This is a genomic window from Acidithiobacillus ferrooxidans ATCC 23270 (genome assembly GCF_000021485.1).
Classification (GTDB): Bacteria; Pseudomonadota; Gammaproteobacteria; order Acidithiobacillales; family Acidithiobacillaceae; genus Acidithiobacillus; species Acidithiobacillus ferrooxidans.
Window position 1 is genome coordinate 2,453,628 of record NC_011761.1, and the last position, 56,020, is coordinate 2,509,647.

Sequence of the window (56,020 nt, forward strand, 5' to 3'; positions counted from 1 at the left end):
ACAATGTGTACAAGGCTCCCCCTCTCGTCCATACACCGCCAGAGATAGTCGAAAATATCCATTCCCGCCATCCGGTCGGGTAAAATCACGCAAGGTCGTTCCACCCTGGGCAATGGCGGCCTCCAGGACGGTGCGCACCGCCTGCACCAGTTTCATGTAACGCGGCAGGGCGATCCGTCCCGCAGGACGGCGTGGATCGATACCCGCCGCAAACAGCGATTCATTGGCGTAAATATTACCGACGCCCACAACGATATGGGCATCCATGAGGAAGGATTTGACCGGTATCTGCCGATTTCGGCCCCGCTGGTAAAGGTACTCCGCGCCGAAGACATCGCCCAGGGGTTCCGGCCCGAGATGCTGCAGAAGGGGATGGTGGTCGGCATCGTCAAGCCAGAGTACGGCTCCAAACCGGCGCGGGTCATGAAAGCGCAGACAGAGATCGTCCGCAAACAGCAGATCGACATGATCGTGCTTCTGCACGGGGGCGCTTTGGGGGAGGACGCGCAGGTGCCCGCTCATTCCCAGATGGATCAGGATCGTTCCCCGTTCCAGATCGAGCAGCAAGTACTTGCCCCGCCGCCGCAGGTTCAGCAGACGCTGCCCGCTCACCCGCGCCGCAAGGTCGTCATTCACGGGCAGTCGCAGGCGGCTGTCCCGCACCACGGCCCCCTCCAGGCGCCGTCCCCGCAGATGGGGAGCGATACCCAGACGGGTGACTTCGACCTCGGGCAACTCGGGCATGGCTAGATCCTCGTTCCGCTGCTCACACGTTCGCGCCCCGCCAGATCACAGCGGGTCCGCACGGCGCAGAGACCGGCGTTGCCGAGCAGGCGGCGCACCGCGGCTCCCTGATCCGGACCATGCTCCAGCAGGAGCATGCCGCTGGTCGAGAGACGTTCATATGCGCCGGCAATGATGCGTTCCAGGCACTCCAGGCCACGGGGGCCTGCCACCAGGGCATCCCGGGGTTCATGATGCAAATCGGGAAGATGAGGGTCGTCATCAGCCAGATAAGGGGGATTGGCTACTATCCGGTCAAAACGCAGGGCGCCATCCAGTGGCGCATACCAGTCGCCTTCCAGCCAATGTACCCGCGACGCCAGAAGCGCACCGTTGGCGCGCGCCACCCGCAACGCCGCCGGGCTGTGCTCCACGCCCCAGACTTCCGCCTGCGGCCGCGCCAGGGCGATGGCCAGGGCAATGGCCCCGGAACCGGCGCCGAGATCGAGCACGCGCACCGCGCCCTCCTCCGCCAGTCCCTCCAGAGCCAGGGTCACCAACGTCTCGGTATCCGGACGGGGGATCAGCACCTCCGGGCTTACGCGCAGGTCCAGCCCGTAAAAAGACCACTCGCCCAGACAATAGGCCAGAGGGACTCCTGCGAGGCGCTGGTCGAGCAGTGCGACAATCTGTTCTCCCTGGTCCCCAGGAATGGGCAGCAAGGCATTGCGGAGCAGGGCTGTCGCATCCAGCCCCAGGGCAGCGGCCAGCAACCAGCGCGCTTCCTGCTCCGGCTGATCGCTGACTACCCGCAGTCGTTCGCGCAGATGATGCTGCCAGTCGCGCAGGCTGCGTGACAGAGGGTGTGCTACGCCTGAATCAGAGGTCATCACCCATATGCTGCAGGAGATCGGCTTGATATTCCTTGATCAGCGGTTCGATAACGGCATCGAGATCACCCTCCAGCACCGCTTCCAGCCGGTACAGCGTGAGATTGATGCGATGATCGGTGATCCGCCCCTGGGGGAAATTGTAGGTGCGGATGCGTTCGGAGCGATCTCCGGAACCCACCAGCAGACGTCGGGTCTGCGCCGCCGCACTCTGCTGCTTCTCCTGCTCCTGTTCCAGCAGACGGGCCTGCAGCAGCGCCATGGCCCGCGCCCGGTTCTTGTGCTGGGAGCGGTCTTCCTGGCAGGTCACCACCATGCCGGAGGGGACATGGGTGATACGGATGGCGGAGTCGGTTTTATTGATGTGCTGCCCCCCCGCGCCACTGGCACGATAGGTATCGATGCGCAGGTCGGCGGGGTTGATGGTGATCTCGCTCACCGTATCCACCTCGGGCAGCACCGCCACCGTACAGGCGGAAGTATGGATACGGCCCTGCGTCTCGGTCTCGGGCACCCGCTGCACCCGATGTCCACCCGATTCGAATTTCAGGCAGGAGTAAGCGCCACGTCCACTGATTTCCAGCACGACCTCCTTGTAGCCGCCCCGTTCCGAATCGGAGGCGGAAAGAATGACTACCCCAAAGCCCTTACTCTCGGCATAACGGGTATACATCCGGGCCAACACTCCCGCGAAGAGCGCGGCCTCCTCACCACCGGTCCCTGCCCGAATTTCCAAAAAGACACTACGATCATCATTGGGATCCTTGGGCAATAGGCGTATCCGCAGGGCTGCTTCGATCTGGTCGAGTTCTGCCTCGGCCGCCGCAACCTCTTCGCTGGCCAGCGCACGCAGTTCCGCATCCTGTTCTTCCAGCAGCATACGCCCGCCCTCGTCCCGATCCCGCTGCCGCTGCTGATGACGGCGGAGCAGTTCCAGGACCGGACCAATCTCGCCCAACTCTTTGGAGAGGCTCTGAAAACGCTGGGTATCGCCGGCCGCACCAGGACTCGCCAGCAACTGACTCAATTCGTCAAAACGAAAGGCCAACTGCTCGAGTTGGCTCTGCAACCGCGGACTGAGGCTCATCCTTCGGCGTCACTGAGACGAAAGAGAATATCCAGTGCCGCGACCAGACTTTCGTTGGTCGCGTCCTGACAAGGCTGGCGAAGGGTCGCGATGGGGTCGTGAAGAACTTTATTCATCAAGGCCTTGGAGAAGGCTTCCAGAACCGCACGAGGGTCCTGCCCCTGATCCAGATAATGGCTAAAACGCCGTAGCTCCTCCTGGCGTCGTCCCTCCACATGATCACGCAGGCGACGGATGGCGGGCACCACGTCCAGACTCTCCCGCCATTGCTGGAACTCGCCGACCTCCTCGGCAATGATCAGCTCCGCCGCCGACGCCGCCTCGCGGCGGGCGCGCATGCCCGCCTGGGCGATATCGTTCAGATCGTCCAGCGTATAGAGAAAACACTGCGCAACACCTTCCACCTCCGGGGCGATATCCCGGGGTACGGCAAGATCCACCAGCATCAGGTCACCCCGCGCCCGCCGTGCCATGACTGCGGAGATCGTTTCCCGCGTCACTATGGGCAGCAGGCTCGCGGTGCAACTGACCACCACATCGGCATCCTGCAACAGATGGGGGATGGCCTCCAGCGCATGGGCGTCGCCCGTAAATTTTTCGGCGAGTTGCTGACCGCGTTCCGCACTGCGGTTGGCTACGGCGAATCTCTCCACCCCATGCTCCCGCAGATGGGTCGCCACCAGCTCGATGGTATCCCCGGCACCGATCAACAGCACCGATTTGCCTTCGAGACTGCCCAGCAACTGCTTGGCCAAACATACGGCAGCATAGGCGACACTGACCGGGGCCGAACCAATGGCGGTCTCCGAGCGCACCCGCTTTGCCACGCGGAAGGCCCAGTGCAGCAGGCGATTCAATACCGGCCCGGCGGCACCGTTATCCGCCGCCGCCTGGTAGGCATCCTTGACCTGACCGAGAATCTGCGGCTCTCCGATGATCATGGAATCCAGCCCGCAGGCCACGCGAAACAGGTGGCGTACGGCTTCCGCATCGCTCGAATGGTAAATATGCCCATCCAGCAATCGCGGGTCCACGCCGTGAAAATGGCAGAGCCAGTCCTGCAAGGCCTGACGATGGTAGCCAGCGCCGCCGTGAACATAGATTTCCGTGCGGTTGCAGGTGGATATGATCAGCGACTCGGCAGCCAAGCCCTGCTCCGCCAGGTCATGATAGGCTGCAGCAAGCCTCTCCGGAGAAAAAGCGACTTTTTCCCGGACCGCGATGGGGGCAGTATGGTGACTCAGTCCGAAGCAGAAAATGGTGGTGACCGTCCCTGCGGAGCGACGATTAGGGGGCTGGATTGTCGCCGATGCCGGACAGGATTGCAAGCCGGAGCCCCAACGGGTATTGTGCCCGCTGGCAAAAACGTGGAGAACGAGCGGATGAGGAGCAGGCTTGGGGGCATCGTGGCGGGTATTGCACTGTGCCTTACCGCCGGAGGTGCGGCCGCCGATTCCCCATCAGACGGCATGACCGGGGAGCAGCTCTACTATCTGCTGGTGGCTGAGTTCGCCACTGTACAGCGGCAACCGCAACTGGCCATTCCCGCTTGGCAGAAAGCCGCCAAACTGGCACCAGAACCCAATGTTCTCAGGCGGGCAACGCAGGCTATCGCCCGGTTTGGCGATTTTCAGGATGCGCTGCAACTCGCCAGACGCTGGCGGCAGGCCGCCCCGGGAAGCGCCGAAGCGGATCAGTTCGAAGCCGCGTTGCTTCTGACCACAGGCCAGGACGAGCAGGCCTTGCAATTGCTGCAGGCCACACTGGCCCGCTTCCCGGACGACCCGAAGGTCACCCTGCAGTTCGCCGAGTTATTGGTGACCCACGGGCGCAGCGGTGAGGCGCGGCGATTACTAAGCGCATTGGCCGACAAGGACCCGAAATCCGCAGCCGCCTATTATGCGCTCGGGCGCATCGATCTTCTTGAAAAACGACCGGAACACGCTATCTCCTGGCTGGAGAAGGCGCTCGGCATCCGTCCTGACTGGCAGGAAGCCGCCATCAGCCTCGCCGAAGCCCTGCAGGCCGTTCAAGGCCCGGCAGCCGCCTTGCGCAGCATTCAAAGCTTCACCGCCAGCCATCCCGAGGCTACTCTCGCTCGCCAATATCTGGCAGCGCTCTATCTTCAGATGGGCGGCCTGACCCAGGCCTATCGCCTCTATCAGGACATGGCGCGGCAGAACCCCGATGACCCCGACATCCTCCTTTCTCTCGGACTCATGGACATCGACCGGAAGGACTGGAAGAGAGCGGAAAGCGTTTTGCTGCGTGCCCGGAATCTGGCGCCCCAGTCCCCCGTCCCGGTCTACTATCTGGGCCGCCTCTACGAGGCACAGGACCGATGGGCAGAGGCGCTGCAGTGGTACCAACGCATCCATTCGGGCCCCCTCTACCCTGCAGTCGAACTACGCAGCGCCCGGGTGGAATACCTGCTGGGTCATCACGACAAGGCTATCGACAAACTGCGGGCACTGGCGGCCGCGCATCCGCAGGATGCGCAGATTCCGCTGCTGGAAGCGGGCCTGCTGCAGGACAGCGGTCACCTTCCACAGGCCCTGCAGGTAATCAACGACGCCTTGCAACGCATGCCGGAGCAGCCCAGCCTCTGGTACGCCCAGGGCGCCATCTATGAGCAACTGAAAGATTATCCGGCCATGGAAAAGGCCATGCGTACGGTTATCCACCTCGCGCCGAACCATGCACAAGCCTACAATTTCATTGGCTACAGCCTGGTGGAGCGGCACAGCGATCTGGCCGAAGCACAAAAATTGCTCACCAAGGCCCTGAGTCTGAGCCCTGACAATCCCGAGATCCTCGACAGCGTCGGCTGGCTTTATCATGCGCGGGGTGACAATGACCGAGCCCTGGGATATCTGCAGAGGGCCCATGCGGCATTGCCGGATGAGGCCGATATCAGCGCACACCTCGGAGAAGTCCTCTGGTCGCTGGGACGCCATGCGGAGGCACGGCAGGTCTGGCAGCACGCGCTGCAAAAACACCCAGATGATGCCGCCCTCCAAAGGGCTCTCAACCGCCAGCCATGAGGATTCTCCACGCCATGCCACCCACCCGGCTTCGGTCCCGGAGCACCGCTCGCACACTGGCCGCACTCCTGCTTACCGGTGTGCTGTCCGCCTGTGCGACCACCCCTCCCGTTTCACCATCCCCCAGGGTCATCCTGCCGACCGCCGAGAGAAACCAGGTCGTCGCCAGCCTGAAACAGTGGCAGGCCAGCGGCCAGGCAGCACTCAGCACCCCCAAAAGCAGTGAAGACTTCGGATTCGACTGGAAGCAGTCTCCCGGGCGCCAGGAGTTCTCCGTTTACGACCCCCTCGGCCGCACGGTCGCCCGCATTACCGTTGATCCCCGAGGCGCGCACCTGCAACTGGCCAATGGAGATATCCGGCAGGCGGATACTCTGGAGGCGCTCCTTGCGCTGGTCCTCCATGTTGATCTGCCGGCGAATGAGTTGCCGGACTGGATGCTTGGCCTGCGCCGCGGTACGGCGACTGAGCAGCAGAATGCCGCAGGCCTGCCCGAAGTCCTGCGCAGCGGCCCCTGGCGGATCCAATATCTCCAATATGCGCCGGTAGGCGGCCTCACCATGCCCAAGCTGCTCCAGGCCACGGGGCCGGAGGGCATCACCCTACGCCTGGCCATCACCCAATGGCGTATGGGGGAACCTGGCACTCCATGAGCGAAAGTTATCCCGCCCCCGCCAAACTGAACCTGATGCTGCGCGTTATCGACCAGCGCAGCGACGGCTATCACGAACTGCAAACGGTGTTTCAGTTTATCGACCTGGCCGACCGGCTATGGTTCAGCTCGCGCCCTGCCGGACAATTTTCCCGCAGCGGTGGACCAAAAGGCGTGGCAGAAGCCGATGACCTCAGCATCCGCGCCGCGCAATGCTTGGCCGAGGTCGGTGCCGTCCGCGAGGGGGTCCACATTCGTATGGAAAAAATCCTGCCCATGGGGGGCGGCATTGGGGGTGGTTCCTCGGATGCCGCCACCACCCTCATCGTGCTCAACCGGCTGTGGCGCACCGGTCTGAGTCGCGCGGAACTCATGGAGATCGGCACCAGCCTTGGCGCCGACGTTCCGGTGTTCCTATTCGGGCGCAGCGCCTGGGCGGAGGGAGTGGGCGAGCGCCTGCAGGCGCTCGACGCCCTCCAGGAAAGCCACTATGTGCTGCTGCATCCGCAGATATCGGTAAGTACCCGGGAGATATTCACCGCCCCTGAATTGACACGGCACCATGCGCCCATCACAATAAGCGCGTTTCTCGGCGGGGCGACGGAAAACACTCTGGAATCCGTGGTGTGTGCCCGCTATCCCGAAGTCCATCGCAGCATACTCTGGTTAAGAGACCATGGCGTGCGCGATGTTCGGCTGACGGGTAGCGGGGCCTGCGTTTTCGGAGTGGTGGCAGATGCCGTTGCCGCACAGCAGGTGGCCGCGCTGGCGCCCCCGCCCTGGCGGGCATGGGCGGTACGCGGACGTAACCAGCACCCACTTTACGATCCCGCCGAGCAATGATTATTGGGGCGTAGCCAAGCGGTAAGGCACCGGATTTTGATTCCGGCATTCCCAGGTTCGATCCCTGGCGCCCCAGCCAAATTGTCCTCGGACTGTTTTGCCACCTGCGAAGAGAGAACGACATCACATGGCCCACGGCAATCTCATGGTCTTCAGCGGGAACGCCAATCCCGTACTGGCCGCCCAGGTAGCGCGCTTCCTGCAAATTCCTATCGGCCGTGCCGAAGTCAGCGCCTTCAGCGACGGCGAAGTCTTTGTTGAGATACTGGAAAACGTGCGCGGACGGGATGTTTTCGTGCTCCAGCCTACCTGCACGCCGACCAATGATCACCTCATGGAACTGCTGACCATGATCGACGCACTGAAACGCGCTTCGGCCAATCGCATCACCGCCGCCATGCCGTATTTCGGCTATGCGCGTCAGGATCGCAAGTCACGCTCACGTACAGCCATCACCGCCAAACTGGTCGCCGATCTCATTACCAGTGCGGGTGCCAACCGGGTCCTCACCATGGATCTACATGCTGACCAGATTCAGGGCTTCTTCGATGTGCCGGTTGACAACATTTACGCCTCACCCATTCTCCTCGGCGACATCTGGCGCCAGAGCTATCCGGAGCTGATTGTGGTTTCCCCGGATGTAGGCGGTGTCGTCCGCGCCCGCGCCATTGCCAAGCGCCTCGAAGTGGATCTCGCCATTATCGACAAACGCCGACCGCGTCCCAACGAATCGGTCGTCATGAATATCATCGGAGATGTGGACGGCCGCACCTGTGTTCTCGTGGACGACATGGTCGATACCGCCAACACCCTCTGCGAAGCGGCCCATGCCCTCAAGGCGCGGGGCGCCGTCAAGGTCTGCGCTTACTGTACTCACCCGGTACTGTCCGGCCCCGCCATGGAGCGCATCGAGCGATCCGATCTGGACGAACTGGTCGTCACCGATACCATACCGCTCAGGCCGGATGCGCGGGCCAGCAGCAAGATCCGCGTACTGTCCGTTGCCGAGTTGCTGGCCGAAACCATCCGCCGGATTGCGGAAGAGGACTCGGTCAGTTCGCTGTTCATGGATTGATAACCGTTTTACCGACCTTGCAGCGGGGCGTCGGCCATTGTATGATCTGCGCTCTGTCAATGGTGGCTGTAGCTCAGTCGGTAGAGTCCCGGATTGTGATTCCGGTTGTCGCGGGTTCGAGCCCCGTCAGCCACCCCAATAAAACAAGGAGTTAGGCGATTATAGCCTAACTCTTTTTCGTTATATTGATTTTTAGGGACAATTGCGGGACAGTGAACCTCTGTGCGGGACACTTTAAATGGCAACGCTCACACCTCGCCACGACCGCGAAGACCTCCTCGTCGGCTGGCAAGCCAAAATTCGGAAGAAGGGATACGGCGTCTGTCAAGGTAGTTGTCGCGTCACCCATTTTTTAAGCCGCCTTTTTATCCTGCCGCTGCGAGTTCAGATCTACCGCACCGACGGATGTCCAATTGCGTGTGCCGCCTGACCAGCGGGCAGGATTTCTCGCCTTGGCCGCCTCATAAAGTCCGTGACGTTTCGCCAGCAGCGCGTGATCGTCGCCCCGGTGACGCTGGGCCGGGGTGACGAAGCAAATGCGGCTGTGACGATGCTCATGGTTGTACCAGGCGATAAAGTCACGCACCCAGAACGGTGCAGCGTCGATGTCAGCAAAGCCGCTCTCCGGCCACTGTGGACAGTATTTCAGCGTTCTGCCCCGGGACGGGGTGATCCCCAGATCATAGAGCTTGGCCAGTAGCGTGTCTGCTACCAATTTCAGACCCTTGGGCATCCACAAGGTAGTGGAGTTTGTGGGTAAGGCGATCTAGCGGATAATTTCCTCTCTGATGGCCTGATACGCACATTTTGCGTACCATATTGGTGTGTATCGTCTACTTCCTCCCTCCGCCCCTAATCCTGATGGTTTCACGGCACCGTGGATAGTTCGGACAACCCCAAAACTCGCTATACCCATTTTTCAGCACCATCTTCACGCCACATTTAGCGCAGGTCGGGGTGGTATAGTCACCGGAGGTGGCAAAGGTCAGTAAATGTTCCTGATCACTCACGGGCAGCGTTTTTATCGCATTTAGGAACTCTTTGCCATCTAGCAGGATAATCCCGTTTGCAGCAGCAAAAACCGTGGCATCGGGCGTGAAACTACTTGTCGTGATGAAAACCCCGTTTTTCACCTTCTCATGAGCCATCACTCCGGCAAGCTCGCGGATCAGCTTCACGCCAATATCTTTTTTCCATGCCTTGCACTGGATCACGCCCATCGGATCCCCAGTTTCACGGTAAATCCGGATATCTATTCCGCCATCAGCGCCAAGCCTGGTGGTCTGGGTGCGCATACCTTTTGTCTTGGAATATTCGTCGCACAAATCCTCGAATCGCTTCCACTCAAGTGATCGCAGCAGCTCAAGACTCCATTCCGCTCTGCTTGAATTGGGCTGGGGCACTGTATGACCTTTCTGCTGGGAGTAGGTTGTATCTGGCTTGACGCGGCTTGCGTAGGGCGCGCGCTGTGGCTGGTAGCTGCGATTTTTCAAAGGGACAGGATCATTCTGACGCTCTCGCCATCGCTTTTTCTCCAGATATAGCTTCAGTGCACCGATGCCTGCAAAAGCTGCAAGAACGCTCCCTGCCATCTTCAATAAGGGTAATAAGGCGTTAGAGAACGGGTTTCCGGCAAAGATTGCCGGGATCATTATCCACGCAAAGACTAAAGCAATAACGGCGAGAGCGGCTGCAAGTACCCATGCATGCTCTCCACCTGGCCTCTCGGCTCTTCGATTTGTCACTGGTGGCTTCCTCGCCTTTTCATTGGTGTTTGAGATGGTACATATAGAGCATATAGGGCGAACGTCAAGCATCGGGCACGGCGATACCCTTACCCACAAAATCCACGGCTCTAGCCCAGACAACGGAGCGGGTCCAAACCGGGCCACAGCCCGGCTGGTTTCCCCATTTCTGGACGAAAGCCGTCCATAGGGCGGTAGCATTTGTGGGTAAGGTGAGGAGATGATGACTCTCTCCTGCTTCTGCTCCGGTACCCATAATCTTTCCATGGATGCCAAGGAAGGCACAGGATGGCGGAAGACAATCTGATTTGGAAAACTCAGCATGAGTGCAATTACGCGATCATGGCGCAGCTCAGCAGCATAGAGATCGGGATTACTCGCATGGTCACCTTTGAGCCTAGCAGAGTTCATGAGGCGCATTTACCACAAATTTCTGGATGACCGGTTACGCTGCTAATCGCCCATTAGAACTACCTACCATAAGGTTGCCAGGTTATATATGAATTGCCAGCCCGACGAACAGTAGGTTTTCAAGATGAAGGCCTTGTTGTAGAGGCTTTTTGATCACTGCAGCCAATTGTGCACTATGAGCCCGGGCACTCGGGAAAACTCGCCCACATTGGCGCTCACCAATATGGCCTTGACTGCCAGTGCATGGGAGGCAATAAGCAAGTCATTCGGACCAATGGGCTGGCCGTAGGCGGCAAGGTGTTGACGGATTTCCGCATAAGCCTGATCGACCGGCGTGTCATAGGGGAGCACATCCATGGCCGCGATAACGGCGTTCACCTGTTCTGTGAGTCGGGGAGAATTTTTCTTTGCTGCGCCATACCGTAATTCACAAACCACCACAATGGAGGTGCATACGGCCGCCTCGCCGACAACGGTAATCTTTTGCCACTATACCCTGTGGATGCCTGATCAAATCCGACAGAATGTTGGTGTCCAGCAGGTAGCGACGGCTCCCACTCACCATTCGATGTCATCCAGCGGGAGAAGATCGCGATCCGTATCCGGGAACTCCTCATCCAAGGCAGAAAGACTCGCCAGAGTGGCCAGAAGCCCTTTGCGTTTTACGGGCTCGATAATCAAGCGATCATCCTCACGCCGCATGATGGCCTCTTGCGCGTCCATCTCGAACTCACGGGGAATGCGAACCGCTTGATTGCGGCCATTCCGAAAAAAACGTACATGGCGTTCCGTATGCATGGTAACACCTCCCTTTCGACATAGGTTTCAGCATAGGCCGCACGCCATCGACCCGGCAATGGATGCATTCAAGTATCGATTGGCTGACCTTCCGGGCGCAAAGGGACAAAATGCTGTTGCCATCACCTGTTGCCACTGCTTTTCCCCGTACCCCTCAGTCTCCCGGAGAATGGGGCCAACCTAAAAAGCCGGTTGGCCGGACTGATGCCATGGCGCAGCGGCCTTAGCCTTTTGAGCGGTTCGCTTTTTTGCGCAAGACTGTATCTCTTGCACGCGATGGTGATGAAGGATTTTCTGATCGCCCTCGATTTCCCGCAGAACCCCATACTCTTCCTGACCCAACAAGCCGTATTGGTCGATTTCTTTTGGTTTTCTGCGTGGTGATGTTTTTCCTTTCGGCGGCGGTGGGGCCTTGGAAAAGACAATGGCTGATAGGTTCTCTACTGGCATGGCGCTGCTCCATATTATCGCGGAGGTATGAAGCAGATTTGGCGTGGCCTCTAACGTATGGCAGATGACGGGCGGGATTGGTGGTGATAAAAGGTTGGACGCACACTCACAAACGGCACCATCAATAAGCCTGGCTGCCCACCAGTTTGCGGGACAGTGGAGGCAGGAAACGCTGGGAACATTAGGGAATAATGGTTAATGTATGTCGTTATTTTCGATTACGGGTTGGCATTTACGAGCTTGTTTTGCGTGCGCAGATGAAAGTCACTCGCATCATGCCGTTCATGCAACTGACTGGAAAGTTCACCAACGATACGGTTGACTTTGATCCCGCGCTGCACCTCAGGGCGGGCGTAAATGTTTTCTGCCCAGCGCTGAACGTTCGGGTAATCCTCTACCGAAAGAAACTCCGCAGCATCGTAAAGCCAGCCTTTGACCAAACCACCATACCAGGGCCAGATAGCCATGTCAGCAATTGTATATTCTCTGCCTACTATGTATTCATTTTCTGAGAGCCGCTTATCGAGCACGTCAAGCTGCCGCTTTGCTTCCATAGCAAAGCGATTGATTGCATATTCAATCTTCGTGGGAGCATAGGCGTAGAAATGACCAAACCCGCCGCCCAGGTAGGGTGCGCTCCCCATCTGCCAGAATAGCCATGATAGGCATTCGGCGCGCGTACCTGGATCGGTAGGCAGGAACGCCGCAAATTTCTGGGCCAGGTACAGCAAGATCGCACCAGACTCAAAAACCCGAATAGGCTGTGAACCGCTGTGGTCCATCAGAGCTGGTATCTTGGAATTCGGGTTCACCGCTACAAAGCCACTTCCAAATTGGTCCCCGTCACGGATATTGATGAGCCACGCATCGTATTCTGCACCGACATGGCCCTGCGCCAACAATTCTTCCAGAAGAATAGTCACTTTTTGGCCATTTGGCGTCGCGAGAGAGTAAAGTTGGAGTGGGTGACGCCCGACGGGGAGTTCTTTATCGTGGGTTGGTCCTGAAACAGGACGATTGAGAAGAGTGACTGCATTCCCTGTTTCGGCCTTGTTCCAGGCCCAAACCTTTGGGGGCACGTAATCCGTTGAATGGGTCATGAATGATACTCCTTGGATTGGCCCAGATTACAATCCGGGCACTTCGAGTAATAAACTTTTTCGTCGTTTGCGGTGGATAGATTCTCCCCCGTCACTCTTTCAGTTTAGCAAATTTTTAATGTGATTCCTGTAACCGAAATGGCTCTGGCCGTTCTTTTTGACCCAGCGTGCGCTCATGTCTTTCCGGCGACGCTGAGCCGGCTGGTCCTGCCACGCGGTAGGCACTTCACCCTGATTGACGCACTCCCGCTCCTTTCGACGCATGGGTTGCCGGGAAACCGTCACAAAACTCGCGTCGATGATTTGCCCAGCCCGGGCGGCGTAGCCGGCTTCCCGCAGCAAAGCATGGACGTCCGTGAACAGTCGCTCCGTCAGTTTGGCCTGGGTTTGAAAGGCACATCAGCAACGGCATCTTCGAAGGTTTCACAGTCTCCTGCAGTCCGCCAAATCCAAGGCACGGGGATACCGGACCCGAAAAAACTTCATCAACATGGCCTATCTCATCCTGGGCAAGCTGGACTTCCAGTTACCCACTTGAAATACCGAGGAGCCTGATTGATTTTCATGATGCCAATGCAAAACATAACTTGCTGCCTATCCAACCAGTGTGCACGATCCAGATCGTACGGCCCTGTAAGGCATATAAGTTTATATGAAATAGCCCATTTCTCTGTATAACATATAAATGGCGACCAAAACTATGGCACCGATAAAGATATCATTCAACGCCGCTTTGCGCTGTCCCAGTTTATCGGCACTAAGTGCCCCCAACCATCCCCCCAGGATTCCACCAGCTATGTATTCCGCAGCAATACGCCAGTCTACAAGGCCCTCCAGGGAATAGCTGATGGCAGTGGCTGTGCCTAGGGCTCCCACGGCTAATAATGAGGAAGCGACGGCATTCAAAATAGGCAACCGCGCAGAACGCATCAGTGCAGGAACAATGAGGAAACCACCACCAATGCCAAAAAAACCTGATAAAACACCGGTGCCACCGCCATAAAAATATACCCAAGCATGGTGTTTGGGTATATTTTTATGAACCACTGGCTGTTTTTCTCGTGTCCGGTACATACTTACAGCAATCCAAAGCATGAGCAGTGCAAAGAGGATGAGTAGATATTTTCCATTGATCGCTTTCCCCAACTCAGCACCGGCAAAAGCTCCAATAATACCAGCAATAGTAAAACGTATGGCGACTGCCCAGCGTACATTACCGGCACGCGCATGCGGAATCAGATTTATGAAAGCATTGATACCCACAGCTAGCGCCGTCGTGCCGATAACTAGATGAGGATCGTGTACACCGACCCAGTAGAGCAACAATGGAACAGCAAGAATGGAGCCACCGCCGCCAATCAATCCCAAGGAAAATCCCACGATTACACCAGCCAGAATGCAATCGATATCCTGACTAAAAGTCAATGCAATCATAAAGAGTTATCCAAGCTAACATTAATCCCCCTCTATGCCCAACCATTCCATTCATTTACCTGACTCTAATCAATCAGCGGATGCAAATCAGAACTGATCGGTACCTGCAGCACACTGACACCCTGGTAGCCCATCGCCTCCCTGAAGGCAGCCTCTAATTGTATCGCAGTGATAGCGACAGTGGCGTGCGCGCCATAGGCCGATCCAATATCCGCAATGGCGATTCCCGGCAGTTCCAGGCCCGGGATGTTTTTCAACTTCTCTTCAATAGCAAACTCTTTAAGAATGGCATATTCGTGATTTTGCAATACCACGAATATAACATGTGTATGGTGACGTACCCCGGTGTAAATGCACTGCGGCGCATAGTTAAAAGCCCCATCACCGACAAAAACAATCACTGGTCGATGCCGTCCACTGATCTGTTCGTGCAGTGCTAGACCTATAGCTGCGGGCATGTTCCAGCCCAATTGCCCAGAAGCAAAGGTATAAAAGCTATCCGGTTGATCAATGGCGAAAATCTGCCGAAGCGCTGGCGCGTTGGAAGGAGACTCTTCAAGCAGGATAAATTCATCAGGACAGAGCGGTTTCAGGATATCAAAGACCGCTTCAGAAGAAAGAAATGCTGTAGATGCAGACCATTTTACCCGCGGATCATGGTGAGGAGGCCTCGCGTGGTGACTGCGAGGAGCAATCATAGGCACTATTTGTTCTAAAAATAGCAAGCTATCGCTTATCAGGCTATCCCCGACAGGTGCTTTGGCAGCCGCGTCAGAATCATCCGTTATCTGCAGGAGCGATGTGCCTTCTGGCAGATAGTGGCCTGCGACATAAGGGTAATAACGGAATACCGGTGCACCAACCACAATGGCCAGGTCATGGCCCCGCAGGCAGTCCGCCAAAGGTGCAATGGCTGCGGGCAAAATCCCCGCATACAAGCTATTACTGCAAGGGAATATCGCTCTTTCGTTAAAAGGCGTGGACCAGACCGGAGCCTGCAACTGTTCCGCCAAGTGCACACCCGCATCCCAGGCATCAGAGCGAGCAATATCGGCACCATATATCAGTACGGGATTTGTACTCTGGTCAATGCGTCGGGCAAAGTCGGCCAGACGCACTGGATCTGGTGCCACCCGATGCGATACCGTCCTCAAGTAATTACGGTCAGTAATCATTTTATCCCAGTCATCCATGGGCAAAGACAAATGGACAGGGCCCGCTGGAGGCTGAACGGCCATGGCGTAGGCACGCATGAATGCGCCCGGCACATCCTCAGGACGGACGGGCTCGTAACTCCATTTTACCCAGGGAAGGGGCATGGTTACCGCATTCACATTAGTCAGAAGAGGTTCAAACAACAACATATCCCGCGTTTGCTGACCGCTGGTAATAATCAACGGCGTTTTATTCTGATATGCCGTGAGGATTGCGCCCATGGCGTTGCCCAGGCCAACGCCCGTATGCACATTGACTAATACCGCTTGACGCAAGCCTTGGGCAAGCCCGTCGGCGATGGCGACGACGCTGCCCTCGTGCAAGGCTTGTATATAAGTAAAATCTTCTGGTAGATCTTGCAGAAAGGTTTCTTCGGTGGAACCAGGATTACCCACAATCCAGGTCATCCCAAGCTGACGTAACAGTTTGAAAGTTGCCGTTTTAACGCTTACATGCATTGTCAACCCCCCAAAGCAACTAATACGTAGTGTTAAACTAAAATATTCATAATACTTGGCAGTTTTATGTATGGAAGGCAAATCCTCTGTTTAACCTTATGATTTGTCGTCAATGACGATATACCCGTTACGTCAGAAGGTCCTGGCAGTAGAAATCAGCCAATCCACAAACACCTGAACCTGATACCACCAATTTTAACCGTTTCTCCCGACTTGCTGGATTGTCGCTATAAGTGATGCGCCAGAAAATCCCGGATAACAGCTCGCACCTCTGATCCTGACTGTGGGCTATCCAAGAGTTTGTGCGCATGCAAATCGCCAGACCACATCCTGACGTAGATTGGGAAAGGTGGATGCGCCGCAATTTCTCGCGCCGGGGCAACATAGGCTTCGTTTTCGCTAAACAACAACAGCCCGCGCGATGCTTTACCGGACAGGTGCGGTAGGTATTCGATTCCTCCAGCAGGGGATAGTAATACGACCCCATCCACGATGACATCATTCCCAGCGAGTGCCGCAAGGATGGCTATTCCCCCCATAGAAGCGCCTAAAAGAACCAACGGCTCGGCATGCTTCGATCGCGCAAAAGCAATACTCGCCAGGATATCTTGGTCATAGCGCGAGCCGTTTCCCTGTTCAGAGTGCCCATAACCTCTAAAATTCGGGGTCAACACAGTCCATCCCCATTGTTGCATGTCTGCTGCCAGATGGTTCCAAGCACTTTTATCATAGGCCTTACCATGAGCCAGTATGCACCAAGGGCGGTGTGTGGGATAAACATCTGCCTCAAGTTTTAGGCCATCGGAAGTGGTGAGCGTCATCACTTGGGAAGGAAGATGTGCTGACATGGAACATGCCTCCTGATAGAAAATTGAGGATTCATCTGGTGGTCACGCATTCAGATTTGCCTGTGGGGTAGCCTGACAATAGTGGACAGTCCCGTTTCAAGCGGCCAGCCGTGTGAAAGACTGCAGGTACATTGGTCGTTGACGCCCGCGAGATGAGCCAACCTTCCGCCGTGGCTATGTAGGTGATGTCCACATGCCAGACCACATCAGGTCTTTGGGCGATAAATTGCTGGTCCAGCAGATTGGGCGCCACAGGGGAATCATGACCATGCTCAAATGGTACTTTCACTACGCACACCTCATCGCTCATTGGTCGGCAAATCCTTTGTAGCAACAGTGCGCCACCTTGCCCAAGTCAGCCGTAATCCGCCCTTACATTAGATTCGGTCATAGCTCATGACCATTAGCTAGTAAGCACATCGGCTACTCCAGTGGCCAGCGGCCTCGGCCTGTGATGGATGACAGCGATCCTGCGTTCGTGGAAGTTCTGAACAGCGATATCTTGCCGCTTGCCGATCCATGCGCTAGGCGGTGAGCCGAACCCTCTGGAGGAGCTTGGCGTTGATGGCGACGATCACCGTGGAAACGGACATCAGGGCCGCCCCCACCGCCGGGGAAAGCACCAGGCCAATACTGTAAGCCACTCCGGCAGCAAGGGGGATCGCCACGATATTGTAGCCGGCACCCCACCACAGGTTCTGGATCATCTTGCGATAGGTCGCCCGGGAAAGTTCCAGGATAGCCGCCACATCCCGGGGATCGGAGCGAACCAGCACGATGTCCGCCGACTCGATGGCGACATCCGTGCCCGCCCCGATAGCGATCCCGACATCCGCCTCCACCAGAGCAGGCGCATCGTTGACACCGTCGCCAACCATGGCCACGCGCAATCCCCGCGCCTGCACCGCCTTGATCTTCTCCGCCTTTTGTCCAGGGAGCACTTCGGCGAAATAGTCGTCCAGCCCCATTTCCTGGGCCACCCAACGGGCCACCGCTGCGGAGTCGCCGGTCAACATCATCACCTGCACGCCCATCCCCTTCAGCCGCGCGAGCGCTTCCCGCGACTCCGCTCGAATGATGTCGGCCAGCGCGACCGCCCCCGCCGGTTTCTCATCGATGAGCAGGTATACGACGGTTTTGCCCTGGGATGCCAAGGCCGCGATCCGCTCATCGCTGACATCAAGGCCATGCTCCTCGAGATAGCCGGGGCTTACGACCTTCACATTGCGCCCATTTACAAGGGCTTGTGCGCCCTTGCCGGGGATGGCCTTGAATTCCTTGGGAGGCTCGAAGCCGATGTCCTTCGCTTTGGCATATGCCACGATGCCGGCGGCGATGGGGTGTTCCGACTGGCTTTCAAGGGCAGCGGCAAGCCGTACGACCTCATCTTCGGCGTATCCGCCCAGCACAACCACATCCGTGACGCCAAACCGTCCCTCCGTCAAGGTCCCGGTCTTGTCGAACACCACCGCCTGCAGTTGGCGCGCCCGCTCAAAAGCAGATCGGTCCCGGATAAGCAGACCATGCTGCGCCGCCAGGGCGGTGGACACGGCGACGACCAGCGGAATCGCCAGGCCCAGGGCATGGGGACAGGCAATCACCATCACCGTCACCATGCGGGCCAGGGCAAACTCGAAGTGCTGGCCAAGGACCAGCCAAATGGCAAGGGTAAGCCCCCCGACGCTCAACGCGGTAAGGGTCAGCACCAGGGCCGCGCGGTCGGCCAGGTCCTGGGTCCGGGAGCGGGACTCCTGCGCCCGGCGCACCATCTCGATGACCTGTGAAAGATAGGTTTCGCTGCCGGTCTTATGGACCTCGACGGTGATACTCGACTCCCCGTTGACCGAACCGCCGATCACTTCGTCGCCGCCGCCCTTCTCCACGGGCTGGCTTTCGCCGGTGAGCATGGCCTGGTTGACGGTGGTCCGTCCCTCGATGACACGCCCGTCCGTAGGGATTTTTTCGCCGGGCTTCACCAGCACCCGGTCACCGCGCTGCAGGTTGGCGACCGGCACGTCTTTCATACCCTCCGGGGCCACGAGATGAGCCTCGGAAGGCATCATTTGCACCAATTTTTCCAGCGCGCCGGAAGCCCCCATGACCGATTTCATCTCGATCCAGTGGCCGAGCAGCATCACATCGATCAGCGTAGCGAGTTCCCAGAAGAACACTTCACCCTGTACCCCGAACACGACGGCACTCGAGTAAAAATAGGCCACACTGATGGCCAGGGCGATCAGCGTCATCATGGCGGGCTTGCGGGTTTTGAGCTCGGCAAACAACCCCTTCAGGAAGGGCCAACCGCCGTAGAAATACACCGCGCTCGATAGCGCGAAAAGCACATAGGACGACCCAGTAAAGGCAAGTGCAGCCTCCAGCCTCAGCAGATGCTGGATAAGCGGCGACAAAAGAAGAATAGGGATCGTCAGGGCCAGCGATACCCAAAACCGTCGCCGAAAATCGGCGATCATGGCGGCATGGTTGTGACCGCCGTGCGCACCGGGATGAGCGGTACCCATCCCATGTTCCTGATGTCGCGCGTGGTCCATGGAGTCCTCTCTATTTTACCGCCGCAAGAGACTACAACGCCGGTTGCCGATTCACGACCTTAGTGCGCGTTGAGCACGAATCCATTCAATACCACTTCAGTGTAGTAGGCGGTGTCCACTTATTCCATTTTCTTTCAGGCTACCCAATGGGTAGAAAAAGCCGTGAATAAGGGGCGCGCCAGAAAGGGCGGGATGCGCGGCGATCAGTCGCAGCAGGATTGACATTGGACGATCGTTGCGTTATGACAATAAAATTATCGTTTCGAAATTGAGGTATTGTGCGCAATTTTCGCCTGTTCGTTCGCCGGATAGCCTTTATGGTCTTGCTTCTACTGCTGCCTTGGATATTGGCACCTGTAGACGCGGCTCCGGCACCGTGCGCCCTGTCGATGACTGGGGTAACCGCACACGGCAAACAAATGCCGCGCTGCGAGCAGACTCTTGGCGCTCCGGCCCAGCAGCAAGGCACCTGCCTGACTGCTTGCTGCCACCACGATATGATGACGCTGGTGGCGGAGAGTGCCGACAACATCACCCCCGCCATGTCGGCCTTCGCCGTTTCCGTCGCGTCCAGGCGTACCCTCCCTTCTCCTAAGCCCGCTCCCCACTTTCTCCACGTTGCGGTCCACGCGGGTATTCCCCCACTCTCCGCAGTTCGTTTTCTCATTTAGCCTCCCGCCTGAATCCGTAGTCCCGCGCACATAGTCGCGCCGGACAGGAAATTCGCGTCTTCGGCCCTAACTCGGGCCGCATGTGGAGACTATATGAGCGATGTGCAAAGAAGTTCTGGGAAAACGATCCACCGCACGAAACGCCTTTTCCGCAACACTCGCGGCCTACGCAGTAGGACGTGCCGAACTGAGCGCGGTATCGCCATAGGCGTGATGATGGATGCCCCCGTGGTCATGATCGAAAACATGCATAAGCACCTGGAACAAACCCCTGGCGTCGATCCCTGGGCGGCGGCAGAGGTTGGTCCGGCGCTGTTTTTCTCGCTGATCATCATCGCCGTTTCCTTTCTGCCGGTCTTCGCCCTGGGTGGCGAGGAGGGCAAGCCCTTCGCGCCGATTGGGACAGTGATGGATAGGCGAGCAGAACGGACGCGCAATTTCGCCGTTGATGGGAAAAAGGCCAACTGTAAATTGTGGCCATAAGCAAGTGTTTAAACTTTGATAAACGAACAGTTCAACAACAGCGAGGAGACGAACATGAAACGTTTTTATCTCACCCTCATCCTGGCGTGTTTGGCGGCGGCCACGCTTCCGGTACATGCGGCCACGGGCGATATGCCGGGCTTGGACAACATGCGCACCGTGTCGGGCCAAATAATCCAGGCCCAGACCTTCATGGGGCAGGGCAAAATCAACGGCATGAATCCCGATGCGAACACGGTCATCGTCGCCATGGGTCCCGTCAAGGCCCTTGGCTGGCCCAGCATGCCAATGAATTTCCTGCTCCAGAACGCGGTTATGCTCAACAGCTACAAGGCCGGAGAAATGGTGAATTTCAATTTCGCAAAAGAGACCGCTGGGGGTTACGTCATCACCAGGGTCACGCCGGTCAGACAATGAAAACACGGCGTGACTCTGTAATCCGGCCAACTTCCCCTCCGAGAACACCACGGGGATATTATCGAGTTATACCATCCACTGAATCGCTACTAGATTCATCCAAATCAATGCAGGAGGATTCACCATGACACTGGAAGTATCCCACCAGGAGATAGGCAAAGAAATACGGACCATGGCGAGCAGACTTCGCCGTGCTGCCTTGCGGGGTTTTATGATGACGATCCTTATGAGCGCGCCGTTATCTGCCTATGCACGCGAAGATCATGCGCCGACTAATCCAAGGTATGAGACAAAGATACTGAAAGATAAAGCAGAATATTTAACGTACACCATGATTGTACAGATCAAGGATGGTCACTGGGAGGAAGTCGTCAAGGATGCCCAGGAGGTTGCCGAGATCGGTAAACGAATACAGGCAATAAACACTTATTAATCCGGCCGCGGGTGCTATCAGACCTTCATGGCGGGCAGGAATGCGGCATCTGCCGGCTGGATGGCCTGGTGTAACGGACCCCGCTTTCGTGGGGAAGGGACGGTCGGGTGGAAACACACTGGATGGGCACGGACTGCCTGCGAACTACTACAGAACGGCAAGTTCGCCGTAGTCAGGCAAAAGCTGCTGGGGATCCAGTCAACTCCACACCAGGATTTGGTAAATTGTAAACATCTCAAATGGTGAGATGTTACCGCACGCCCCAACTGCTCCCGGGATCTCCCAAAATCACCGTTGCGAAAGGAGCCAAAAACACTCATTCTTGACACCATTAGAGACCGTCATTTCAAACACTTTGAAACGGCGCCATCCATCAATTGGTGACAGGTGGTAATTACAGCATAACCAGTATGTTGAAAGTACTTCTTGAGGAATATGTCAGCAACATGAATGAACTAAAAATTTTTCCTGTTACCGCCTTGCTGGCAACGCTGATCATGAGCATTCAAGCCGTACGTGCAGCTGATACCATCCAAAATCCCTGCACCGGGCCGTCCGCATTGTTCGCCCTGCTAGATCGGCCCACGGTGTCTGACAGTGCCTGCGTGGTGCAATATGGCCAAGCCGTACTGGAGGCGGGTTACCAACATGCCAACCTTGCGGGAACCGGAGGCGGCACTGCCGATAATTTTCCCGAGGCGGAATTGCGCTTTGGCCTGCCGGGCCATAACGAACTCGTCCTGCTGCCGCCCAACGACAATCTCCAGCAGGTTCCAGGCAGCCCACATCTCCAGGGGTTCTCGGCCACTACGATCGGTATCAAGCACGAATTGGGCTATACCAAACACTGGCTCGGGGCCGTGGAAAGCTTGTTTACCCTGCCCTCCGGAAGCCCGACGTTTGGCAGCCGAGGGACAGGGGTAGCTTTTAACGGTATCGTTGACTATGCCCCAAGTAACGACACCGGGATATCCTTGCAATTGGGCATCACATCTCAGACCAATCCCGCACTCGCAGGAGGTGGTCGCTTCACCAGCGTTAATCCGGATATCACCTTCACCTGGTTGCCTTTGTGGAATCTGCAGTTCTACGGCGAGGTCTATGGACAAAGCCGCACCGGACCGGGCCTGGGGTCCGGTTTTGATGCGGACGGCGGTGTGCAGTATCTGCTGACCCCCTACTGTGAGGTGGACCTCGAAGAAGGTGTGCGCCTGAGCGGAAACCTGGGTGGGTTTACCCATTACTTCGGGGCAGGGATGGGTTTCCTGTTCTGATCCGTTAGGATCCTTAGACAAAATGGTACAGATGTCCTGACAATGCAGCGGCCCCTCGCCGTAACGAGGCATTGCAAAGCGATGAGGGTGCGACAATTTGCCGCATGTAACCGTATCCGTATCAGCTGTAAGATAACTTACCCGAGGTAGTTAAACTATCCATCACTGCACATGATAGCGCTTGAGCCAAGAGGGGGAGCGACTGATCGCATGATCATTGAAAAGGACGCCGTTTGGTTTTTTGGGGTCGGCGAATTCAAATAGCGCGCTTGGTCTTCGATCAGAACCAAATCCCGGTTTCTAGAATATCTCTGAACTGATCAGGCCTATTACCAGCGCCGAAACCAGAGGAATAGTTGGTGAGGTGAACATAAGAGAGTTCATCCCGTATAAAATACTCGTTATCTACATAAGTTGGTGTGATCATCACTCCGAAAGCGCTGGATCCTGCACCGTAACCAAAATAGCCGCCCGTCGCCGCCGTAGCCTCACCGGTTGAATTTGCGTGTTCATAGTCGACACCGGCTGCGATAGACCAGTTCTTGGTGAGATAGTAGTCTGCGTGGATCATCGCGCTGATATCGTTGGAACTTTGAGTCGTACCAAAAGCCCGATTGATCGGAGTGTACATGTACTGTAATTCCGGAGTTATGGTAAAATGCGAACCACTGTAGGTGTAGTAAAGACCATAAATATTACTATTGTCATATACCAGTGAGCTATCTACATAACCATTTTTGGAGAAGCGTAACGTGCTCAGATCATTGATCGTGCCGGTATGCCCTGTATTTCCATCTGCGTAGAGGGAAACTGAGTTCTCCGGGTTGATCGTATAGGTCAGCAAGCCTGATATTACGTTATAACGATTGGAAAAATATCCGTCATTCCAAGAAACCGATGCAGATACCGGCCCATAGGAATAGTTGATCTGGATGCCGCGACTAAACGACGGTTGAATAGTCCACGGAAATCCTCCCTCTATATTCATGCGGTTATAATCAAGTACTCCAGTATAGCCAATCAGTGTGGGAAGCTGTCCGATGCTAACAGAAAAATTACTCAATGGCGCAATAGTCAGATAGGCAGACGGGAGTGCAGTAAAGTCTTGCAAGGCAGTGCTTGCGGAATGGAAGGGTTGCCCAAGGTTCGGAAAATTGTAGGCACCGGCAGTCAGATAAAACTGTATAAGGCCGGTAGGCTTACTGATGGATATCAAACCGTTGGTTATCCCGGCACCAAAGTTTTTACCGTTGAGGCCTGTGCCAGCAGGGTTGGTCTGTGCAAAGCCCATAGCAGAGGCAACACCCTGGACGTCAAGTTCTCCTAGGGGGCCGGCATTAAATTTGAGTGGTGGTGGAATGGAGAAACCATCTGCGTATGCTAACCCGGAAAGTCCGGATAGCAAGCCAAATGCGAACGCGATAGATTTTGACATGTTAATGCTCCTATATTTAATTTTAGAAAAGATGCAATTTTTTGACTCAATCTAAAAATCACCGACAGGAAGGCCGGACATTACCTCATCAGTAAGCATTCATGGTGTGCCGATGGCCGGTATTTATTCGGATGGACGGATTGATCCCTACCTGGCCACCGATTGCTGCATCAAGCAGGTAAATCGCCGCATGTTATAGACCAGATTCATCATGCCGACTTTGCGTGTTGGCCAACTCCGGGGCCTTGGTCAAGGGGCGGTTGCGCTGCGCCTTCTCGTGGATTCGGCTGCGGTAACCTTTTTGACATAGCATTTGCTCCGCTTCCGTTGAACGATAGGCGCTGTCCGCAAAAACCCGTACACCCTGATTCTCCAGTCCCCTGGATTTTACTGCATATGGGGAGTTCTTCGAACCGCCCGTACCTGGGGCTGCCCACCAGTTTGCGGGACAGTGGAGGCAGGAAACACCGGCAGCATTAGGGAACAATTATTTATCTATGCCCTTATTATTTAATTATATCTCACTTTTGTGACCGCTCAAAGGAGACATGATTCGGATTGTGATTCCGGTTGTCGCTGGTTCGAGCCCCATCAGCCACCCCATATTTTCAATCAGTTAGGCATGTTGTGGCATAGTTCGTAGTAGGGGCTGAGACATTTTTGTGCCGCACTCCCACATTCGCGGGGTACTGAGCAGTGTGGTCTGGGGACAGATGACAGAAAAGCGGTGCTCAGATCTCTGGAGCGCCTTTTTTCTTTGGAGCGGTATCCGGGGCCGGTCCGGTTGGCGTAGAGGGGCGGCCTTGTGCGCGGTCATTCTGCCCGGACGGCATATACTAATACACCCGGCGAGAGGCGCAGGTTGATGCTGCTTGCTGAGAGATGACCCGTCTATCATACTGAGCCTATGTCAGCAGAACAAAAACCTGTCCTCATCCTCACCATCAACGACTGCCCCGGCATGCGTGTGGTCCGGGTCATTGGGCCGGTCTACGGCACGGGTGTCCGATCCCGCAACATCATCGGCAATCTTCTCGGTGGTGTCCGCGCCCTCTTTGGCGGCAAGCAGGCGGGCTATCTCAACATGATTGCTCAGACCCGGGATGATGCCCTGGAACAACTGGCCGAGCATGCCCGATCTCTTGGTGCCAATGCCGTTTTGGGAATGCGCTTTGATTCCGGCGAATTTGATGCCGGACAGGGGCAGGCCATGAATGAGGTCACGGCTTATGGGACGGCGGTGGTGGTGGAAGTGCAATAATTGGCTTTTTTATGCTCTTCTAGATTCTTTAACAACTATTCCACTGATGCCGAATTTAGGTATCCGATGGTTTTTTACTATTGGTTAAAAAAGCTCTAGCAATTCATCCTATATTATTTTTATTGCCCATCGGCAAGTTTTTCCGCCAATTCAGAAAGTGTAATAAAGACAACCCCATACGTTTCTGAAAGCCATCCGCGATTATCAGGATTCATCACTGAGGGGCCACTGGTATTTTTTCCGAAGTCTTCAGAGCAGAATAGGTCGATTCCATAACCAATATGGGAAGCGATACTGTCGCCATCTGACCATTCGGCAATTGCTTTTGCAACTTTTTTCTTCTGTGCATCGGTGTTGGCCTGTGCAAGGCCCTGTAGCCAGAGCTTAGGTTTGTCAATGGTCACACCGGATAATTCATTGTATTTATTGCCAATATTAAGGGAGATAGCGCGTCCAACACCCCGTTTTTCGATGGCGGCAGCGACCTCACCTGCCTTTTCACGGTGGGCGATCATATGTTCAATCGGCTCAATAACATAAAAGGACTGATTAGTATCCCGCACCGTTAATCCGTCGACCATGCGAGCAGGCCCGCGAAGAGCCCGTAGACCCATGTCTAAAGCGGTCTTTACTGCCCCTTGGTACTTGTCGTCCAAAGGTGGGCGATAGTGACGGATTTCGATTGAAAGATCGACGGTATCTTTGGTGCGGGACTTTGAGTGGACCGCAACAGCCGTCCTTGCCAATACTTCTGCCCGTTCATTTCTTTGGATTCCTTCTAAACTATGATAAGTTTGAGAAAAATAGCCTTTGATACGCCCTTCTTTCAACGCTGAAAAAATCTCGGGATATGAACTAATTTTAGCCAGCGCATTAGCATCGAACGTGACAGTGATAACCATAGTTGCCCACCATATTCCCTCTATTGGACTGTCAATTTTAGACAGCGTTTATAGTTAGGCAAACCTAAGGCTCCAGAAATCAGAGCACGAGATCGCCAGCAGATTGACGACCGTCTAACCACTAGGGCCTAACACTGAGTATTTTTGTGAAGATGCCCCAGAGTGAAGTTGCGCAACGAGCGCGATATTGGGTCGGTTTGTCTGCTAACAGTCACCCCACCAACCCCTCAGCCTGTTCAATGACCAGATTCACCGCCCCTTCCTGCATGTCGGGTGGATAGCCGTGTTTGCGTAGCACCCGCTTCACCATGCGCCGCAGATGCGCCCTTGCCTGTTCCCGGATGGACCAGTCGATGCGGGTGTTTTGGCGCACAGTATCGGCCACTTCCTTGGCGATCATTTTCAGGGCCTCGTCCCCCATGGCCTGCACGGCGGAATCGTTGGTCGCCAGGGCATCATAAAAGGCGGCCTCGTCCTTGCTGAGGCCCAGTTCCGCATGGCGTTGATCCAGCGCCTGTAATGCTTTGGCCAGTTCGATGAGTTCCTGCATCACCTCGACGGTATCCACCGAACGGTTGTGGTATTTGCGCAGGGCTTCTTCCAGCTTTTCCGAGAAGGCTTTGCTCTGGATCAGGTTGCCCTTGCCTTCCTTGCGGACCTTGTCCTGCAGTAATCGACGCAGCATTTCCAGCGCCAGATTCTTTTCGGGCATAGCCTCGATCTGGTGGATGAATTCATCGGACAGCAGGGATATTTCGCTTTTGGGTAGCCCCGCCACCGCATACAGGTCCACCACGCCTTCCGGGGCGATGGATTGGTCGATAAGTTGGCGGATGGCGTATTCCTGTTCTTCCACCAGAGACTCGGCCTCGCTGGACTTGTCCAGAGTGGCACGGACGCTCAGGAAGAAAATGATCTCAGTCCGGCAGCGTTCCACAATGTCGTCGCCGGCGGCTAAAGTCGCCGCTTTTTTGAGGCCGGACGTGGCGTTGCGGAAACGGCGCTTGACGCCTTCTTCGGTGAGTTCCTGAGACAGAATGAATTCGGTGGCCTTGCGCAGGGTGGCCACCTTTTCTGATCCGTCGTCAGTCAGATAATCCTGATAGTCACAGCCATGGAAAATACCGCGGCAGATGTCGAGTTTTTCCAGCAGCACCTTGATGGCGGTCTGCACGGTTTCCGCCGGATTGCCCTTGCCACCGGAACGGGTGTAGGTGGCAATGGCGTTTTTCAGGTCCTGGGCAATGCCGATGTAATCCACCACCAGTCCACCGGACTTGTTGGTGAAGACCCGGTTGACGCGGGCGATGGCCTGCATGAGGGTGTGCCCGCGCATGGGTTTGTCCACATAGAGCGTATTCAGGGCCGGGGCGTCGAAGCCCGTCAGCCACATATCCCGCACGATGACGATTTCTAACGGATCATCCGGGTCTTTCAGGCGGTCGGCAATGGCTTCATTGCCCGCCTTGCTGCGGATATGCGGCTTCCATTCGATGGGGTCGCTGGCGGAACCGGTCATGACCACCTTGATCCGGCCTTGCGTGTCGTCGTCACCGCGCCAGTCGGGATGGATACGGACGATGGCATCATAAAGTTCCACGGCAATGCGACGGCTCATGGCGACGATCATGGCCTTGCCGGACAGGATGCTCTTGCGCTTTTCCCAATGGTCCAGCAGGTCAGCGGCAATCTGTTCCACTCGCTTGGGGGCGCCGACCAGGGCTTCCAGTTGCGCCCAGCGGGTTTTCAGGCGTTCCTTGTTTTCCTGCTCGTCGTCTTCGGTGATTTCCTCAAAGGTGCTGTCGATGAGGGGGCGCTGGTCTTCCGGCAGGTTGAGGCGCACCAGGCGGCTTTCGTAATAAATCGGGACGGTGGCCCCATCCTCGACGGCCCGCTGAATATCGTAGATGTCGATGTAATCGCCGAACACCACCCGCGTGTCCCGGTCATCCAGTTCCAGCGGTGTGCCGGTGAAGGCCACGAAGGTCGCGTTGGGCAAGGCCGCCCGCAGATTGGCGGCATATCCCTTCAGAATCTCATACTGGCTACGCTGGGCTTCATCCACCATGACGATGATGTTCTTCCGCTCGGACAATACCGGGTGCTTGCCCAAAGGTTCGTCGCGGTCTTTCTGGAATTTCTGGATGGTGCTGAACAGTACACCGCCGGAAGCCCGTTGCAGCAGTTCCCGAAGATCACTGACGCTGTCGGCCTGCTGCGGGTCTTGCCGTAAAAGCTGCTTGCCTGCGGCAAAGGTATCGAACAACTGGGTGTCCAGGTTCGTGCGGTCGGTGAGCATGAGGATGGTGGGGTTTTCCAGCGCCGGGTGCTGGATGAGCATGCCCGCGAAAAAGAGCATGGTGAGGCTCTTGCCGGACCCCTGGGTATGCCAGACCACACCACCCCGGCGATCACCACCGATGCCTGCCGATGCCAGGGTGGTCAGCAGGGCCTTCTGGGCGGCGTGGAACTGATGATAGGCGGCGATCTTCTTGCTGAGTTTGCGGCCATCGTCACTAATGGCGATGAAATAGCGGATCAAGTCCAGAAAACGGACGGGTTCAAAAACCCCGTGAATCAGGAAACGTAAAGGGTCATCCCCCCGGTCCATGAGTTCCTGACCGTCGATGGTTTTCCAGGGCAGAAAGCGTTCATAAGGGGCACCCAGACAGCCTACGGCGGCCTTCAGCCCATCGCTGATGACCAGTATGGCGTTGTAGGCCATGAGGTTGGGAATGTCGGCCTGATAGGTCTGTAGTTGATTCCATGCCCGGCGGGTGGTGGCGTTGGCGTCCGCCATGTTTTTCAGTTCAAAGAGGCCCAAGGGCAGGCCATTCACGAAAACCACTAGATCGGCGCGGCGGTTGATGCGGTTGTGGATGACGGTGTACTGGTTGACCACCAGCAAATCATTCTTTTCAGGATGGTCGTAGTCGATCAGGCGGACGATGCTGCCGCGTTCTTCGCCGTCCACCATGTGCGCCACCCGTACCCCTTCCACGAGCATCTGCTGAAATAGGCTGTTCTCGGTCATCAGTCCACCCACGGCAATAGCCTGCACATGGCGTAGGGCTTCGTCGCGGATTTCCTTGGGGGCTTCTGGATTCAGGCGATGGATGGCTGTACGCAGGCGTTCCAGTAACAGGGGGTTTTCGTAGTCAGCGCGTTCTTTTTGGTTGCTATCCGGGCCGATGTCGGGGCCGAATGCGTAGGCGTAGCCCAGTTCTTTGAATAGGGCAATGGCGTGGTGTTCGATGGTGGATTCGTTGAGGGGGGTCATAATATAGAATCCCTGTATTGTAACAATACGGAAACCAGTTGAAATGGGGTCATATTTAATGGGGACCGATTAACGCTGGGGTCATCACGGTGCACAAAATTGTCCCTAAATTTCACAAGTTCATCTAATTTTCCGGCAAGGTCTATGTGACCGCCAAGATGCTTGAGAGCAAACTCAGAAGCAGCCCTGTCATTGGTAAACTGTGATTTGGTTCTAGAGATGCTTTCCACCCTTTCACTATTTTCAGTCGATCGGGCAAATAGATCATGGAAAAGCTGTTCCAGTGCTCTAATACAAAGAAACATTGATACATCTGCAAGATAGGGATCGACCCACGCTTGAATCAATACGCGCCTTGCTGCACTGAACGATGTTTGCACCCGATCACTTCTCAGACCACTTGGTAACTTGCTAACGAAACTTACAAGATCATCAAGCTGTGTGAATGAAACATTACTGTCGTCGATAAGCTGTATCTTAAAAGAATTATTTTCCGGTTTGGATTTATCTATGAAACTAAATTTCTTAGCTTCTTCCTTTACGTCATCGATTGTTGAATCTCTCATCCAAACTAAAAATAAGCCAGAAATAAAAACTACTGTCAAAAGAGAATATTTTTTGTCTAAAAGAAAATTTATCAAATTATGTGTGGGGTCTTCTTCGTGTTTTTGAGTGGTTTTAGACGGCAGCACTTGACTGATGACCAGTGCGGGAATATATGGACTAATTTTCCTAACTATTGAAAATATATCATTTTTCATATTGTTTTTTATTTTATCCATGGATAAGCCCTATCGTTTTCGATGGTGCGTTCGTCTAAAACGCGGATTTCGCCGGATATGAGTTTGGGTAGAAGTGTGTCACGTAAAAAAACCAGCTTTTGTTCCTCAACAGTTTTCATCCACATAACTTCAAACATGGACGATAATGGTTTATTCATGACATCGAGAGTGCCTGAGCATGGGAAAGGCAATTTTGAATCGGATAAATGGTGTCGCTGAATATGACCCATTGTTGTGGCCTTACCAGCAGCTATTTCCCGAAAGAAATCTAAAAAGTGATGGACGCCGAAGTAACACAACCAACGCGGATAATCTGATTTGGGTGTGACTTTAAAAAGGTGCTGGTTGAGAGCCCCTGTGCCCCCCGACCAGATAGCGCATTCAAGAGAGCCAGACCAAGAAAATAAGATGTCGCCATCATGCACTATATACTGTGGTTCTATTTCACAACTTGCCTGATCAGCACCGCCGAGATTACCTGACCTAAGTTGTGCAATTTTTATGACAGGCAGGGCGTCATCTTGACCTTTTGATGGGAATTTCTGCAGCGCCAAGCCATTCAGGAAGTTCCCTATGTTATCTAATGACCTAACCACCCACCCCTCAGGAATTTCCCCCAATTCCGAGTCCACCAGCTTATCCGGGAACAGGTCCAGAATCTCGGGCGTGAGCTTCAGCCGCTTGCAGATACTTTCCGGGGATTCCCCGGCCATCTTGGCGCGTACCGGGTCGAAGTCCACGAACCACGACTGGAAGATGGCCTGTGCCATGGCTTCCAGGGTTTTCGCCGTCTTGCGGTTGTTCTCGATTTTGTCGTCCAGGGTGCCGAGAATGTGGGCGATGCGGCGTTGTTCGGTGGGATCGGTTGGAATCCGAACCCTCGCCTGATGTAGGTGGTTGCGATTCAAGCCGGGAACAGCCGCCTTGTCTGAATAGACGAGAAAGTCAACCTCGCGTAGAAAATAACTTATGAAACGTGGGTCGTTGCCTTTGAAGTCGTACACGTAAAGCGTGGTGTTGAGCGGCCAAAAATTCTGCCTAACGTAAAATACTTGTCCTAATGTTCCGTATCGTCCAGTCACAACCCCCGGTCCCTTGACCATTGCTTTTGCGTGGGTGTCCGTGACACCGGAAGATGAGACCAGCGGAACATCACCAGATAAACGTTCTTTTTGCGGTAGGTCGTAGCCACGCTTCAGTTCGATAACATCACCAAGCGAGCATTCTTTCCACTCGTTCGCCATACCCTGGCCCTTCAGGTTGGTTTTTGCCGGGTTGTTGTTACAGTTATCCATCGCACGCCGTCTTATGATAAGACGGTAAGGTTGAGTTTGCCGGCTGCAACTTGACCCATGCCGTATTTTTTAAGTCTATTGTTTGGGATCACGCCACCCTCACATGCAACACATCCCGCGCCGAGATGGGGCGCACTTCATCTGCCGTCAGGGTCAGCACCCGCAAAGTATCCCCGGTCAGGGTGACAAATTCGACCTCATATGCTTTACCACCCTCATACAACAAAACCACGGCACCCATGTCACTTTTCACCAACCCCTGATCGGGGTAGTCTTGCACTAGAATGACAGTATCCAGTTCCTGAATCATGACATTGATTGACGAGATATTGTGTGATTGGCTTTCATTCAGGCGTCTGCGATTTACTCATGGCATCAATAGCGGTCTCTAAAGTAATTATTGCACGAGTGTAAATGTCTAATAGCCCCTCATCTTCCCCGAACATCCCCAAATGATCCGTATTACGCATAATGATCAAATGATTTAGTCGTTCTTCAAGAGCCTCTATTGTCAAATTACTTGTATCTTCTAGGGCCTCAAGGCAATCAATCAACTCTGCCCTGTTGGTGATTTTGTTTTCTGCACAACAGTCCGGTAGTGATCCAGTCATGGCAATATCCCCTATAATTAACCGTTACAGTTCATACCCCAACACCCGAAAATTCTTCAGCATCTCGTCTTCCAACCGCCGTCCTTCCGCCAACTGCGCGGACAGTTCCTTGGTCAGTCGGTCCATCTTTTCCTCGAAAGGCTCGCCGTCATCATCCTTGGCGGCAGCCCCAACATAACGCCCTGGTGTCAGCACATGGCCGTTCTTGCGGATGTCATCCAGACTGGCCGCCTTACAGAAACCGGGAATATCCGCATATTCCCCGTCCCCATCGCCGCGCCAGTTGTGGTAGGTGTCGGCGATCTTTTGGATGTCTTCATCGGTCAGTTCCCGGTGGGTGCGGTCGGCCATGAAGCCCATGTTGCGGGCATCGATGAACAGCACTTCGCCGGTGCGCTCAAACAGTTCCTTGCCGGTCATGCCGCGTCCGTCATCGCGGTTCTTCGCCAGGAACCACAGGCACACGGGAATCTGGGTGCTATAGAATAGCTGGCCCGGCATGGCCACCATGCAGTCCACCAGATCCGCTTCAATGAGGTTCTTGCGGATTTCGCCTTCACCGCTGGTATTGGATGACATGGAACCATTCGCCAGCACGAAGCCCGCGATGCCGTAGGGTGCCAGGTGATGGACCATGTGCTGCACCCAGGCGAAGTTGGCGTTGCCGGTGGGCGGTATCCCATACTGCCAGCGTTTGTCATCCCGCAACAGGTCACCGCCCCAATCGGAAATGTTGAAGGGCGGGTTGGCAAGGATGTAATCGGCACGCAGGTCGGGATGCAGGTCTTTGTGAAAGGTGTCCGCCGCTTCCGGTCCCAGGTCGGCCTCGATGCCGCGAATGGCGAGATTCATGAGGGCCAGCTTCCAGGTGTTGGGGTTGGATTCTTCCCCATAGACGCTGATGTCGCCGACTTTGCCACCGTGGGCCTCGATGAACTTTTCCGACTGAACGAACATGCCGCCGGACCCGCAACAGGGGTCATAGATGCGCCCTTTGTAGGGGGCCAGCATGGTGACCAGGGTTCTGACCACCGATGCCGGGGTGTAGAACTCGCCACCCCGTTTCCCTTCCGCGCTGGCAAATCGACCCAGAAAATACTCGTAGACCCGGCCCAGGGTGTCGCGGGCCTGATGTTCGGCGGTGCCAAGGCCAATGGTACCGATGAGGTCCACCAGTTCGCCCAGGCGGCGCTGATCCAGGGTGGGGCGGGCATAGCCTTTGGGCAGGATGTTTTTCAGATGCGGGTTTTCCCGCTCGATATCGGTCATGGCACCGTCGATGCGCTTGCCGATGTCCGGCTGTTTGGCGGCAGTTTGCACCACTGCCCATCTGGACGATGCCGGTACCCAGAACACGCCTTCCGCCGTGTATTCATCTCGGTCTTCGGCTGCGTAAGTCCCTGCTTCTTCCCGAATGATTTCTTCATGGCGTTGGGCAAAGCGGTCCGAGATGTATTTCAGGAAGATGAGGCCCAGCACCACATGCTTGTAGTCGGCGGCGTCCAGATGCCCACGCAGCTTGTCGGCGGTGGCCCAGAGCTTCGATTCCAGGCTCTGGCTGGTGGTGTCTTCGGTCTTCTTTTTGGTTGGTCCGCGCGGCATGGTATCCCTTTTGATTCTTTGGGATGTTATATCATGAAAAGGCGGGATGGGGTGAGGGCAAGGACATGGCTAGTGTGATTTATCTGATGACCAACGTCGCCATGCCGGGTTTGGTCAAGATCGGCAAAACCGATAGCGCCGATACACTCAACGCGAGGCTGAGAGACCTCTACAATACCAGCGTTCCCCTGCCGTTCGAGTGGTACTTTGCGGCGCAGGTAGACGACGCGGATACCCTTGAAAGAAAGCTGCATAGTCTGTTCGGCGAGTTTCGTGTTAACACTAAGCGCGCGTTTTTTCGTGTTGATCCAGAAAAGGTAGTCATTGCCGTCACCATTGGTTCCTATCAGGAAATTAACGTGTTCAGTCAGGCAGGCGATGCCGATGAGCAGAGGGTTACCTGCCACTTAGAGGAAAGCTACTGGGTTCGTAGTTGCCTACTGATGCTCACCAACAGCCAGCAAGCGTTTTTGCACATAGTCGGATCACTGAATTCTGATGATCCGTAGTTGCGATTCGACCTCTGCAAGCTTGTCAAAGTCTTTGTCACATGTCACCAATGTTAGGTCATGCGTGAGTGCCGTCGCCGCGATCCAGATATCGTTCTCTGTGATCTGTAGCGCAGTCGCTGGCCAGTCGTTGCTCCACCGCTCGGGAGGGGAGCCCTTTAGTTTGCCTTGCGCAGCTTTGTTCGGAGCGAGTTTTCGGGCCCACTTGGCGCGCAGTTGGCCCTGCTCCAGGGCGACCAGGAAAAGTCCTAAAGGCAGGTTCGTGATCAGTTAGCTGTCGTTCATCACACTCGATTTTCTGTGGACGCTATGCCCGCTTCTGGCCGATATTACCCGTTCCCAATCTGGATGTGAACGACCAATCCCGCTGCGTACCTGCCATTGAAGGCGAAGAGCACACAGAGAACCCGCGAGACGCCAGGGTGATACTTTTTACACGCAACGCCAGTCACTGAGCCCTCCGGCGGTGAGGGGCCTCCGCGATATGGTCACGAGGGATGTTCATCCCTGGTTCATTCCGGATTCGACACGACCCTTCAGCACCCGAGGCGCCGAGGTAGGATGTGATCATCGTCAGCACCGAGAACTGCGGCCAAGTCACCCCCAATCCGGCGAGCGTCTTTGCAGGAAGGGCATGAAGCGATCAGCTTGACGGGGTTTCGGGTGCAAGAGAATCTGGTGCATCGCCATATCGCGACTACTTATGGTGTCGCATCAATACCAAAGGTCTTCCACAGCCCTTGCTGGCCGGCGCTCGAAACCCAGATTTTTCGATCTCCGGGGTTTCTCCGTATCCATCCCGACTCTTGGAACTGCGTCATCAACGCGGCTCCCAGCGCTCCGCCGATATGGGGGCGACGCTCGCTCCAATCGATGCAGCGCCGCGCGAAAAGCCGCTGCTGATGACGTAGGGCGGGCAGATCCAACCCGAAGGCCGCGAATCCGTGTTCGCCAACCTCTGTAACCTGATAATCGCGCTCCTGTAGGTTGATCCACCCGTTGCGCTGTAGGGTATCCGCCAAGACAACCGCGAGACTCCCCGCCAGATGATCGTAACAACTCCTTGCTTGGCGCAATGGATCCACCGCGGCGCGGTCTGGGCGGTTCTTGAGGATCGGCGGGCCGGACAACGCCATCAGACTCTCCAGGATTTCGGCTACCGCCGGACTGGCCAAACGATAGTAGCGGTAGCGTAGACAGCGTTCCACCGCAAGCAGTCCACCATCCACCATCCGGGCCAAATGATGGCTGGCGGTTTGGGGGGTCACCCCTGCCCGGTAGGCCAGTTCACTGGCGGGCAATGCGTCGCCTCCGACCAGGGCCCAGGCCATGGCGGCACGGGCCGGAACCCCCAGCAACGCGACCACTTTGGGCAGTTCCATGTGCGCACTTCCTCCCTATTCCATATTTCGATCGTCATCGAAACCAGCGGCTCCTTCCTGGGAGTATAGTGGCTGCTCTTTCGTGAAGCCGCAAAAAAAGGAGAATGCCATGTCCTTGCACCCCATCACCGCCACGCCAGAGCGGATGCCGTGGATTCCCGGCAGCCAGGCACTGGGGGAGCTGTCCCTCTTCCAAGGCAAGGAAACGGTTCATTTCAAGGTCTTGAGCGACCGCCGGTCCGAAGGCGGCGGCATGGCGCAGATCGTCCGCTTCTCCCCACCGCCAGGAATGCTCATCAAGATCGTGGCGAATGCCCGCTCCGAGGAGCATATCTACATTCTCTCCGGCGGCCACTGTGACAAGTCGGGCCGGCAGCGTCTCTTCCCGGGGGATTACCTCCTGCATCCCAAAGGGTTGGCTCATGGCGCTTTTCTCGCCATCGAGACCACCGTGTTTCAGGTCTATAGCGGAGAACCGGATGAACTTCTTGATTTCCAAATGATCGCCGCCAACGGTTAGGCGGACTAGTGCATTCGGCGAACAGAAGTTTGGAGGTCCGAAACCGGCGAGAATCTCTCGGCAGCATGGGATAGCATGATTCCGAAATCCGTTATGTATGGGGTATCCGATGCCGAATGAGCCGCTTCGTCTTCAAATGGAGCATGTAGCAACCCCGTTGGGGACCATGTTGCTCGTCACCGATACGCAAGGTCGGCTCCGCGCGCTGGATTGGGCGGACAGCGAGGGCCGGATGCGGAGGTTGTTGCAACTGCACTATGGTCGACAGGGCTTTGATCTGAGAATGGGTGCTGTTCAAAAACATATTCATGGCTGCCTTGATGCCTACTGGAGTGGTGACCTGGGTGCGCTCAATGCGGTTCCGGTGAAAACGGGCGGCACAGCATTTCAGCAATCCGTTTGGACCTTTTTGCGCACGATTTCTGCAGGGCATACGCGCAGCTATCAAGAACAGGCCAGGGCCATAGGGCGAGGCTCCGCTGTTCGGGCCGTTGCCGGTGCAAATGGGGCGAATCCCGTGGGTATCGTCGTTCCCTGCCATAGGGTCATAGGTTCAGACGGTTCGCTGACGGGATATGCCGGGGGTATAGAGCGTAAACGCTGGCTATTGAGGCACGAGGGCGGCAACTTTTAGGCGCTGGATCTTTCTGGGTCGTCGCGCGCACCTTCCATCAGCGTGCGGCCGGCAATATCTTCGGTTGAACCCACAATCGCATAGCCCCATAGGCGCGCCAGGGCCTCCATGCCTCGGCGAGGGCCAGCAGTTCAGCGGGGGTAGGGCGGCCGTTCTTTGTTTCCAGGGCACGCAGCAACCCCAAGTCCGAATGCGGGAATGCGTCCGGGTCGCGGTATCCGCGCATGGCGATATAGTGAGCCGTCCATGGGCCGATACCGGGCAGCTCACAGAGTTTTTCTATGGTTTTATTGGGTGATGGTTGAGGCTGAAAGAAAAGCCGATCCTCATGCACGGCTGTAGCGAGGGACTGCAAAGCCTTTTCCCGCGCGCGAGTTAATCCAATAGGGGTCAGGTTGGCAGTCATGACAGCGGCGGGTAACGGGAAAATCATGGAGATGCCGGTTTTTTCCAAAGCCGCTCCGAAATCTCCCTTGATGGGTTCTCCAAGGGTCGCAACGAGGCGACCGGACAGCGTGGTGGCCGCAGCGACGCTGATTTGTTGGCCCAATACTGCCCGGACCGTTAGTTCAAAGAGATCCCAACTGCCAGGTACCCTGAGCCCGGGTCTTTCCCTCACCCGCGCTGCCAGGCGTGGGTCTGCGGAAAGATGCGCATCAATCATCCCGATATTGGCATCCAGATCAAACAAGCGGCGGAGTCTTGCGACAATCATACCTATGGGGGGAACTTCAGTGGCATAAATAGTGGCTAAAAGATGATTGGTTTCCGACTCCTGCTGGACTTCGACAACGCCGTGCATGCCATCCCATTGAAATGAGCGGGCATATTTCCCGGCGTCCACGGCTTCTACCCCGGGGATGGCCCTTCCGGCGAGAAAATCGATCATGGCCTCCCAGTCATAGGGAGGGGTGAACGGAAGCTTCAGCGTGATGCCCGCAGTCATGTTGCCGTTTGATGTCGAGGTGTGCCGCATTGTTTTCGGAGCCCTTCCATAGTTTCGTTGTATGGCATCGTTGAATCGGCGGACACTACCGAAGCCAGCGGCGATGGCAACATCCGTCATCGACAGCGTTGTTTCCACAATCATTTTTTTCGCCAGAAGGACACGCTGGGCCTGTGCTACGGCTATCGGCGTGGTGCCGAGCTCGCGGGCGAATAGCCGTCGGAGATGTCGTCCGCTGACTCCCAATCGCTCAGCCAAATGTTCCACGCAGTCATCGTCGAAGGCGCCCTCAGTGATCCACCGCAAGGCATGGTCAACCAGGTTGGAACCAGCCCAGGTGCGTTGCTTGGCCGGATTTACCTCGGGGCGGCACCGCAAACATGGCCTGAATCCCATCTGATGGGCTGCCGCCGCGCTGGGAAGAAAGAGGCAATTTTCGATCTTCGGCGGTCGCGCAGGGCAAATCGGACGGCAATAGATCCCCGTGGAGAGAACCGCCGTGTAGAACTGGCCGTCAAACCGTGCATCGCGGGTAAGAAGGGCGCGATAGCAAGCTTCACGGTCGAGTACCTGTTGATTCATGCGTCATTTATAGGACAAGTCCTTTTGAATGTCTCGCCATTTTCGGACCACAAAGGTTGCATTTGCATACCATAATATGATCTTTGCTGGCGCCTGGATCGCAATCCTGGCAAAATCGGCAGACGGGCGATGCAGTGTAAAGGAATAGTGCTATGCAGACCTGCATGCGTGTCATCAAGCGGCGAGTGAAGTCGCCGTTGGCCTGTAAGACCATCTTCTGAAGAATGAACCATGCGCATTGACCATCTGGATCACCTCGTCCTGACCGTGGCGGATATATCCGTTACGATCGCCTTCTACTCACGGGTATTGGGCATGCAGGAAATGACCTTTGGTGACCAGCGCAAGGCGCTGATCTTTGGACAGCAAAAAATCAACCTGCATCCGGCAGGGCATCCCATAGCGCCCCATGCGACCAGCCCCACTCCCGGGTCGGCGGATTTGTGCTTCATTGTCACCGGTGGTATCCAGGGGGTGCTCACCCATCTGCAGACCTGCGGAGTCACTCTGGAAGCCGGTCCGGTGCCCCGCACTGGAGCCACGGGGCCGATCACCTCTGTCTACTTCCGGGATCCCGATGGCAATTTGCTGGAGGTGGCCACGTATGATCAGTCGATACAACTGTCATGACCGGTAATTCGCGCGTCGCACTGGTTACCGGCGCCACCTCCGGCATTGGTCTGGCTATCGCGCAGCGTTTAACGCAGGCGGGATATTGGGTGGCCCTGCATTCCCGCGCTTCCTCCGCTGCGGGTCTACAAGCGGCGGCAACGCTGGCGGGTGCCCACTATTTTCAGGCAGACTTGCTGGAGGATGGTGAGCGCAGGGATCTGATCAATCAGGTGTATACGCACTATGGTCGGCTCGACGTGCTGGTCAATAACGCGGGTGAGTCCAGCATGATTCCGCATGATGATTTACAGGCCGCGACACCGGACCTCTGGCACCGCCTCTACGAACTCCATGTGGTGGCGCCCTGGCAACTCGTCGCGCTGAGCGAACCCTATCTGCGCGCGGCATCGACGGCCGAACACCCGGCGGCGGTATTAAATATCAGCTCTCATGCCGGTGTGCGACCCAAGGGTGCTTCCATACCTTACGCCGCCAGCAAGGCCGCATTGATTCATGTCACCCGCTTACTCGCCAAAACCCTGGGACCCGATATCCGGGTGAACGCTATCGCCCCGGGGCTGGTGGATACGCCGCTGACCGAAGATTGGGCGACCATTCGCGAACAATGGATTCGCGATGCCCCCATGGGTCGGAGTGCGCGCCCTGGCGACGTCGCGGATGTTGCCATGATGCTGACCGAATCGAGCTATCTGACGGGAGAGGTGATTGTGGTGGACGGCGGGATGAACCTGCTTTAACGCGCCGAGGAGAATGGCGCGGATTTTGTTTATAATATGCAGTAACGCCTGTATGAAGAGGTTCATGGTTAATATGCAATGGTTATATTTGGCAATAGCGATCGTTTCCGAAGTCATTGCAACTTCGGCGCTCAAGGCAACAGATGGCTTTACGCGTTGGAGCCCGATTCTTCTTGTTATTGTGGGGTATATGCTGGCATTCTATTTGCTTTCTCTTTCACTTCGTTCTATTGACCTTGGTGTTGCCTATGCTATCTGGTCTGGAGTAGGAGTAGCCTTAATCGTACTTGTTGGTTGGGTCATTTATCGTCAGCCGCTAAATATGGCTTCTTTCATTGGTATAGCGCTCATCGTTTCTGGCGTAATAGTGCTCCATCTTTTTTCAAAATCGACAGCGCATTGAACGCTACGATTAACAAAACATGCGATGGACGCACAAAAGGTGATTCTGTGACATGAAAATCCTTGCTCTATCTGGTAGCCTGCGCGCCAATTCAATCAATTCTGCACTGCTGCGAGCGGCAGCCAGACTTGCTCCTGTGGAATTAATGGTGACCGTGTACCATGGACTGGGTGATCTTCCATTATTCAATCCAGATATAGAGGGCCGGTCTATTGAATCTGTCACGAACTTCCACGCGCAAGTGGCCAACGCCGATGCCCTACTTATCGCCAGCCCGGAGTATGCGCACGGTGTCACAGGAACCATCAAAAACGCGCTGGACTGGCTCGTCAGTTTCGAGCCGTTTACCTATAAACCGGTGGGCATATTCAATGCGTCGCCACGCGCACAACATGCGGATGCGGCGTTGCGCGAGATTTTGAAAACGATGTCTGCCATGGTCGTGGAGGAAGCCTCAATGACCATTCCACTTCTCGGCGCCAACCTCGATGAAGACGGTATGGTTTCCACGCCATCTGTCGCGGCACCCATCCGGGGAGCGCTGCTCGCATTGTCCGAAGCAGTCGTTCGGGCAACGGAACAGCAACAGGAATGATGAATGTACCAGATCGAAACCGGCATAGAAATCACAGCATCACCGGAGCACGTGTGGTCCATCCTCATGGATTTCCCCGCCTATCCGCAATGGAATCCCTTCATTCGCTCGCTTTCGGGAGTGGCGAAGCCGGGAGAGAAGCTGCGTGCGACCATTCAACCCGAGAAACGCCGGGCCATGACCTTCCGCCCGAGGGTGCTGACGGCAACAGATCAACAAGAATTACGCTGGCTGGGCCGCTTGGGATTTCCGGGCTTATTCGATGGACAGCACTACTTTCAGCTCGCCGCGCTCAGCAATGGGTACACGCGGTTCACCCAGGGAGAGCAATTTTCAGGCATTCTGGTGGGCATGTTCATATCCAGCATGGCAGCGGCGACAAAAGCGGGTTTTCATGCAATGAATCAGGCATTGAAGAATCGCGCGGAGGCGAATGACCATATTGGCCACGCACATGATGACATTTCCAAGGAGTGGTACTGACATGGATACCCGAAAGCTGCTGCTCACCGCGCAGGAAATCAGTCGGATGAAGGGCGAACATAAGGTCCATTTCCTCAATCCCGGTGCTGTTCGTGTCAATAAGTCTTTAGGCGATGCGGTAGGCCTCCGGCACATGGGTATACATCTCATCCAGATAGAGCCGGGTAAAGAGAGTACCGAATACCACCTGCATCATTATGAAGAAGAAGCCGTGTACGTGCTGTCTGGTAAGGGCACGCTCACCATGGAGAATGATCAGTATCCCATCGCCCCAGGTGACTTCGTCGGTTTTCCTTGCCATGCAGCCGCGCACAGCATCAGCAACGATGGAACGGAAACACTCGTGTGCCTGGTCATCGGTCAGCGACTGGATCAGGATGTCGTGGATTACCCGAATCAGCATAAACGCCTGTACCGTAATAATGGGGAATGGAATCTGGTGGATATGGCAGATATCCGTGTGTTGCGCGAACCCACGCAGAAATAATAGGAAATTTATGAAGCTCGCAAAATTCGATACCCAGCCGTTACCGCACTTCCTGATGGAAAGTGCCACCGTAGATTATGCGCATGCCGATATCCGTAAGTTGGCGGCCGCCTTATCCTCTGACGATTCAACGGCAACCGCCAGGCATTGCTTCGAATGGGTACGCGATCACATCGAACACAGCATGGATTTTCACCGGGAAGAAGTGACCTGCGCAGCGTCGGATGTGTTGCAGCAAGGCACTGGCCTATGCACCGCGAAAAGTCATCTGCTCGTGGCCTTATGGCGCGCCAACCAAATCCCTGCGGGATTCTGTTATCAACGACTGACGCTGGATGGCCCCAATCCGCCCTACTGTACACACGGCTTCACTGCGGTCTGGCTGAATGGCCGGGGCTGGTATCGTTGTGATGCGCGCGGCAACAGCAAACCCGGGATCCACTGCGAATTCACGCCCGGCCAAGAAAATCTTGCTTTCTCGTCGAGGTATGACGGCGAGCGGACCTATCCGGAGGTTTGGGCAGAGCCCTGGCCAGACTTGCTCACCGCCATGGAAAAACTGCAAAACATATCGCAGTATCGGAGCCATCCCATTGATGCCCGCCCACCCGCCGCAGATTTGTGCGTAAGTGAGTCTGCAGCGCCGAACATGGAATGACAGGAGGCCGAACTTGTATTGTCCTGAGTCATTTGCAGAAAACCGCCCGGAAATCCTGCGGGCACTGATTCAGTGTTATCCCCTCGCGACACTGGTCAGCATGGGCGGTAATAGTCTGGAGGCGAATCATATTCCCTTGTACCTCGTACCTGGTGAAGGACCGCAACCGGTGCTGCAGGGACACGTGGCACGCGCCAATCCCCTGTGGCGAGAGACGCTCCCGGACGATGAGGTGCTGGTCATCTTTCAGGGGCCGCAACACTACATCAGCCCCTCGTGGTACGCGACCAAGGCGGAAACCGGCAAGGTGGTGCCTACTTGGAACTATGCCGTCGTCCATGCCCACGGGCCGCTGCAGGTCAGGGACGATCCCTATTGGGTACGGCAACAGATGGTCGCCCTGACCGCGCAGCAGGAGAACAGTTTCACCCCGCCCTGGGAGGTGGGTGATGCGCATCGGGATTTTACGGATCGTCTCATCCAGCAGGTAGTGGGCATAGAAATCCCCATCTCCCGCTGGGTGGGCAAGTGGAAAATCAGTCAGAACCAGCCGGTTGGCAACCGTGACAGTGTCGTCGCGCACCTGGAGCAGCAAAACCAAGCTGGCTCTGAGGCCATGGCTGAATATATTCTGGCCGGCGTGAAAGGCGGCAAAAGGGACCATCCTTGATGACGATTACCGTGGGTTTTCTGGTGTTTCCGGGTATCCAACTAGTAGGCCCATGCCGCATCCTCTTCCGGTTTTAGCCAGTCTTCAGCCAGTGAGGCTTCCGAAAGCAGTGCTTCTTCGTTGGCAGGCGGCGTCAGCAGGGTCAGCAAGGCACGACCTACAGGCAATGCCTTGTTCATCCCTACTGGATGTATCCTTCCTTGCGCATCAATTTCCACTTCAATGGGTTGCAGCATAGCTCAACCCTCGAACATAATTCAGTTGAACAACGACTCAACCCCATCATAGATCATACCCCAACACCCGAAAGTTCTTCCGCATTTCCTCTTCCAGCCGCCGCCCTTCGGCCAACTGTTCCGACAGTTCCTTGGTCAGCCGATCCATCCGCGCGGCATGGTATCCCTTTTGATTCTTTGGGATGTTATATCATGAAAAGGCGGAGTGGTGAGAGCGGCGTTGGAACGCTCCCGGTCGAATGTAAATGGGCAGATGCCCGCAACCGTCAAATACCAAAAGACCCCGCCGATTCTTCGGCGGGGTCCCATCACAAACAACAGGCGTGATGAATTACTTCATCATCGACTTTTTGAACATCCGCTCCACCTTCGTGTTGGCTTCATCAGCCTTCTGATTGGCAGCGTTGGCGGTGCTCATCGCCTGATCAGCGGTGCTCTGCGCGGCGTTGGCTTTGCTCAGGGCATCGGTAGCGGTGCTCTGCGCAGCGTTGGCCTTGGCCAGTGCTTCGTTGGCGGTGGACTGCGCGGCATCAGCCTTCGCAGAAACCTTGGCAAGGTCAGAACTGGTCGCACAACCGGCCAGGCCCAAGGGCAAAATCAGCGCAGTTACCTTCAAAGCGGTGGTGAACTTGCTCATAGCAGTCTCCTTTGTTGGGTTGGAAAACGAGCAAACAAAGCATAGCTAAAAAAACAACAACGCGCCAGTCCTTACACACAGTCTTTACACACGTTTCTCCGGTGGTGCCGCAATCCGGTGCATCAGTCGCACGAGCGACCACCCGGCCCACCTTCACCGGCACGCCACAAAAAATGGATCACCTCTTTTAACCTGATCCAACATCATCCAGCCGACATGATGACAGAGCATAGACTGCGGGTGGGGCGGCCCCATCTCATTGTTTACAAATAAATAAAATTATCTTCTTGACTTTTATCATATTTTTTGTAAAATGCTGTTTCATTTCGTCTTTTGAGAAAACTGCCAGTATCATTGCGGCCGGGAGGGGTCGCCACAGACCAGCTTAGATAAGGAGATAGACTTGATACGACGATTATCTGCCGGGATGAGTCTTGCCCTGTCGACGTTTTTTCTGCCCAACGCCCTGGCGCCGAATCTGCCGGACTCGCCCGCACCATTCCTCGGCACTCCCATCAGCAGTATCGGCGACCCCCTGAAGCCGGGCGTCAGCCTGGGTGATACCACCGATGCCCAACCTGTTACGGACTCCACTCAGGCACAGGGGGCCAGTGATGGCGCGCTGCTCATGCACCACGGATTTTTTTATTTGCGGCGCGTAACCGCCTATAACGCACTTGCTGATCAGACAAACAGCGACCCGGATATTTCGGCCTGCGGTCCCAACCGGCCGGATCAGGTGGCGCTGTCACAGGACCTGTTCTTCCGCAAAAACGGGGGCAACCGCTGTGGCGAACGCATCAACATCATCCTACGTTCCGGGCGCGTCATTCATGGCGTAGTCTGGGATACCATGAATCCCCGCTACCACATGGCAGCCGATATACTTATGGGCAGCGTTCAGCACGCCGTGGATTTTGGCGTCAAGCAGGCCAAACTGCGTTTCGTCCATTCCATGGCACCCGTCACCAACGGCATCTAAGCGGGCACCGCACGCGGTTCGGGCGGTTTGGTCAGCCTTCCGCCCATCCTGCTGCCATCATGGCTTCGACCTCGGCAACCTCCTTGGGTACTTCGCTCGACAAAACATCCGGACCGCCGGTGGTCACCAGCACGTCGTCTTCGATGCGAACCCCGATACCGCGCCAACGCTCCGGTACCGATGGATTATCCGGCGAGAAGTACAGGCCCGGCTCCACCGTCAGCACCATCCCCGCCTCCAGTTTCCGCCAGGACTGATCCGCGCTGCGATAGTGGCCGACGTCATGAACGTCCATGCCCAGCCAGTGCCCCGTCCGGTGCATATAGAAGGCCTTGTAGCTGCCCTGCTCGATGACTGCGTCGCGACTGCCGGAAAGTATCTTCAGCTCCAACAAGCCGTCCACCAGCACCTTGACGGCCTCGTCATGATAATCGGTAACGGAGCGCCCTACCTGTACGGCGGCGATTGCCACTTTCTGACTGGCCAGAACGACTTCGTAAACTTCCCGTTGTGCGGGGCTGAAAACCCCGTTCACCGGCAAGGTCCTGGTGATGTCTCCGGCGTAGGCGCCGACCTCTGCACCGGCGTCGATCAGTACCAGATCGCCATCGCGCAGTTCCGCATCATTTTCCGTGTAGTGCAGAATGCAACCGTTGATTCCGCCACCGACGATACTGGGATACGCCACGCTGGGCGATCCGAGGCGACGAAAAACATGCTCGATCTCGGCGGCCAGTTCGTATTCCAGCATACCCGGACGACATTGGCGCATGCCATGGCGATGCCCGGCACCGCTGATGCCTACCGCCGCCCGCAGGATTTCGATCTCTTCGGGGTCTTTGAACAACCGCATCTCATGGATCAGGTCGGCAACATCGACCACTTCGAGTGGGTAGCGCACACCCTGGCGAATCTTGCTCTTGGCAACATTGCGCCAGTGCATGACCCGCGCGTCGAAATCCGTGGACTGACCCATGGGATAAAACAGCAATTCCCGATTTTCCAGCAGTTGTGGAAGAACGTCGTTCAGGTCATGAATCGAGAGGCAACGATCCACCTGACATTGCTCAAGAGCACCCTCCAGCCCAGCGCGACGCCCATCCCAGGTTTCCCGCTCGGGATCACGGGGACGGCAGAACAAGATCTGTTCCCCGTCGGCGTGTCCCGGTGCCAGCACCAGTATAGCCTCCGGCTCTGCAAAGCCGGTCAGATAGAGGAAATCGCTGTCGCCGCGAAATGGGTACTGTACATCGCCGTTACGGCTCTTGGGTGTGGCGGTGGGTATGATCGCGACACCGGCAGTGTGCATCTTCTGCATCAGCAGACGACGGCGGGCGGCATGATCGGGGCGAGGCAAATCAAGCTTGGGCATTTGGCGGACCTCCTATATGCCCTATTATCACACAAAGCACAGATGCGAAGGAAAGGCCGAAAAAAGCACAAGCGGGCGCGCCGACAATCCCGGAAGGAAAGCGGCGCTGGCCAGGGTGGGTTTTACCGCATGTCTGACTCGACCTCTTTCGCGAAATCCGGATCGCTCTGGGTCTGCCTGAGCAGGCTGGAATACTGCTCTGCGGTCAGGTGATTTTTAGCGAGTATATCGTCCACCTTCGTCATATAGGATTTTTTCAACTCTTCCCGCTGGGTGGCGGTGATACCCTTCCGACTCAAGGCAGTGTGGACCTGTTCATTGAGTGGCTTGATCTCCTGGACGGCTGCCGCGAAATTCTTTACTTCCGCAGGGCTTGCCGCTGCACCCCCGGCTACCGCTGTGCGCATCAACCCTGGTGCCGATGTCCCTATGCTGGACGCGAACGCCGTGCCGGCCCCAAGGCCCATCAGGCCGAAAGCAGCCAAAACGACCCCCGCCATACCCCTCCGCAGCGGTGAATGAAATAGGCCCTGTGCAGCAGAGTAAACCGGTAACTTTTGCATAATATTCCTCCTTTCAGACGATCATAAAAACACCGGGCAGCTTCACATATCAGCAATTTATGTGATGTATTACCTGCAGTTACAGGTCACACTAACCGCTCCGGAAGGATATTGCAAGCCGCGGGCCTTCCTGCTGGCAGGTGCGTTGCGACCATCAGTGCGCCAGGATTCACTCCGCAGCAAAGGCGGCCTCCATTGCATCACCCAGGCGGCCCGCCGGGTGCAGTTTAAACGTGGCGGCAGCCGAAATCTTGTCGCTGCGCGGGAGAATGGCGCCTTTGAAGCCCAACTTGACGGCTTCACGAACCCGTGCCTCGGTGCCCGCCACCGGACGCACCTCTCCCGCCAGACCCAATTCGCCAAAGACCACCCGACGGCCCTCCAGGGGTTTATTGCGAAAACTGCTGACCAAGGCGAGGGCCACGGCAAGGTCGGCGGCAGGTTCGTTGACTTTGATCCCCCCCGCGATATTCACAAAGACATCCTGATCAAAAAACATGCTGTCACCGTGACGATGCAGAATGGCCAGAAGGAGGGAAAGGCGGTTGGGGTCCAGACCGATGGCAACCCTGCGCGGATTCGCCAGAGGACTCGGGGTTACCAGCGCCTGCACCTCCACCAGCAGGGGGCGGGTTCCTTCCTGCGTCGCCAGCACCACGCTCCCTGCCACGGGTCGCTCATGCTGCGACAGGAAAAGCTGCGAAGGATTGGCGACCTCGCTCAAGCCCTCTTCATGCATCTGGAAAACACCCAGTTCGTTGGCCGCCCCAAAGCGGTTCTTGATGGCGCGCACGATCCGGTAGGGGCTACCCGCCTCCCCTTCGAAATAGAGCACGGTATCCACCATGTGTTCGAGCACACGAGGGCCAGCAATGGCTCCCTCCTTGGTCACATGACCCACCAGCCACACCGTGGTGCCCGTCGCCTTGGCGAAACGCACCAGGCGTGCCGCACACTCCCGCACTTGCGCCACCGAGCCGGGGGCCGATTGCAGTGTGTCGGTATAGACGGTCTGAATGGAATCCACCAGCACCAGTGCGGGCTGTTCGCCCCGGAGCAGCCCCTCGATCGCTTCAAGATGGTTTTCGGCGACCACCCGTACGGGGCTCCGGCCCAGCCCCAGGCGCTGCGCCCGTAAGGCGACTTGTGCCGCCGACTCCTCCCCGGTGACGTAAAGCACCTTGCTGACCTGAGCCAGGTGATGGGCAGTCTGGAGCAGGAGGGTGGATTTTCCGATGCCCGGCTCCCCGCCCAGAAGAATGGCTGCCCCCGGCACCTGCCCGCCGCCCAGCACCCGGTCGAGTTCTGCCAGGCCCGTCGTGCTGCGCCCCACATCCGTGATCGGCACCGCATGCAGAAATTGCGGCGGGCTGGCCGTGGCATAGGTGGTTTGGGATTTGGCCACGGTCTTCTCCACGCGCTGTTCGACGAAGCTGTTCCATGCACCGCAATCTGGACAGCGTCCCAGCCATTTATTGCTGATACTGCCGCATTCCTGGCAAACGAAAAGGGTTTTGTCGCGACTCATGAAACCAACCGGCGCGGTACCCGCATCTGCATGCGACAGCTCATTTCATAGGAGATCGTACCGAGTTCCGCGGCCAGAGATTCGAGAGGCGGTCCGCCAGCCCCCATGAGGACGACGGGAGCGCCAATGTCTGCCTCCACGGCCGTCAGGTCCACAAACAGCATATCCATGCTGACCCGCGCCAAAGTGCGGGTAGTCTGCCCGGCTACCGTGACCGGCGCGCCACACCCCAGATGACGCGGATAACCGTCGCCGTAACCCGCTGCCACCACTCCCACCCGACAGCGCGCCGGGGCCTGCCAGGCTGCGCCATAACCCAGCCAGTCACCGGGGCCGAGTTCGCGGATGGCCACCACCGCACTGCGCCAGGAAAGCACTGGTTGCAAACCGATTTCGCTGCCGCGACGCCCGGCGAAGGGCGAAAGACCGTAGAGCATGAGTCCGGGCCGCACCCAGTACTGGTGGGTAAAGGGCAGCGCCAGCACCCCCCCGGAATTGGCGAGGCTGTGCTGACCTGCGGTGACGTGACCGACGTGCGCAATGGCATCGGCGAAAACACCCGCCTGTTGACGGTTGAAGGGGTCGTCCGGCGTATCGGAGCGGGCAAGATGGCTCATCAGCCCCAACACCTCCCAGCGGGGGTGGCGTTGCAAAGCAGCAAACAGGGCGGGCAATCGTTCCGGGGCAAAACCCAGCCGGTGCATGCCCGTATCCACCTTGATAAACAGGCGCAACGCAGCATCCGCAGCACGGGTCTCCAGCCACTGCAACTGGCGTTGTTCGTGAATCACCAGCAGATAAGCGCGTTCTGCGGCGACGGATACTTCGTCAGCGTCAAAAGGCCCCCCCAGCAGGCAGATGGGGCGCTCCAGCCCCAAGGCATGAAGCGCTTCCGCCTCTTCCAGGGAGGCCACTGCAAAGGCGTCCACTCCCGCCTCGGCCAGCACCGGGGCGCAAAGGGTCACTCCATGCCCATAAGCATTCGCCTTTACCGCCGCCATGATTCGTGCGCGGGGTGCATGTTCGCGCACCACCGCTACATTATGGCGCAGCGCGGCAGCGGAGATATCGGCAACAATCGGGCGGGTCATGGGCCAATGATACACCCCAACGCGCGAGAAAATCCCGTGAAAAAATACATGGACGGCACGCCGATGATCAGGCCTGGTGCAGGCAACTAATGCCCGAAGCCATCCCCGGACGGCGCATAATTCTCAAAACGGGTATATTCACCGAAGAAACTCATCCGAACCGTCCCGATGGGTCCGTTGCGCTGTTTACCGATGATCACCTCGGCAATGCCCTTCACCTCTTCCTTGTCCTTGTAATACACCTCATCGCGATAGAGGAAGAGGATCAGGTCGGCATCCTGTTCAATGGCGCCGGATTCGCGCAGATCGGACATCTGCGGACGCTTCTCGGTACGATTTTCCAGACTTCGGTTGAGCTGGGAGAGGGCAATGACCGGGATCGACAGCTCTTTGGCCAACGCCTTGAGCGAGCGGCTGATCTCGGAAATCTCGGCGACCCGGTTATCACCCCGTCCCGGCACCTGCATGAGTTGCAGATAGTCCACCACGATCAAAGCCAGGCCATGCTCCCGCTTCAACCGACGCGCCCGCGAGCGCAAATCCGTCGGGGTCAGCGCGGCAGAATCGTCGGCGAACAGGGGCGCGTTGCCGAGCTCACCGATGGCGTGGGCGATGCGCGGCCAATCGTCATTACCCAGGCTGCCATTGCGCAGGCGGTGCTGATCCACCCGCCCCCGCGACGAGAGCGCGCGCAGGACGATCTCGTCGGTCGGCATTTCCATGCTGAAGACCGCGACAGGCTTGCCTTCGATACAGGCGACATGCTCCGCTATATTCATGGCGAAAGAGGTTTTTCCCATACTCGGACGGCCCGCGACAATAACGAGCTGGCCCGGGTGGAGGCCGGAGGTTTTCTCGTCCAGATCGGCAAAGCCCGTGGACAGCCCCGTGACGCCCTTCCTCTCGCGGGCGATGGTCTCGATCCGGTCGATAACCGCCGGAAGTGCATCCTTGAGTTGCTGGAAGCCTTCACCGGCTCGCTGCTGTCCTTCGGCGAGATGAAAGACCCGGCTTTCGGCCTCGTCCAACAAGGCCTGAGCCTGCCGCCCTTCCGGGCGGTAGGCAAGCTCGGCAATTTCCCGACCGACCCGAATGAGGTCACGCAGGGTGGCCCGCTCCCGCACGATCCGCGCATAGGCGAGCACATTGGCCGCCGAGGGTGTCTCGTTGGCCAGCATGAGGAGATACTGCACCCCGCCCACATCGGCGAGCTGCTCATGATCCTGCAACCACTCGGAGACCGTGATGGCGTCCACCGCCCGCCCGGCGCCCAGCATGGCGCTGATAGCCTGGAAAATCTGGCGGTGGCGACGCTCATAAAAATCTTCGGCCGTCACCGCCTCAGTGACCTGCTCCGCCGTCTCGGGGTCGATCAGCAGGGCGCCGATGACGGATTGCTCCGCCTCAATAGAGTGCGGCGGGGCCTTGACCCCGCCGCCGTAGTCTGCCGAATCAGACACGCCCGGGCCTGGGATCAGGCGCGCTCGACGAAGACCATCACATCCAGTTCGACCTCCGGGTGCAAATGCACACGCACCGGGAATTCGCCGATCCGTTTGATCGGCCCTCCCGCCAGACGGATTTCGGAATGAGCCACTTCGTGACCCAGGGCCGCCAGAGCCGCGCTGATGTCATGCAGGCCCACCGAGCCGAACAAACGACCATCCTCGCCCGCCTGCAGGGCAATCGTAACCATGGCATCGGCCAGCGCCGCGGCGCGCTGTTGCGCGGCTAGCAGGCGTTCTGCCTCCACCTGTTCCAGCGCCGCCTTACGGGCGGCAAAATCTTCCAGATTGCGCTGGTTGGCCACTACGGCCTTGCCCTGCGGCACCAGGAAATTACGCCCGTAACCCGGGCGCACTTCGACCACATCGCCCAGACGCCCCAACTTGTTGATACGTTCCAGTAAAATCACTTTCATTTCAAATTCCTCCCAAAAATTCTCTGCAAAACCGCCATCAGGACCGCGGCCCGGCAAGCCGTCGGCGCAGGTGAAAAACACGGTCCAGAATACCTAGCACACTGACCACCAGCAGGAACTGCGAAAGCAGGATCAGTCCGATATAAAAAGCCGCCAGCGCGATCAGGGGCCAGCCCCTCGACGCGAACCACAGGTGCACCAAACTCAGTCCCTGCAGCAGGTACAGCCCACCGACCAGAATGGCGAGGTTCTGTACCGCCCATGCGCTGCCATGTGGCAGGAAAAAACCCAACCCCGTCACCACCGGCAACCAGATCAGCCACTCTGGCAGCACCCAGTCGCGAAACACCCGTTGCGGCACCACAATACCCTGAAACCGTTCGCGCCAGCGACTGGCCATCACCGCCGCCAGCGCCCAGAGCAGCGCCATGACCGCAGCGAGGATCCCCGGCATCAGACGAACCATATCGCCCAGGACCTGACGCTGCGTCGCGCTGAGGTCCTTACGCGCCGGTGCCAGCAAGTGCCCCATCTGCGCCTGCCAGAAGCCTGGACCCGTACCCTGCGGTATGGCCCAGAGCAGGAGCACCAGCGTCAGGAGAGACAAGCCGATGACCACCCAGACCACCCCGCCCCACCTACGTCCCACTGCAAACCCTCTCCCAAGAGCCGTCCCGGCAACCAGGCTACCAGCGCAAAGGCGACACCATACCATGGGTTCAGCGTGAACAGTGCGGAGGCGATTCCGGCAATCACCAGCACCTCGAGACTCTCCCTGCGTCCCGCCTGCAGAGTAACCAGCGCCACCAGAGCGACGCAGTTGAGCAGCAACGGGCCAGCAAGAAAGGGAATCAGGCCCGCCGCGCTGAACAGTACAGCAATACTGACACCAGCTTGCCAGCGTCCGCTGAGAAACCAGCGGAGGACTCCGCCTCCTGGCTGCACCGCCACCGGAGCGCCGGCGCCTTAACGCACGACGTAGGGCAGTAACGCCAGAAAACGGGCGCGTTTGATCGCAGTGGTCAACTGCCGCTGATAGAGGTTGCTGGTTCCGGTAATCCGGCTGGGGACGATCTTGCCCGTCTCGCCCACATAGGCCTGCAAGGTCTTCAGATCCTTGTAGTCGATCTCCTTGACCCCTTCCGCCCGGAACCGGCAGAACTTGCGACGGCGGGTAAAGTTGCTGCCGCCGCCACGCTTGTCGCCATCACCACTATCCCGATCTCTGTCCCGATTAAATGCCATCTGAAATCTCCTTAGATTAAGCCGTCACTACGGCTTCGTTAGCGCTGTGATCCGGTTCGCCTTCGCCTTCGGCGGTCTCTTCGCTGCGTTCCCGACGGTCAGTCTCATCGCGGGCCAGGAAGGAAGGACTGGTGACGGCTTCATCGCGGGCCAGTATCAGATGGCGCAATACCGCGTCGTTGAAGCGGAAAGCGTCTTCCAGTTCAGCCAGCGCAACACTGCTGCACTCTATGTTCATCAGCACATAGTGTGCCTTGTGGGCCTTCTTGATGGGGTAGGCCAGTTGCCGGCGGCCCCAGTCCTCCAGGCGATGAAAATGCCCGCCGTCGCTCTCGATCATGCCGCGGTAGCGCTCGATCATCTGGGGGACCTGTTCACTCTGGTCAGGATGGACCAGAAACACAATTTCATAATGACGCAAAAGTTGCTCCTTGTGGTTCACTGCGGAGTCCGGACGCCCATCGCCCGAACAAGGAGTAAAAGGTGAGGGCGTATTCTAATACGCGACGCGGGAAAAACAAGGGGTTAACATTCTGGGTCGTGCATCAGTCAGTGTATCCGGGGGCGAGCGCCCGTAATTCTTCGATCTGCTGCAGGCAGCGCACCCGGTCAGCCGCGGACAGGGCGGCCGTGGCGGCGTTACCGGCGAGACGCTCCAGGCGGTCACCGGTCGGGAGTGCATCCCTGGACCGTACATGCGCGATGGCGGTTTCCGCACCTTCCGGATCATTACAGACCAGCAACAGGTCGGCGCCCGCCGTCAGCGCCGCATCCACCCGGGCCGCCACGCCGCCCGCACCATGGGCACCCGCCATGCTGAGGTCGTCACTGACCACCACACCGGTGAAGCCCATCTCTTTACGGAGAACGTCCTGCAACCAACGCGGAGAGAATCCGGCCGGGTGTTCACCATCCACCCGGGGATACAGACAATGCGCGGGCATGATCGCCGGAATTCCGGCGGCGATCAGGGCCGCAAAGGGCTGGAGGTCTTCCTGAATGGCGCTGAACGGACGATCATCCAGCGGCAAATCGAGATGAGAGTCTGCGGCCACCGCCCCGTGACCGGGAAAATGCTTGGCGACCCCCTGCAGGCCGGTCCGGGCCATACCCTTCCAGAGTGCTGCCGCAATAGCGCCCACCCATACGGGATCGCGGTGGATGGCGCGATCGCCGATCACCGCAGAGATACCGCGATCCAGATCCACGCAGGGGGTAAAATCCAGATCAACGCCGAGAGCCCGAAGTTCCGTACCGAGCAGAAGGCCCCAGTCTTCGGCCGCCACCAGCGCACGCTCCAACCCGTCACGATCCGCCAGACGCCCCAGGGTCGCCATGGGCGGGAAGCGCGTCACCCCCGCACGCAGACGCTGTACCCGTCCGCCTTCCTGATCTATCCCGACAAGAAGGGGAGTGGTGCGCAAGGCATGCAGCTCCGCGCACAGGGCACGCACCTGTCCGGCGTCCGCACAGTTGCGGGCAAAAAGGATGACACCGCCGACGGCAGGCTGGCGCAGCATGGCGCATTCGGCGGCCGTGGGCCGCAGGCCGGCGATATCGACCATCAGCGGGCCCCGCGCAGGGTGCCGCCGTTCATTCCGTACCGGCATGGGGGGCAGACTCCTGTATATTCGCTTGGGTGGTGGCCTGCGCCTTGGCTGCGGCGCGAACCCTGGCTTCTTCTTTTTTTACCTCTTCATTCTGCACCAACTCCAGATCGGGCGACATGGAAATGGGCAGAACGATATTCGGCGGCTTGCTCGGAATACCGCGCACATGCACGGGCACGATCATCATGCTGAAACCGTCATGCTGCAGGCGATCCTGGACGATGAAGCTGACTTCATCGTGCAGCAACCCATGGAAGGGTCCCTGCGCAGACGTGTCAATCACCCGCCCGGCAAAGAAGATACTCTGCGGAAAATAGCGAATGGCGACATTGGCCAGTTCCTCCATCGCCAGGATACGGTCGGTGGAATAGGTGGCGAACCAGGTCGCCGCCATCCCTTCATTGCGGCAAAAGGCCATATACTGGTTGGCCTCGGTTTCCACATATACCTTCAGGTCCTCCAGCGCTTTGATACCCTTGAACTCGCCCTGACCCACGATGCCCGCGAGCAGGAATACATAGTTCTTGACGAAGCCGCCGACCATACGGTGCGCAGTCAGCAGGGTATGCAGCCCCAATCCGTCAAAACGGCTGACAAAAAATACGGCAGTGGCGCCACGCGGATCGAGGGGCAGGTTGGGGCCGGACTCCAGATGCTCGGGCACCACGTCCAGCATGGTCTCATCCAGTTCGGCGGTGATTTTGCTGATACTCTTGTAATGGCGGTAGATCAGGTACCCTAGACCCACCCCAATCGCGGTGATCAGCAGGGTGAACCAGCCGCCGGCATCGAATTTTTCGAAAATGGTGATGGCGAGAATGGAGGCCGTGACCACAAAGCCCAGAGCACTGACCGTAAGCCGGCCCCGCCAGAGTGGATCTTTGTCGCGCTGGGCAAGCCAGTGCCGACTCAATCCCGCCATGGTCAGGGTGAAAGTGATGAATACGTTGATACTGTACAGTACTACCAGAATGCTGACATGCCCCCCCGTTATCAGCAGGATAACTACGGCCGCGAAACCAATGAGCAACACGCCGTTACGGGACACGAAGCGATCCGACAGGTAGGAAAAACGCTCCGGCAGCCAACGATCGACGGCCATATTCGCCATGACGATGGGCGCCGTGATGATACCCGTGTTGGCGGCGATGAAGAGGAGCAGGCCCTCGGTAATCAGGGTAAGCAGTGTCGCCGTCGGGCCGAAGGGGATTCCCCCCACCGTCCACCCCCGCGTAATCGCGCCATAAAGCACGGCATTCAGGGTTTGACCCTGCTGGCCATGCACCTGATACATCAGGTACAAAAAGATCAGACTGCCGGCGACCAAGGACAGCGAGGTCGCCAGCAGGGTCATCGTGCGCTGGCCGGTCTGCACACGCGGTTCACGCATGATGTGCACGCCGTTGGCTACGGCCTCCAAACCCGTATAGGTGCCGCCTCCCAGGCTGAAGGCCCGCAATATCAGCGCCACGATGAATATCCAGCCGTACTGCATGCTATCCTGCCGAACACTCGCAACGGTGTTGTAGGCGATGTCCGGCACGGAGCCTACATGACTCAGCAGGCCCCAGCCGAGCAATATGGTGTGGGTCAGGATGAAGGCCATAAAGATGGGCAGCAGAATCTTGATGGATTCTTTCATGCCGCGCAGGTTGATGAAGATCAGGAACAACAGTATCGCGACATCCAGGAGGATGCGTTCGCTGTACCAGGAGGCGGGCATGGTGCTCAACAGCGCCTCGGTACCCGACGCCACCGAAATCGCCGCCGTCAAGACATAGTCGACGATCAGCGCAGCGCCACTCACCAGGCCCGCTTTCGGCCCTAA

61 protein-coding genes, 2 tRNA genes and 3 pseudogenes (2 of these 66 only partly in view) are annotated in these 56,020 nt (G+C 56.9%); 26 read left to right on the top strand and 40 right to left on the bottom strand.

Going from position 1 to position 56,020, the window contains the following annotated elements:
• The 4 genes in view from mutM to hemA are tightly spaced (at most 2 nt apart) and all read right to left on the bottom strand, a layout consistent with a single transcriptional unit that may run on beyond the window.
• Positions 1–744, bottom strand: partial view of a bifunctional DNA-formamidopyrimidine glycosylase/DNA-(apurinic or apyrimidinic site) lyase gene (mutM, locus tag AFE_RS12665; protein ID WP_009567582.1) — the 5' portion only. It extends 69 nt beyond the left edge of the window; the window shows 744 of its 813 coding nt (coding positions 1–744); its start codon is at positions 742–744; its stop codon lies off the left edge, out of view.
• Positions 745–746: 2 nt separating this feature from the next.
• The gene (gene prmC / locus AFE_RS12670) at positions 747–1,613 is read right to left on the bottom strand and encodes a peptide chain release factor N(5)-glutamine methyltransferase (protein WP_009567581.1); all 867 of its coding nucleotides are present in this window, start codon (positions 1,611–1,613) and stop codon (positions 747–749) included.
• Positions 1,603–2,700 (bottom strand): peptide chain release factor 1, encoded by a 1,098-nt coding sequence (prfA, locus tag AFE_RS12675; RefSeq protein ID WP_012537371.1) that lies wholly within the window; start codon positions 2,698–2,700, stop codon positions 1,603–1,605. The genes prmC and prfA overlap by 11 nt, the downstream gene beginning before the upstream one ends.
• Positions 2,697–4,028, bottom strand: a complete 1,332-nt coding sequence (hemA, locus tag AFE_RS12680) for a glutamyl-tRNA reductase (RefSeq protein ID WP_012537372.1) — start codon at positions 4,026–4,028, stop codon at positions 2,697–2,699. The genes prfA and hemA overlap by 4 nt, the downstream gene beginning before the upstream one ends.
• A 54-nt stretch (positions 4,029–4,082) precedes the next feature.
• Between hemA and AFE_RS12685 the strand changes: the two genes are divergently transcribed.
• From AFE_RS12685 to AFE_RS12710, 6 genes are all read left to right on the top strand, one after another.
• Entirely contained in the window at positions 4,083–5,744 is a 1,662-nt protein-coding gene (locus AFE_RS12685) for a tetratricopeptide repeat protein (protein WP_012537373.1), read from the top strand.
• A gap of 14 nt (positions 5,745–5,758) precedes the next feature.
• Positions 5,759–6,397, top strand: a complete 639-nt coding sequence (gene lolB, locus AFE_RS12690) for a lipoprotein insertase outer membrane protein LolB (protein WP_225487201.1) — start codon at positions 5,759–5,761, stop codon at positions 6,395–6,397.
• The gene (gene ispE / locus AFE_RS12695; protein ID WP_012537374.1) at positions 6,394–7,239 is read left to right on the top strand and encodes a 4-(cytidine 5'-diphospho)-2-C-methyl-D-erythritol kinase; all 846 of its coding nucleotides are present in this window, start codon (positions 6,394–6,396) and stop codon (positions 7,237–7,239) included. Before lolB ends, ispE begins: the two co-directional genes overlap by 4 nt.
• A 4-nt stretch (positions 7,240–7,243) precedes the next feature.
• Positions 7,244–7,318, top strand: a tRNA-Gln gene (locus tag AFE_RS12700).
• A gap of 48 nt (positions 7,319–7,366) precedes the next feature.
• Positions 7,367–8,314: a ribose-phosphate pyrophosphokinase gene (locus AFE_RS12705; RefSeq protein WP_009567132.1), complete on the top strand. Its 948-nt coding sequence runs from the start codon at positions 7,367–7,369 to the stop codon at positions 8,312–8,314.
• A gap of 62 nt (positions 8,315–8,376) precedes the next feature.
• Positions 8,377–8,452 (top strand) — tRNA-His (locus AFE_RS12710).
• A 214-nt stretch (positions 8,453–8,666) separates the two neighbouring features.
• On the opposite strand, the pseudogene AFE_RS12715 reads toward AFE_RS12710, so the two are convergent.
• Both AFE_RS12715 and AFE_RS12720 read right to left on the bottom strand, forming a co-directional pair.
• Positions 8,667–9,020, bottom strand: a pseudogene (locus AFE_RS12715) (IS3 family transposase); the annotation flags it as partial.
• 127 nt (positions 9,021–9,147) lie between these two features.
• Positions 9,148–10,059, bottom strand: a complete 912-nt coding sequence (locus tag AFE_RS12720; RefSeq protein WP_041646513.1) for a restriction endonuclease — start codon at positions 10,057–10,059, stop codon at positions 9,148–9,150.
• 288 nt (positions 10,060–10,347) lie between these two features.
• On the opposite strand from AFE_RS12720, the gene AFE_RS16410 reads away from it, so the two are divergent.
• Positions 10,348–10,500 (top strand): hypothetical protein, encoded by a 153-nt coding sequence (locus AFE_RS16410; protein WP_009566528.1) that lies wholly within the window; start codon positions 10,348–10,350, stop codon positions 10,498–10,500.
• 123 nt (positions 10,501–10,623) lie between these two features.
• Here AFE_RS16410 and AFE_RS12725 read toward each other — a convergent pair whose 3' ends face one another.
• From AFE_RS12725 to AFE_RS16415, 5 genes are all read right to left on the bottom strand, one after another.
• Complete coding sequence (locus AFE_RS12725; protein WP_012537378.1) at positions 10,624–10,911, bottom strand: PIN domain-containing protein; 288 nt, start codon at positions 10,909–10,911, stop codon at positions 10,624–10,626.
• A 117-nt stretch (positions 10,912–11,028) separates the two neighbouring features.
• Entirely contained in the window at positions 11,029–11,268 is a 240-nt protein-coding gene (locus tag AFE_RS12730; protein ID WP_009566530.1) for an antitoxin, read from the bottom strand.
• 180 nt (positions 11,269–11,448) lie between these two features.
• Positions 11,449–11,718: a hypothetical protein gene (locus AFE_RS16235; protein WP_012537379.1), complete on the bottom strand. Its 270-nt coding sequence runs from the start codon at positions 11,716–11,718 to the stop codon at positions 11,449–11,451.
• 218 nt (positions 11,719–11,936) lie between these two features.
• Positions 11,937–12,818 (bottom strand): glutathione-dependent disulfide-bond oxidoreductase, encoded by an 882-nt coding sequence (gene yghU, locus AFE_RS12740; protein WP_012607524.1) that lies wholly within the window; start codon positions 12,816–12,818, stop codon positions 11,937–11,939.
• A gap of 99 nt (positions 12,819–12,917) precedes the next feature.
• Positions 12,918–13,160: a hypothetical protein gene (locus tag AFE_RS16415; protein WP_009561129.1), complete on the bottom strand. Its 243-nt coding sequence runs from the start codon at positions 13,158–13,160 to the stop codon at positions 12,918–12,920.
• Positions 13,161–13,204: 44 nt separating this feature from the next.
• Here AFE_RS16415 and AFE_RS17125 point away from each other — a divergent pair.
• A pseudogene (locus AFE_RS17125) lies at positions 13,205–13,356 on the top strand (transposase); the annotation flags it as partial.
• A gap of 110 nt (positions 13,357–13,466) precedes the next feature.
• Here the strand turns inward: AFE_RS17125 and AFE_RS12750 are convergent.
• The 4 genes from AFE_RS12750 to AFE_RS12765 all read right to left on the bottom strand — a co-directional run bounded on the left by AFE_RS12750 (position 13,467) and on the right by AFE_RS12765 (position 19,322).
• The gene (locus AFE_RS12750) at positions 13,467–14,252 is read right to left on the bottom strand and encodes a sulfite exporter TauE/SafE family protein (protein ID WP_012537380.1); all 786 of its coding nucleotides are present in this window, start codon (positions 14,250–14,252) and stop codon (positions 13,467–13,469) included.
• 65 nt (positions 14,253–14,317) lie between these two features.
• Positions 14,318–15,925, bottom strand: a complete 1,608-nt coding sequence (gene mdlC, locus AFE_RS12755; RefSeq protein WP_012607525.1) for a benzoylformate decarboxylase — start codon at positions 15,923–15,925, stop codon at positions 14,318–14,320.
• Between the two features lie 227 nt (positions 15,926–16,152).
• Positions 16,153–16,773 (bottom strand): alpha/beta hydrolase, encoded by a 621-nt coding sequence (locus AFE_RS12760; protein WP_012537381.1) that lies wholly within the window; start codon positions 16,771–16,773, stop codon positions 16,153–16,155.
• 524 nt (positions 16,774–17,297) lie between these two features.
• Positions 17,298–19,322, bottom strand: coding sequence for a heavy metal translocating P-type ATPase (locus tag AFE_RS12765; protein ID WP_012537382.1), 2,025 nt, complete (start codon positions 19,320–19,322; stop codon positions 17,298–17,300).
• A gap of 317 nt (positions 19,323–19,639) precedes the next feature.
• Here AFE_RS12765 and AFE_RS12770 point away from each other — a divergent pair, with 317 nt between their 5' ends.
• The 5 genes and pseudogenes from AFE_RS12770 to AFE_RS12790 all read left to right on the top strand — a co-directional run bounded on the left by AFE_RS12770 (position 19,640) and on the right by AFE_RS12790 (position 22,600).
• Positions 19,640–19,993 (top strand): hypothetical protein, encoded by a 354-nt coding sequence (locus tag AFE_RS12770; protein WP_041646518.1) that lies wholly within the window; start codon positions 19,640–19,642, stop codon positions 19,991–19,993.
• Between the two features lie 198 nt (positions 19,994–20,191).
• Positions 20,192–20,392 (top strand): annotated as a pseudogene (locus AFE_RS12775) (efflux RND transporter permease subunit); the annotation flags it as partial.
• 138 nt (positions 20,393–20,530) lie between these two features.
• Entirely contained in the window at positions 20,531–20,893 is a 363-nt protein-coding gene (locus tag AFE_RS12780; RefSeq protein WP_009569871.1) for a copper-binding protein, read from the top strand.
• A gap of 124 nt (positions 20,894–21,017) precedes the next feature.
• A complete protein-coding gene (locus AFE_RS12785; RefSeq protein ID WP_009569872.1) occupies positions 21,018–21,326 on the top strand; it encodes a hypothetical protein in 309 nt (102 codons plus the stop codon).
• Between the two features lie 446 nt (positions 21,327–21,772).
• Positions 21,773–22,600, top strand: a complete 828-nt coding sequence (locus tag AFE_RS12790) for a hypothetical protein (RefSeq protein WP_041647500.1) — start codon at positions 21,773–21,775, stop codon at positions 22,598–22,600.
• Positions 22,601–22,880: 280 nt separating this feature from the next.
• Here AFE_RS12790 and AFE_RS12795 read toward each other — a convergent pair whose 3' ends face one another.
• Entirely contained in the window at positions 22,881–24,035 is a 1,155-nt protein-coding gene (locus tag AFE_RS12795) for an outer membrane beta-barrel protein (protein WP_012537385.1), read from the bottom strand.
• Between the two features lie 907 nt (positions 24,036–24,942).
• Between AFE_RS12795 and AFE_RS12800 the strand changes: the two genes are divergently transcribed.
• Positions 24,943–25,296: a YbjQ family protein gene (locus AFE_RS12800; protein ID WP_009569877.1), complete on the top strand. Its 354-nt coding sequence runs from the start codon at positions 24,943–24,945 to the stop codon at positions 25,294–25,296.
• 119 nt (positions 25,297–25,415) lie between these two features.
• On the opposite strand, the gene AFE_RS12805 is transcribed toward AFE_RS12800, so the two are convergent.
• The 7 genes from AFE_RS12805 to AFE_RS12835 form a co-directional block, all read right to left on the bottom strand.
• Entirely contained in the window at positions 25,416–26,198 is a 783-nt protein-coding gene (locus AFE_RS12805) for a hypothetical protein (protein ID WP_012537386.1), read from the bottom strand.
• Positions 26,199–26,409: 211 nt separating this feature from the next.
• Positions 26,410–29,478 carry a type I restriction endonuclease subunit R gene (locus tag AFE_RS12810; RefSeq protein WP_012537387.1) on the bottom strand — a complete coding sequence of 1,023 codons (3,069 nt, stop codon included), beginning with the start codon at positions 29,476–29,478 and terminating at the stop codon, positions 26,410–26,412.
• Positions 29,475–30,260, bottom strand: a complete 786-nt coding sequence (locus tag AFE_RS12815) for a hypothetical protein (RefSeq protein WP_012537388.1) — start codon at positions 30,258–30,260, stop codon at positions 29,475–29,477. Before AFE_RS12815 ends, AFE_RS12810 begins: the two co-directional genes overlap by 4 nt.
• On the bottom strand, positions 30,248–31,555 hold the full coding sequence (locus tag AFE_RS12820) for a restriction endonuclease subunit S (protein WP_226833924.1): 1,308 nt from the start codon (positions 31,553–31,555) through the stop codon (positions 30,248–30,250). Before AFE_RS12820 ends, AFE_RS12815 begins: the two co-directional genes overlap by 13 nt.
• A gap of 88 nt (positions 31,556–31,643) precedes the next feature.
• The gene (locus AFE_RS12825; RefSeq protein WP_009565342.1) at positions 31,644–31,865 is read right to left on the bottom strand and encodes a DUF4926 domain-containing protein; all 222 of its coding nucleotides are present in this window, start codon (positions 31,863–31,865) and stop codon (positions 31,644–31,646) included.
• 34 nt (positions 31,866–31,899) lie between these two features.
• Entirely contained in the window at positions 31,900–32,166 is a 267-nt protein-coding gene (locus tag AFE_RS12830) for a hypothetical protein (protein WP_009565339.1), read from the bottom strand.
• Between the two features lie 24 nt (positions 32,167–32,190).
• Positions 32,191–33,768, bottom strand: coding sequence for a class I SAM-dependent DNA methyltransferase (locus tag AFE_RS12835; protein WP_012537390.1), 1,578 nt, complete (start codon positions 33,766–33,768; stop codon positions 32,191–32,193).
• A 65-nt stretch (positions 33,769–33,833) separates the two neighbouring features.
• On the opposite strand from AFE_RS12835, the gene AFE_RS12840 reads away from it, so the two are divergent.
• Positions 33,834–34,277: a GIY-YIG nuclease family protein gene (locus tag AFE_RS12840; protein WP_012537391.1), complete on the top strand. Its 444-nt coding sequence runs from the start codon at positions 33,834–33,836 to the stop codon at positions 34,275–34,277.
• Here the strand turns inward: AFE_RS12840 and AFE_RS17130 are convergent.
• Positions 34,254–34,547: a PIN domain-containing protein gene (locus tag AFE_RS17130; RefSeq protein ID WP_080513214.1), complete on the bottom strand. Its 294-nt coding sequence runs from the start codon at positions 34,545–34,547 to the stop codon at positions 34,254–34,256. The genes AFE_RS12840 and AFE_RS17130 overlap by 24 nt on opposite strands.
• Positions 34,548–34,978: 431 nt before the next feature.
• Positions 34,979–35,659, bottom strand: a complete 681-nt coding sequence (locus AFE_RS12845) for an ArsR/SmtB family transcription factor (protein WP_012537392.1) — start codon at positions 35,657–35,659, stop codon at positions 34,979–34,981.
• Positions 35,660–35,768: 109 nt separating this feature from the next.
• On the opposite strand from AFE_RS12845, the gene AFE_RS12850 reads away from it, so the two are divergent.
• Both AFE_RS12850 and AFE_RS12855 read left to right on the top strand, forming a co-directional pair.
• Positions 35,769–36,179, top strand: a complete 411-nt coding sequence (locus tag AFE_RS12850; protein WP_012537393.1) for a cupin domain-containing protein — start codon at positions 35,769–35,771, stop codon at positions 36,177–36,179.
• 109 nt (positions 36,180–36,288) lie between these two features.
• Positions 36,289–36,813 carry a methylated-DNA--[protein]-cysteine S-methyltransferase gene (locus tag AFE_RS12855; protein ID WP_012607533.1) on the top strand — a complete coding sequence of 175 codons (525 nt, stop codon included), beginning with the start codon at positions 36,289–36,291 and terminating at the stop codon, positions 36,811–36,813.
• Between the two features lie 37 nt (positions 36,814–36,850).
• Here the strand turns inward: AFE_RS12855 and AFE_RS12860 are convergent, their stop codons facing one another.
• Complete coding sequence (locus AFE_RS12860) at positions 36,851–38,341, bottom strand: DNA-3-methyladenine glycosylase 2 family protein (RefSeq protein WP_012537395.1); 1,491 nt, start codon at positions 38,339–38,341, stop codon at positions 36,851–36,853.
• A gap of 231 nt (positions 38,342–38,572) precedes the next feature.
• On the opposite strand from AFE_RS12860, the gene AFE_RS12865 reads away from it, so the two are divergent.
• The 8 genes from AFE_RS12865 (at position 38,573) to AFE_RS12900 (ending at position 43,007) form a co-directional block, all read left to right on the top strand.
• Positions 38,573–38,971, top strand: coding sequence for a VOC family protein (locus AFE_RS12865; RefSeq protein ID WP_012537396.1), 399 nt, complete (start codon positions 38,573–38,575; stop codon positions 38,969–38,971).
• Complete coding sequence (locus tag AFE_RS12870; protein ID WP_012537397.1) at positions 38,968–39,711, top strand: SDR family NAD(P)-dependent oxidoreductase; 744 nt, start codon at positions 38,968–38,970, stop codon at positions 39,709–39,711. The genes AFE_RS12865 and AFE_RS12870 overlap by 4 nt, the downstream gene beginning before the upstream one ends.
• A gap of 73 nt (positions 39,712–39,784) precedes the next feature.
• A complete protein-coding gene (locus tag AFE_RS12875) occupies positions 39,785–40,114 on the top strand; it encodes a DMT family transporter (RefSeq protein WP_012537398.1) in 330 nt (109 codons plus the stop codon).
• Positions 40,115–40,166: 52 nt separating this feature from the next.
• A complete protein-coding gene (locus AFE_RS12880) occupies positions 40,167–40,709 on the top strand; it encodes an NADPH-dependent FMN reductase (protein WP_012537399.1) in 543 nt (180 codons plus the stop codon).
• Positions 40,710–40,712: 3 nt separating this feature from the next.
• Entirely contained in the window at positions 40,713–41,192 is a 480-nt protein-coding gene (locus tag AFE_RS12885; protein WP_012537400.1) for an SRPBCC domain-containing protein, read from the top strand.
• Between the two features lies 1 nt (position 41,193).
• Complete coding sequence (locus tag AFE_RS12890) at positions 41,194–41,679, top strand: cupin domain-containing protein (protein ID WP_012537401.1); 486 nt, start codon at positions 41,194–41,196, stop codon at positions 41,677–41,679.
• Between the two features lie 10 nt (positions 41,680–41,689).
• Positions 41,690–42,337 (top strand): transglutaminase-like domain-containing protein, encoded by a 648-nt coding sequence (locus AFE_RS12895; protein ID WP_012537402.1) that lies wholly within the window; start codon positions 41,690–41,692, stop codon positions 42,335–42,337.
• 13 nt (positions 42,338–42,350) lie between these two features.
• Complete coding sequence (locus tag AFE_RS12900) at positions 42,351–43,007, top strand: FMN-binding negative transcriptional regulator (protein ID WP_012537403.1); 657 nt, start codon at positions 42,351–42,353, stop codon at positions 43,005–43,007.
• Between the two features lie 41 nt (positions 43,008–43,048).
• On the opposite strand, the gene AFE_RS12905 is transcribed toward AFE_RS12900, so the two are convergent.
• Positions 43,049–43,243 (bottom strand): hypothetical protein, encoded by a 195-nt coding sequence (locus AFE_RS12905; protein ID WP_012537404.1) that lies wholly within the window; start codon positions 43,241–43,243, stop codon positions 43,049–43,051.
• A 331-nt stretch (positions 43,244–43,574) separates the two neighbouring features.
• Complete coding sequence (locus tag AFE_RS12910; protein ID WP_009569260.1) at positions 43,575–43,880, bottom strand: Lpp/OprI family alanine-zipper lipoprotein; 306 nt, start codon at positions 43,878–43,880, stop codon at positions 43,575–43,577.
• A gap of 403 nt (positions 43,881–44,283) precedes the next feature.
• On the opposite strand from AFE_RS12910, the gene AFE_RS12915 reads away from it, so the two are divergent.
• Positions 44,284–44,862: an RlpA-like double-psi beta-barrel domain-containing protein gene (locus AFE_RS12915; RefSeq protein WP_012537405.1), complete on the top strand. Its 579-nt coding sequence runs from the start codon at positions 44,284–44,286 to the stop codon at positions 44,860–44,862.
• 31 nt (positions 44,863–44,893) lie between these two features.
• Here the strand turns inward: AFE_RS12915 and pepP are convergent, their stop codons facing one another.
• The 12 genes from pepP to AFE_RS12970 form a co-directional block, all read right to left on the bottom strand.
• A complete protein-coding gene (pepP, locus tag AFE_RS12920; RefSeq protein WP_012537406.1) occupies positions 44,894–46,234 on the bottom strand; it encodes a Xaa-Pro aminopeptidase in 1,341 nt (446 codons plus the stop codon).
• Positions 46,235–46,356: 122 nt separating this feature from the next.
• A complete protein-coding gene (locus AFE_RS12925; RefSeq protein WP_012537407.1) occupies positions 46,357–46,797 on the bottom strand; it encodes a DUF4168 domain-containing protein in 441 nt (146 codons plus the stop codon).
• A 169-nt stretch (positions 46,798–46,966) separates the two neighbouring features.
• Positions 46,967–48,325, bottom strand: a complete 1,359-nt coding sequence (radA, locus tag AFE_RS12930) for a DNA repair protein RadA (RefSeq protein WP_012537408.1) — start codon at positions 48,323–48,325, stop codon at positions 46,967–46,969.
• The gene (alr, locus tag AFE_RS12935; RefSeq protein ID WP_012537409.1) at positions 48,322–49,416 is read right to left on the bottom strand and encodes an alanine racemase; all 1,095 of its coding nucleotides are present in this window, start codon (positions 49,414–49,416) and stop codon (positions 48,322–48,324) included. The genes radA and alr overlap by 4 nt, the downstream gene beginning before the upstream one ends.
• Before the next feature lie 86 nt (positions 49,417–49,502).
• Positions 49,503–50,876 carry a replicative DNA helicase gene (dnaB, locus tag AFE_RS12940; RefSeq protein ID WP_012537410.1) on the bottom strand — a complete coding sequence of 458 codons (1,374 nt, stop codon included), beginning with the start codon at positions 50,874–50,876 and terminating at the stop codon, positions 49,503–49,505.
• 14 nt (positions 50,877–50,890) lie between these two features.
• Positions 50,891–51,337, bottom strand: a complete 447-nt coding sequence (rplI, locus tag AFE_RS12945) for a 50S ribosomal protein L9 (protein ID WP_012537411.1) — start codon at positions 51,335–51,337, stop codon at positions 50,891–50,893.
• Between the two features lie 37 nt (positions 51,338–51,374).
• Positions 51,375–51,965: a DUF2232 domain-containing protein gene (locus tag AFE_RS16860; protein WP_236608967.1), complete on the bottom strand. Its 591-nt coding sequence runs from the start codon at positions 51,963–51,965 to the stop codon at positions 51,375–51,377.
• Complete coding sequence (locus tag AFE_RS16865; protein ID WP_012607540.1) at positions 51,932–52,288, bottom strand: hypothetical protein; 357 nt, start codon at positions 52,286–52,288, stop codon at positions 51,932–51,934. Before AFE_RS16865 ends, AFE_RS16860 begins: the two co-directional genes overlap by 34 nt.
• 15 nt (positions 52,289–52,303) lie before the next feature.
• On the bottom strand, positions 52,304–52,582 hold the full coding sequence (rpsR, locus tag AFE_RS12955) for a 30S ribosomal protein S18 (RefSeq protein WP_009562432.1): 279 nt from the start codon (positions 52,580–52,582) through the stop codon (positions 52,304–52,306).
• 16 nt (positions 52,583–52,598) lie between these two features.
• Positions 52,599–53,003: a 30S ribosomal protein S6 gene (gene rpsF, locus AFE_RS12960; protein ID WP_009562431.1), complete on the bottom strand. Its 405-nt coding sequence runs from the start codon at positions 53,001–53,003 to the stop codon at positions 52,599–52,601.
• A 124-nt stretch (positions 53,004–53,127) separates the two neighbouring features.
• Positions 53,128–54,192, bottom strand: a complete 1,065-nt coding sequence (nagZ, locus tag AFE_RS12965; RefSeq protein ID WP_012537412.1) for a beta-N-acetylhexosaminidase — start codon at positions 54,190–54,192, stop codon at positions 53,128–53,130.
• On the bottom strand, positions 54,176–56,020 hold the 3' portion of the coding sequence (locus AFE_RS12970; protein WP_012537413.1) for an APC family permease. It continues 297 nt past the right edge of the window; 1,845 of the gene's 2,142 nt are visible here — the last part of the coding sequence; the start codon falls outside the window, past its right edge; the stop codon is at positions 54,176–54,178. Before AFE_RS12970 ends, nagZ begins: the two co-directional genes overlap by 17 nt.

Excerpts from the sequence above, each read along its gene's own strand:
- AFE_RS12790 (WP_041647500.1), top strand. The coding sequence starts at position 21,773 with ATGAATGAACTAAAAATTTTTCCTGTTACCGCCTTGCTGGCAACGCTG.
- AFE_RS12865 (WP_012537396.1), top strand. The coding sequence starts at position 38,573 with ATGCGCATTGACCATCTGGATCACCTCGTCCTGACCGTGGCGGATATA.
- AFE_RS12870 (WP_012537397.1), top strand. The coding sequence starts at position 38,968 with ATGACCGGTAATTCGCGCGTCGCACTGGTTACCGGCGCCACCTCCGGC.
- rpsR (WP_009562432.1), bottom strand. The coding sequence starts at position 52,582 with ATGGCATTTAATCGGGACAGAGATCGGGATAGTGGTGATGGCGACAAG.
- AFE_RS16235 (WP_012537379.1), bottom strand. The coding sequence starts at position 11,718 with ATGCCAGTAGAGAACCTATCAGCCATTGTCTTTTCCAAGGCCCCACCG.
- AFE_RS12825 (WP_009565342.1), bottom strand. The coding sequence starts at position 31,865 with ATGATTCAGGAACTGGATACTGTCATTCTAGTGCAAGACTACCCCGAT.
- AFE_RS12850 (WP_012537393.1), top strand. The coding sequence starts at position 35,769 with ATGTCCTTGCACCCCATCACCGCCACGCCAGAGCGGATGCCGTGGATT.
- rplI (WP_012537411.1), bottom strand. The coding sequence starts at position 51,337 with ATGAAAGTGATTTTACTGGAACGTATCAACAAGTTGGGGCGTCTGGGC.
- AFE_RS12890 (WP_012537401.1), top strand. The coding sequence starts at position 41,194 with ATGGATACCCGAAAGCTGCTGCTCACCGCGCAGGAAATCAGTCGGATG.
- AFE_RS12810 (WP_012537387.1), bottom strand. The coding sequence starts at position 29,478 with ATGACCCCCCTCAACGAATCCACCATCGAACACCACGCCATTGCCCTA.
- AFE_RS12860 (WP_012537395.1), bottom strand. The coding sequence starts at position 38,341 with ATGAATCAACAGGTACTCGACCGTGAAGCTTGCTATCGCGCCCTTCTT.
- lolB (WP_225487201.1), top strand. The coding sequence starts at position 5,759 with ATGCCACCCACCCGGCTTCGGTCCCGGAGCACCGCTCGCACACTGGCC.
- radA (WP_012537408.1), bottom strand. The coding sequence starts at position 48,325 with ATGAGTCGCGACAAAACCCTTTTCGTTTGCCAGGAATGCGGCAGTATC.
- AFE_RS12770 (WP_041646518.1), top strand. The coding sequence starts at position 19,640 with ATGGTCTTGCTTCTACTGCTGCCTTGGATATTGGCACCTGTAGACGCG.
- AFE_RS12925 (WP_012537407.1), bottom strand. The coding sequence starts at position 46,797 with ATGCAAAAGTTACCGGTTTACTCTGCTGCACAGGGCCTATTTCATTCA.
- AFE_RS12905 (WP_012537404.1), bottom strand. The coding sequence starts at position 43,243 with ATGCTGCAACCCATTGAAGTGGAAATTGATGCGCAAGGAAGGATACAT.
- mdlC (WP_012607525.1), bottom strand. The coding sequence starts at position 15,925 with ATGCATGTAAGCGTTAAAACGGCAACTTTCAAACTGTTACGTCAGCTT.
- AFE_RS12795 (WP_012537385.1), bottom strand. The coding sequence starts at position 24,035 with ATGTCAAAATCTATCGCGTTCGCATTTGGCTTGCTATCCGGACTTTCC.
- AFE_RS12845 (WP_012537392.1), bottom strand. The coding sequence starts at position 35,659 with ATGGAACTGCCCAAAGTGGTCGCGTTGCTGGGGGTTCCGGCCCGTGCC.
- alr (WP_012537409.1), bottom strand. The coding sequence starts at position 49,416 with ATGACCCGCCCGATTGTTGCCGATATCTCCGCTGCCGCGCTGCGCCAT.
- AFE_RS12910 (WP_009569260.1), bottom strand. The coding sequence starts at position 43,880 with ATGAGCAAGTTCACCACCGCTTTGAAGGTAACTGCGCTGATTTTGCCC.
- AFE_RS12780 (WP_009569871.1), top strand. The coding sequence starts at position 20,531 with ATGAAACGTTTTTATCTCACCCTCATCCTGGCGTGTTTGGCGGCGGCC.
- yghU (WP_012607524.1), bottom strand. The coding sequence starts at position 12,818 with ATGACCCATTCAACGGATTACGTGCCCCCAAAGGTTTGGGCCTGGAAC.
- AFE_RS12685 (WP_012537373.1), top strand. The coding sequence starts at position 4,083 with ATGAGGAGCAGGCTTGGGGGCATCGTGGCGGGTATTGCACTGTGCCTT.
- AFE_RS16410 (WP_009566528.1), top strand. The coding sequence starts at position 10,348 with ATGGCGGAAGACAATCTGATTTGGAAAACTCAGCATGAGTGCAATTAC.
- AFE_RS12835 (WP_012537390.1), bottom strand. The coding sequence starts at position 33,768 with ATGCCGCGCGGACCAACCAAAAAGAAGACCGAAGACACCACCAGCCAG.
- AFE_RS12830 (WP_009565339.1), bottom strand. The coding sequence starts at position 32,166 with ATGACTGGATCACTACCGGACTGTTGTGCAGAAAACAAAATCACCAAC.
- AFE_RS12840 (WP_012537391.1), top strand. The coding sequence starts at position 33,834 with ATGGCTAGTGTGATTTATCTGATGACCAACGTCGCCATGCCGGGTTTG.
- AFE_RS12765 (WP_012537382.1), bottom strand. The coding sequence starts at position 19,322 with ATGGACCACGCGCGACATCAGGAACATGGGATGGGTACCGCTCATCCC.
- AFE_RS12820 (WP_226833924.1), bottom strand. The coding sequence starts at position 31,555 with ATGGATAACTGTAACAACAACCCGGCAAAAACCAACCTGAAGGGCCAG.
- AFE_RS12730 (WP_009566530.1), bottom strand. The coding sequence starts at position 11,268 with ATGCATACGGAACGCCATGTACGTTTTTTTCGGAATGGCCGCAATCAA.
- AFE_RS12880 (WP_012537399.1), top strand. The coding sequence starts at position 40,167 with ATGAAAATCCTTGCTCTATCTGGTAGCCTGCGCGCCAATTCAATCAAT.
- AFE_RS12895 (WP_012537402.1), top strand. The coding sequence starts at position 41,690 with ATGAAGCTCGCAAAATTCGATACCCAGCCGTTACCGCACTTCCTGATG.
- AFE_RS12800 (WP_009569877.1), top strand. The coding sequence starts at position 24,943 with ATGTCAGCAGAACAAAAACCTGTCCTCATCCTCACCATCAACGACTGC.
- AFE_RS12805 (WP_012537386.1), bottom strand. The coding sequence starts at position 26,198 with ATGGTTATCACTGTCACGTTCGATGCTAATGCGCTGGCTAAAATTAGT.
- ispE (WP_012537374.1), top strand. The coding sequence starts at position 6,394 with ATGAGCGAAAGTTATCCCGCCCCCGCCAAACTGAACCTGATGCTGCGC.
- AFE_RS12705 (WP_009567132.1), top strand. The coding sequence starts at position 7,367 with ATGGCCCACGGCAATCTCATGGTCTTCAGCGGGAACGCCAATCCCGTA.
- AFE_RS12885 (WP_012537400.1), top strand. The coding sequence starts at position 40,713 with ATGTACCAGATCGAAACCGGCATAGAAATCACAGCATCACCGGAGCAC.
- AFE_RS12760 (WP_012537381.1), bottom strand. The coding sequence starts at position 16,773 with ATGTCAGCACATCTTCCTTCCCAAGTGATGACGCTCACCACTTCCGAT.
- AFE_RS12855 (WP_012607533.1), top strand. The coding sequence starts at position 36,289 with ATGCCGAATGAGCCGCTTCGTCTTCAAATGGAGCATGTAGCAACCCCG.
- pepP (WP_012537406.1), bottom strand. The coding sequence starts at position 46,234 with ATGCCCAAGCTTGATTTGCCTCGCCCCGATCATGCCGCCCGCCGTCGT.
- AFE_RS12750 (WP_012537380.1), bottom strand. The coding sequence starts at position 14,252 with ATGATTGCATTGACTTTTAGTCAGGATATCGATTGCATTCTGGCTGGT.
- prfA (WP_012537371.1), bottom strand. The coding sequence starts at position 2,700 with ATGAGCCTCAGTCCGCGGTTGCAGAGCCAACTCGAGCAGTTGGCCTTT.
- prmC (WP_009567581.1), bottom strand. The coding sequence starts at position 1,613 with ATGACCTCTGATTCAGGCGTAGCACACCCTCTGTCACGCAGCCTGCGC.
- nagZ (WP_012537412.1), bottom strand. The coding sequence starts at position 54,192 with ATGCCGGTACGGAATGAACGGCGGCACCCTGCGCGGGGCCCGCTGATG.
- AFE_RS12815 (WP_012537388.1), bottom strand. The coding sequence starts at position 30,260 with ATGGATAAAATAAAAAACAATATGAAAAATGATATATTTTCAATAGTT.
- AFE_RS12875 (WP_012537398.1), top strand. The coding sequence starts at position 39,785 with ATGCAATGGTTATATTTGGCAATAGCGATCGTTTCCGAAGTCATTGCA.
- AFE_RS12785 (WP_009569872.1), top strand. The coding sequence starts at position 21,018 with ATGACACTGGAAGTATCCCACCAGGAGATAGGCAAAGAAATACGGACC.